At 60.5% G+C, this 57671-nt stretch carries 46 protein-coding genes, 2 pseudogenes and 1 other annotated feature (1 of these 49 running past the window's edge); of the genes and pseudogenes, 20 read left to right on the top strand and 28 right to left on the bottom strand.

Annotated features, from left to right (window positions below):
- Nucleotides 1-119: 119 nt before the first annotated feature.
- The 3 genes and pseudogenes from ACJ8IM_RS00005 to fsa all read right to left on the bottom strand — a co-directional run.
- Nucleotides 120-7517, bottom strand: a pseudogene (locus tag ACJ8IM_RS00005) (two-partner secretion domain-containing protein); the annotation flags it as partial.
- Nucleotides 7518-7584: 67 nt separating this feature from the next.
- On the bottom strand, nt 7585-9189 hold the full coding sequence (locus ACJ8IM_RS00010; RefSeq protein WP_229601679.1) for a ShlB/FhaC/HecB family hemolysin secretion/activation protein: 1605 nt from the start codon (nt 9187-9189) through the stop codon (nt 7585-7587).
- A gap of 385 nt (nt 9190-9574) precedes the next feature.
- Nucleotides 9575-10240, bottom strand: coding sequence for a fructose-6-phosphate aldolase (gene fsa, locus ACJ8IM_RS00015; RefSeq protein WP_033653027.1), 666 nt, complete (start codon nt 10238-10240; stop codon nt 9575-9577).
- A 149-nt stretch (nt 10241-10389) separates the two neighbouring features.
- On the opposite strand from fsa, the gene ACJ8IM_RS00020 reads away from it, so the two are divergent.
- The 4 genes from ACJ8IM_RS00020 (at nt 10390) to osmB (ending at nt 15013) form a co-directional block, all read left to right on the top strand.
- Nucleotides 10390-11289 carry a glycyl-radical enzyme activating protein gene (locus ACJ8IM_RS00020; RefSeq protein ID WP_033653025.1) on the top strand — a complete coding sequence of 300 codons (900 nt, stop codon included), beginning with the start codon at nt 10390-10392 and terminating at the stop codon, nt 11287-11289.
- Between the two features lie 4 nt (nt 11290-11293).
- Nucleotides 11294-13726 (top strand): formate C-acetyltransferase/glycerol dehydratase family glycyl radical enzyme, encoded by a 2433-nt coding sequence (locus ACJ8IM_RS00025; protein WP_101455568.1) that lies wholly within the window; start codon nt 11294-11296, stop codon nt 13724-13726.
- Between the two features lie 50 nt (nt 13727-13776).
- The gene (locus ACJ8IM_RS00030) at nt 13777-14523 is read left to right on the top strand and encodes a DeoR/GlpR family DNA-binding transcription regulator (RefSeq protein ID WP_033647550.1); all 747 of its coding nucleotides are present in this window, start codon (nt 13777-13779) and stop codon (nt 14521-14523) included.
- A gap of 271 nt (nt 14524-14794) precedes the next feature.
- Nucleotides 14795-15013: an osmotically-inducible lipoprotein OsmB gene (osmB, locus tag ACJ8IM_RS00035; RefSeq protein ID WP_004945176.1), complete on the top strand. Its 219-nt coding sequence runs from the start codon at nt 14795-14797 to the stop codon at nt 15011-15013.
- 190 nt (nt 15014-15203) lie between these two features.
- Here osmB and yciH read toward each other — a convergent pair whose 3' ends face one another.
- Both yciH and pyrF read right to left on the bottom strand, forming a co-directional pair.
- Nucleotides 15204-15530: a stress response translation initiation inhibitor YciH gene (yciH, locus tag ACJ8IM_RS00040; RefSeq protein ID WP_033647552.1), complete on the bottom strand. Its 327-nt coding sequence runs from the start codon at nt 15528-15530 to the stop codon at nt 15204-15206.
- Between the two features lie 10 nt (nt 15531-15540).
- On the bottom strand, nt 15541-16269 hold the full coding sequence (pyrF, locus tag ACJ8IM_RS00045) for an orotidine-5'-phosphate decarboxylase (RefSeq protein ID WP_060422315.1): 729 nt from the start codon (nt 16267-16269) through the stop codon (nt 15541-15543).
- A 329-nt stretch (nt 16270-16598) separates the two neighbouring features.
- On the opposite strand from pyrF, the gene bhsA reads away from it, so the two are divergent.
- Nucleotides 16599-16859, top strand: coding sequence for a multiple stress resistance protein BhsA (bhsA, locus tag ACJ8IM_RS00050; RefSeq protein ID WP_041035330.1), 261 nt, complete (start codon nt 16599-16601; stop codon nt 16857-16859).
- A gap of 172 nt (nt 16860-17031) precedes the next feature.
- Nucleotides 17032-17331: an Arc family DNA-binding protein gene (locus ACJ8IM_RS00055; RefSeq protein ID WP_033647556.1), complete on the top strand. Its 300-nt coding sequence runs from the start codon at nt 17032-17034 to the stop codon at nt 17329-17331.
- Nucleotides 17332-17389: 58 nt separating this feature from the next.
- Here the strand turns inward: ACJ8IM_RS00055 and lapB are convergent, their stop codons facing one another.
- The 11 genes from lapB to ACJ8IM_RS00110 form a co-directional block, all read right to left on the bottom strand.
- Nucleotides 17390-18562 carry a lipopolysaccharide assembly protein LapB gene (gene lapB / locus ACJ8IM_RS00060; RefSeq protein ID WP_101455569.1) on the bottom strand — a complete coding sequence of 391 codons (1173 nt, stop codon included), beginning with the start codon at nt 18560-18562 and terminating at the stop codon, nt 17390-17392.
- A gap of 6 nt (nt 18563-18568) precedes the next feature.
- On the bottom strand, nt 18569-18871 hold the full coding sequence (locus tag ACJ8IM_RS00065) for a LapA family protein (protein WP_004930650.1): 303 nt from the start codon (nt 18869-18871) through the stop codon (nt 18569-18571).
- Nucleotides 18872-19162: 291 nt separating this feature from the next.
- The gene (locus ACJ8IM_RS00070) at nt 19163-19960 is read right to left on the bottom strand and encodes an SDR family oxidoreductase (RefSeq protein ID WP_101455570.1); all 798 of its coding nucleotides are present in this window, start codon (nt 19958-19960) and stop codon (nt 19163-19165) included.
- Nucleotides 19957-21480 carry an FGGY family carbohydrate kinase gene (locus ACJ8IM_RS00075; protein WP_230116449.1) on the bottom strand — a complete coding sequence of 508 codons (1524 nt, stop codon included), beginning with the start codon at nt 21478-21480 and terminating at the stop codon, nt 19957-19959. Before ACJ8IM_RS00075 ends, ACJ8IM_RS00070 begins: the two co-directional genes overlap by 4 nt.
- Nucleotides 21473-22537 carry an ABC transporter permease gene (locus ACJ8IM_RS00080; protein WP_041035336.1) on the bottom strand — a complete coding sequence of 355 codons (1065 nt, stop codon included), beginning with the start codon at nt 22535-22537 and terminating at the stop codon, nt 21473-21475. Before ACJ8IM_RS00080 ends, ACJ8IM_RS00075 begins: the two co-directional genes overlap by 8 nt.
- Before the next feature lie 10 nt (nt 22538-22547).
- Nucleotides 22548-24047, bottom strand: a complete 1500-nt coding sequence (locus ACJ8IM_RS00085; RefSeq protein WP_101455572.1) for a sugar ABC transporter ATP-binding protein — start codon at nt 24045-24047, stop codon at nt 22548-22550.
- A gap of 9 nt (nt 24048-24056) precedes the next feature.
- Nucleotides 24057-24674 (bottom strand): DUF2291 family protein, encoded by a 618-nt coding sequence (locus tag ACJ8IM_RS00090; RefSeq protein WP_043147550.1) that lies wholly within the window; start codon nt 24672-24674, stop codon nt 24057-24059.
- 64 nt (nt 24675-24738) lie between these two features.
- Nucleotides 24739-25671 carry a D-ribose ABC transporter substrate-binding protein gene (locus ACJ8IM_RS00095; RefSeq protein WP_043147551.1) on the bottom strand — a complete coding sequence of 311 codons (933 nt, stop codon included), beginning with the start codon at nt 25669-25671 and terminating at the stop codon, nt 24739-24741.
- Nucleotides 25672-25734: 63 nt separating this feature from the next.
- Nucleotides 25735-26535, bottom strand: a complete 801-nt coding sequence (locus ACJ8IM_RS00100) for a GolD/DthD family dehydrogenase (RefSeq protein ID WP_101455573.1) — start codon at nt 26533-26535, stop codon at nt 25735-25737.
- Nucleotides 26536-26545: 10 nt separating this feature from the next.
- Nucleotides 26546-27451: a transketolase family protein gene (locus tag ACJ8IM_RS00105; protein WP_060418851.1), complete on the bottom strand. Its 906-nt coding sequence runs from the start codon at nt 27449-27451 to the stop codon at nt 26546-26548.
- 2 nt (nt 27452-27453) lie between these two features.
- Nucleotides 27454-28257 (bottom strand): transketolase, encoded by an 804-nt coding sequence (locus ACJ8IM_RS00110; protein WP_033634732.1) that lies wholly within the window; start codon nt 28255-28257, stop codon nt 27454-27456.
- A gap of 388 nt (nt 28258-28645) precedes the next feature.
- Here ACJ8IM_RS00110 and ACJ8IM_RS00115 point away from each other — a divergent pair, with 388 nt between their 5' ends.
- Nucleotides 28646-29440 (top strand): DeoR/GlpR family DNA-binding transcription regulator, encoded by a 795-nt coding sequence (locus ACJ8IM_RS00115; RefSeq protein WP_033647568.1) that lies wholly within the window; start codon nt 28646-28648, stop codon nt 29438-29440.
- A gap of 22 nt (nt 29441-29462) precedes the next feature.
- Here ACJ8IM_RS00115 and pgpB read toward each other — a convergent pair whose 3' ends face one another.
- Nucleotides 29463-30224 carry a phosphatidylglycerophosphatase B gene (pgpB, locus tag ACJ8IM_RS00120; RefSeq protein WP_033634735.1) on the bottom strand — a complete coding sequence of 254 codons (762 nt, stop codon included), beginning with the start codon at nt 30222-30224 and terminating at the stop codon, nt 29463-29465.
- 279 nt (nt 30225-30503) lie between these two features.
- Between pgpB and ribA the strand changes: the two genes are divergently transcribed.
- The gene (ribA, locus tag ACJ8IM_RS00125) at nt 30504-31097 is read left to right on the top strand and encodes a GTP cyclohydrolase II (protein ID WP_019452695.1); all 594 of its coding nucleotides are present in this window, start codon (nt 30504-30506) and stop codon (nt 31095-31097) included.
- Between the two features lie 56 nt (nt 31098-31153).
- Here the strand turns inward: ribA and acnA are convergent, their stop codons facing one another.
- The 3 genes from acnA to topA all read right to left on the bottom strand — a co-directional run bounded on the left by acnA (nt 31154) and on the right by topA (nt 38166).
- On the bottom strand, nt 31154-33826 hold the full coding sequence (acnA, locus tag ACJ8IM_RS00130; protein WP_101455574.1) for an aconitate hydratase AcnA: 2673 nt from the start codon (nt 33824-33826) through the stop codon (nt 31154-31156).
- A gap of 407 nt (nt 33827-34233) precedes the next feature.
- Entirely contained in the window at nt 34234-35208 is a 975-nt protein-coding gene (cysB, locus tag ACJ8IM_RS00135) for an HTH-type transcriptional regulator CysB (RefSeq protein WP_033634747.1), read from the bottom strand.
- 360 nt (nt 35209-35568) lie between these two features.
- Nucleotides 35569-38166 (bottom strand): type I DNA topoisomerase, encoded by a 2598-nt coding sequence (gene topA, locus ACJ8IM_RS00140; protein WP_033647571.1) that lies wholly within the window; start codon nt 38164-38166, stop codon nt 35569-35571.
- A gap of 427 nt (nt 38167-38593) precedes the next feature.
- Here topA and ACJ8IM_RS00145 point away from each other — a divergent pair, with 427 nt between their 5' ends.
- Complete coding sequence (locus ACJ8IM_RS00145; RefSeq protein ID WP_033634749.1) at nt 38594-38845, top strand: YciN family protein; 252 nt, start codon at nt 38594-38596, stop codon at nt 38843-38845.
- 51 nt (nt 38846-38896) lie between these two features.
- Here ACJ8IM_RS00145 and sohB read toward each other — a convergent pair whose 3' ends face one another.
- Entirely contained in the window at nt 38897-39943 is a 1047-nt protein-coding gene (gene sohB, locus ACJ8IM_RS00150; protein ID WP_033634750.1) for a protease SohB, read from the bottom strand.
- A gap of 359 nt (nt 39944-40302) precedes the next feature.
- Here sohB and ACJ8IM_RS00155 point away from each other — a divergent pair, with 359 nt between their 5' ends.
- Together ACJ8IM_RS00155 and cobO are read left to right on the top strand one after the other, a co-directional pair.
- Nucleotides 40303-41064 (top strand): YciK family oxidoreductase, encoded by a 762-nt coding sequence (locus tag ACJ8IM_RS00155; protein ID WP_033634751.1) that lies wholly within the window; start codon nt 40303-40305, stop codon nt 41062-41064.
- Between the two features lie 11 nt (nt 41065-41075).
- Complete coding sequence (gene cobO / locus ACJ8IM_RS00160; protein ID WP_033647573.1) at nt 41076-41666, top strand: cob(I)yrinic acid a,c-diamide adenosyltransferase; 591 nt, start codon at nt 41076-41078, stop codon at nt 41664-41666.
- Nucleotides 41667-41703: 37 nt separating this feature from the next.
- Here the strand turns inward: cobO and rluB are convergent, their stop codons facing one another.
- The 5 genes from rluB to rnm form a co-directional block, all read right to left on the bottom strand.
- Nucleotides 41704-42609 (bottom strand): 23S rRNA pseudouridine(2605) synthase RluB, encoded by a 906-nt coding sequence (gene rluB, locus ACJ8IM_RS00165; RefSeq protein WP_033653010.1) that lies wholly within the window; start codon nt 42607-42609, stop codon nt 41704-41706.
- A gap of 163 nt (nt 42610-42772) precedes the next feature.
- On the bottom strand, nt 42773-43570 hold the full coding sequence (locus tag ACJ8IM_RS00170) for an alpha/beta fold hydrolase (protein WP_033653009.1): 798 nt from the start codon (nt 43568-43570) through the stop codon (nt 42773-42775).
- A 148-nt stretch (nt 43571-43718) separates the two neighbouring features.
- A complete protein-coding gene (locus ACJ8IM_RS00175; protein WP_033634755.1) occupies nt 43719-44078 on the bottom strand; it encodes a Rap1a/Tai family immunity protein in 360 nt (119 codons plus the stop codon).
- Nucleotides 44079-44192: 114 nt separating this feature from the next.
- Nucleotides 44193-44813, bottom strand: a complete 621-nt coding sequence (locus ACJ8IM_RS00180) for an L-threonylcarbamoyladenylate synthase (RefSeq protein ID WP_033643268.1) — start codon at nt 44811-44813, stop codon at nt 44193-44195.
- A gap of 47 nt (nt 44814-44860) precedes the next feature.
- Entirely contained in the window at nt 44861-45742 is an 882-nt protein-coding gene (gene rnm, locus ACJ8IM_RS00185) for an RNase RNM (RefSeq protein ID WP_033653008.1), read from the bottom strand.
- A gap of 256 nt (nt 45743-45998) precedes the next feature.
- Nucleotides 45999-46102 (top strand) — a sequence feature (Trp leader region).
- A gap of 24 nt (nt 46103-46126) precedes the next feature.
- On the opposite strand from rnm, the gene ACJ8IM_RS00190 reads away from it, so the two are divergent.
- The 6 genes and pseudogenes from ACJ8IM_RS00190 (at nt 46127) to ACJ8IM_RS00215 (ending at nt 53220) form a co-directional block, all read left to right on the top strand.
- Nucleotides 46127-47689, top strand: a complete 1563-nt coding sequence (locus tag ACJ8IM_RS00190; protein ID WP_033653007.1) for an anthranilate synthase component 1 — start codon at nt 46127-46129, stop codon at nt 47687-47689.
- A pseudogene (gene trpD, locus ACJ8IM_RS00195) lies at nt 47689-49285 on the top strand (bifunctional anthranilate synthase glutamate amidotransferase component TrpG/anthranilate phosphoribosyltransferase TrpD). Before ACJ8IM_RS00190 ends, trpD begins: the two are co-directional and overlap by 1 nt.
- Nucleotides 49286-49288: 3 nt before the next feature.
- Nucleotides 49289-50650, top strand: a complete 1362-nt coding sequence (trpCF, locus tag ACJ8IM_RS00200; protein ID WP_080289890.1) for a bifunctional indole-3-glycerol-phosphate synthase TrpC/phosphoribosylanthranilate isomerase TrpF — start codon at nt 49289-49291, stop codon at nt 50648-50650.
- Between the two features lie 41 nt (nt 50651-50691).
- Nucleotides 50692-51882, top strand: a complete 1191-nt coding sequence (gene trpB / locus ACJ8IM_RS00205) for a tryptophan synthase subunit beta (RefSeq protein WP_033634762.1) — start codon at nt 50692-50694, stop codon at nt 51880-51882.
- A complete protein-coding gene (trpA, locus tag ACJ8IM_RS00210; RefSeq protein ID WP_033634763.1) occupies nt 51882-52688 on the top strand; it encodes a tryptophan synthase subunit alpha in 807 nt (268 codons plus the stop codon). The genes trpB and trpA overlap by 1 nt, the downstream gene beginning before the upstream one ends.
- A 217-nt stretch (nt 52689-52905) precedes the next feature.
- Nucleotides 52906-53220, top strand: a complete 315-nt coding sequence (locus ACJ8IM_RS00215; RefSeq protein ID WP_033634764.1) for a BON domain-containing protein — start codon at nt 52906-52908, stop codon at nt 53218-53220.
- Between the two features lie 44 nt (nt 53221-53264).
- On the opposite strand, the gene ompW is transcribed toward ACJ8IM_RS00215, so the two are convergent.
- Complete coding sequence (gene ompW / locus ACJ8IM_RS00220) at nt 53265-53897, bottom strand: outer membrane protein OmpW (RefSeq protein ID WP_004932076.1); 633 nt, start codon at nt 53895-53897, stop codon at nt 53265-53267.
- A 286-nt stretch (nt 53898-54183) separates the two neighbouring features.
- Here ompW and ACJ8IM_RS00225 point away from each other — a divergent pair, with 286 nt between their 5' ends.
- Together ACJ8IM_RS00225 and ACJ8IM_RS00230 are read left to right on the top strand one after the other, a co-directional pair.
- A complete protein-coding gene (locus ACJ8IM_RS00225; protein WP_033634766.1) occupies nt 54184-54624 on the top strand; it encodes a YkgJ family cysteine cluster protein in 441 nt (146 codons plus the stop codon).
- A 34-nt stretch (nt 54625-54658) separates the two neighbouring features.
- Nucleotides 54659-55411, top strand: a complete 753-nt coding sequence (locus ACJ8IM_RS00230; RefSeq protein WP_033647584.1) for a YciC family protein — start codon at nt 54659-54661, stop codon at nt 55409-55411.
- Between the two features lie 52 nt (nt 55412-55463).
- Here ACJ8IM_RS00230 and ACJ8IM_RS00235 read toward each other — a convergent pair whose 3' ends face one another.
- Nucleotides 55464-57167, bottom strand: a complete 1704-nt coding sequence (locus ACJ8IM_RS00235) for a SulP family inorganic anion transporter (RefSeq protein ID WP_033653003.1) — start codon at nt 57165-57167, stop codon at nt 55464-55466.
- A gap of 221 nt (nt 57168-57388) precedes the next feature.
- Here ACJ8IM_RS00235 and ACJ8IM_RS00240 point away from each other — a divergent pair, with 221 nt between their 5' ends.
- Nucleotides 57389-57671: the 5' portion of a septation protein A gene (locus tag ACJ8IM_RS00240; RefSeq protein WP_004932082.1), read on the top strand. Its footprint extends 257 nt past the window's final position; the window shows 283 of its 540 coding nt (coding positions 1-283); it begins with the start codon at nt 57389-57391; its stop codon lies off the right edge, out of view.

A 57671-nucleotide genomic window follows, 5' to 3' on the forward strand; every position in this document is an offset into this window, starting at 1 on the left:
AAAAGGTCGATCGCTGTGTGAGTCAGGATGCGGGAAGGTCTTCACTGCATCAGTAATCACACCAATCTGGTTAAACGGCAAACTAAGTGGTGGTAAAGACTGACATCGGCATTATTACTGTCACTGTGCAGGGCGCTGCCGGTAACCGTGACGTCGCCTTCACGCCCGATCACGGTCACACCCTCGCGCCCGCTGAAGGTGCTGCCGGTGCTGATTTCGCGCTCGGTTTGCTCTTCGCGATGGCTCTTGGTTTTGCCTTCGCGCTTGTTTTCGCTGTCCAGATCTTGCGTGCGGGTACGCGCGTCTTTAATGCTCACGTCCCGCGCGCTGACGCCAATACGCCCCTCTTTACTGTCAATCTGCGCGCCTTCGGCCAACAGGCGGTTGCCCGCCACCAGGGTGACGCCCTGGTCTCCGCCGAGTGCGCTTACTGTCAGGCGCTCTTCCTGGCGGTCGTTGCTGACTGATGAAGTACGGCTGTTGGCGTCCAGGTGCGTGGTGTTGGTGGTGCTTTCGGCCCTGATGTTGATATCGCCGCCGGCCTGCACGCGGGTGCTGCCGGCGGCGCTGGCCTGGCTGCCCGTGAACGTGACGTCTCGCCCGGCATTGAGCGTGAGGTTGCCGCCAGCGTTAAGCTCACTCCCCAGAGCCTGCTGCCATTCGCCGCTGACGTGCGCCATCCGGGAGCCTGCCGCTTCCGTGCCGCCGCGGGTGCGGTTACCCATTGAACCGGAGATAACCTCAAGATCGGCGGTATGGCTGCTTTTCGCGGCGGTGATGGTCAGATCGTTACGCGCGCTCAGGCTGAGCGTATCGGTCGCATCCAGTTTCGCCCCCGTGAGCGTGATATCGGTACCGCGCAGGCGAATGTCGCCGGCGCTCATGGTCGCCTGGCGCAGCGCGTCCTGCAGGTTAGTGCTCATGGCCAGACTGTCTGCCTGCACGTCAATGCTGCCTGCCCTGACGTCGCCGCCCTGATGCAGGAACTGCCCGGCGTCAACCGTCAGGGCTTTTTCGGCAAACAGGTTGCCGGCATTGGTGATGCTGTTTGCCGAGAGTTGCAGGTCGCCGCCGCCAATTAGCGCGCCATCGCCGGTCAGGCGCAGCGTAGTCTGTGCCAGGTACACCTTCGGCACCCATACCGTTTGCGGGCCGCCTTCCGTTTGCACCGTCTCGCTCACCAGCCAGACGATATCCTGTTGCAGCGCCGCAATCTGCTCCGGCGTCAACGCCACGCCCGGCACCAGATGGAAGTCCTGGGCGACTTTGCTGCCGTTGTTCATCAGTTGCTGATACTGCTCCATCGCATCCCAGCCCTTGACGGACGGTTTGCCGGTCAGCGCCAGCACCTGCTCGCGTACCAAACGCTGCTCGTAAAAGCCGTCCCCCAGGCGCTTATGGGCCTGCGCCGGGTCATACCCTACGCGCTCAAGCATATAATCACTGCTGATAAAGTTGTCGCGGCGGGTAAAGCGTTCATCGGTCACCACCAGGAACGGGCTGCCGGTCGCCGTATGTTGACTAAACAAGCCGTTATTGGGGATGGCGGTGGCCACATTGCCCAGATGCTGTAACTGCGTCAGCGCCAGCTCAGACGGCAGCAGTGGGCGCCCCAGCGGCGAGGACGGCGTGGCGCCCGGTCTTGTCATTTGCTCGCCCGGCGCCAGCGTCGTATCGCCGTCAGGTCGGGCAGCGCCCTCTACCGTGAAGGCCAGCGGATTGCGCTCAAGCTCGGCGCGTTCGGCATCCACCGCCTTTAACGCCGCATCAAGTTGACTGATTTGCGCCTGATTGACCGTGGTGTTGGTGATGCGGACTCCGTTGATGGTGACCGTGCCATTGCCGGTGATCAGCCCGTCAACGGTCGCCAGCGCCGTGGTTTCGTCCCGGTTGAACGTGGGGTACCAGTGATGCGTGTCCTTGTCATAATGGTCAACGATAGCCGCCTGACGCCGCTCGTTAACCGAGTAACCGCGGTTGTCCACGCTGCCGCCGCCGTCCTGCGTCAGGTTGTCGTTGGCCGTAATGACGCTGGCGTCATTGAGCAACGCTCCCGTGATGCGCAGCACCATGTTGCCGCCGGCCAGAATACGCGCGCCGATCCCCTCACTCACCAGCTTGTCGCGCGTCACCGTGCCGCTCTCGGTACGTTCGCGGAAGTTGTTGTAATCGGTGATGAACGGCGCGCTGTCGATATCGACATGCTTTTCGGGATCCCAGGTCATCACCTGCGTCCAGTCGTGCTCCCAATGGAAGCCGTTTTGATAAGGCGTCGGGATGGTCGCCAGCTGATTGCCCCCGCGCGTTTCATAGAACGTCATCGCATAGCTGCCATCGGCATTCGGCTTGAGCGCCAGGTAGTTGACCCACAGGTCGGTCAGTTGGCCCTTATTGTCCTTGACCCGCACCTGTGCGCGCTTGCCCGCCGCATCAATGGCCAGCAGAGTGCCGTAGCGGTTGGTTTGCGCCGCCGCGTCATCCTGATAGGTCAGCTGCTGGGTGGTCGGCGCCAGGGTGCTTTTATCGGGATTGACCTTTGAACCGTAGGAGCGCCAATAGTAGTTGTAGCGGTGCCATTTGTAGTCGCTCTTCTCGGCGTTACGCTCAATCACCAGCCCTTCGCGCAGGTTGTTCAGGCGACGGGCCTCGATGGTGGCATCACCGTCCGCTTCGATAAAGCTGGCCCGGTTTTCAATCAGGCCATCGCTGTGCAGGTGCAGACGGTCGGCGCTGTAAATCAGCGCGCCCTCCCGGTTGGTCAGCCGCTCACCGGCCTGCACCGTCAGGCTGTGGGTCGCCGCCATCACCGCAGGTGCACCGTGGTTGTCGATAATGCGCCCGTTCACGGTGATGTCGTCGCCCATCAGCGCCGCGGCGTTGTCCAGGGTATCGACGTTCAGCGCCATGCTGTCCGCCTCAAGGCGCCCGGTGTTTTGCAAGGCTCCGGTCGTCAGCTGCAGCGTTTTGCCCACCAGCGCCGCCGGATTGGTGATGCTGGCCGCATGGAGCGCCAGCTTGCCGGGCAGCAACCAATCCGCCAGGTTGGTAAAGGCGCCGCTCAGGGAGAACGTCACCGTACCGTTACTGCTGATCGTTTCGCCGGCCTGATGGGTGTAGTCCTGCTGCGCGGATAGCGTCAGCGCCTGCAGCCCCAGCAGGGTACCGTTCTGATTATCCAAGGTACGCGCATGCAAGGTAAGTTGCCCGGCGCTCTCCACGCGCCCGCCCTGGTTGAGCAGCGCCAGCGGCGAGTCGGTCCGTGACCGGTCAGTATTGATATTGAGGTTGCCGTTGGCCAGGAGACGCCCCTGGCGGTTGTCCAGCTGCGTTACCCCCGAGAGGGTCATCTGGCCGCTACTCTGCAGGCGGCCTGCGGTATTGTCGATATCACGAGAGGTGATATCGGTGCGTGTGGTGCCCAGTATCAGTCCGCCATCGCGATTGTTCAGGCGCTCGGCCTGCACATCCAGTTCCGCCTGGCTGCTGAGCGTGCCCTGACCGCTGTTATCGAACGCTTCGGTCTTGAGCGTCAGGCCCTGAGTCGATACCAGTTGCCCACCCCGGTTGTTGACCTGCGCCCCCTCAAGGGTGAGCGCGTCGCCGCTGTGCACCTTGCCGTGCTGATTGTTAAGCCGGTCGAGTCGGTAGATGCCCGCCCCCTGACTGATGAGCGTACCGCCGGCGTTGTCCAGCTGCTTTGATGCCACCGTGATGCCGCCGCGGCTGCTGAATACGCCGCGTGTATTATTGATACCGGCGGCCGACACCTCTTGCCCACCATTGCTGCGCACTGCACCGCCGGTATTTTCCAGCAAGCCAAGAATACGCAGCGCCACGCGTTGCTGGCCGTCTATCGTCCCGCCGGCATTGTTCAGCGCTTGTGCGTCAAGTTGAAGCGCCTCGCCACCTTGCACTTTCCCATCGCGGTTGTTCAGCGCGCCACTCAACGTAAGGCGTTGTTGTTTCTTGCTGTACAACAATCCACCCTGCGTATTGTCGAGTGCGCGGGCGGCGATAGTCAGCCCCTCGCCGGCCAGCCACTGACCGCCGGCGTTATTGATGGCGCCGGCGTGTTCGCCGTCTTTGATGCCTGTGACAGCAAGCTGCCCCTGCGCCGAGGCCTTGCCGTTGCGATTATCAATATCCTGTGCGACGCGCAGTACCAGATCCGCCGCCGACTGCACCACGCCTTTAGCGTTGTCCAGCCAGTTCGCCGCAAGTTGTGCTCCCTGCCGGCTCTGTACGCTGCCTTCCGTATTGTCAAAACCGCCGCTGATGGCCCGCCAGCTCCCCAGGCTGCCCATCCAGCCCTGCGTGTTGACGATATCCTGTGCCTGCAACACCTGAGACGATTGACTGAAAACACGCCCCTGGCGGTTATCCAGTTTGCCGGTGAACTGCATGTCCAGGCTATCCAGCGCGTTGATGGCGCCCTGAGCATTGAGCAGACTGGCGGCGCGCACCTGCGTGCGGCCATTGCCGGTCAAGGTGCCGTTTTGGTTATCCCAGCCCCCCGCCAGATTCAGAGAAAGCGCCTGGCCGCCCAGCACCACCCCTGCGGCGCGGTTGGTCAACTCGCCCCCCTGAAGAGACAGGTCGCCGCCGCTCTGCAGGGAGCCGCCGTCATTATCGAACAGGCTGCTTGCTCCGCCGTTAACGGCAAGGGCCTGCTGCGCGGTCAGTTTGCCGGAACGGTTGAGGATATTGCCTGCGGCGTCAAGCGTCAGGCCTCCGCCGGACTGCAGCCGCCCGCCGGTATTGTCGAGCGACTGCGCGTTGGCGGTGACCTGCCGGCCACCTTGTGCGGTGCCGCCCTGATTGTCCCAATCGCCATCGGTGTTGACGGCGAGTGCGCTGCCGCCTTCAAGCCAGCCGGCGGCGTTGCTCAACCCTTGCTTCGCCGTCAGGTTCGCATCCTGCCTGGCGACCACCTTGCCCTGAGCGTTATCGAGGCGCTGCGCCGTTAGCGTGAGCGACTCGCCGCTGATTTCCCCCTCGCGGTTGCCAAGCACGCCCGACGCAGTGAGAGAGAGTCTCTGCCCGCCCAGCAGCTTGCCGGCCTCGTTGTGGATGTCTCGCGCTGACACCGTGGTTTGCCCATTCCCCTGCACCCTACCGTGATGATTGCTCAGCTCGCCCTCACTGCTCACCGTCAGCATCTCATCGGCGCCCAGCAGCCCCTGCGTGTTGTCCAGCCCCTGACGGGCATGCAGGTTAAGCCGTTGTCGGCCAATCACCTTGCCCTGCTTGTTGTCGAGACGGTCAGACTGCACCGTCAGCACCGTAGCACTGATTTCACCGCCGCGGTTGGTGGCGTTGCCCGAGGTCTTCAGGGTTGATGTATGGCCTGAAAGCAGCTTACCGCCGTCGTTGTTGAGATTGCCCGCCGTTGCCGTGACGACCGTTTCTCCTTGCGCCGTGCCGCCACGGTTGTCCCAGGCGCCGGCGTGCACATTCAGCGCCTTGCCGGCGCCAATCAGGCCGCGTTGGTTATCCAGGCGGCCGGCCGTCATTTCGAGATTTCCCTGGCCAATGACCTGCCCCTGCGCGTTATCCAGCCGTTGTACCGCCAGACGCACGTCATCGCCGCTCAGGGTGCCGGACTGGTTATTCAGCTCGCTACCGGCCTCAAGCGTCAGGCCGTTCCCGGCCAGCAGGTTGCCGCCGGCATTATTCACCGCGCCATCAGCATGGAGCGTGAGCCCCGCCTGGGTTTTTATCGTGCCGCGCTGGTTATCGAGGCGGCCGGCGTCGAGGCGAAGAGCTCCGTTGCTGCCCATCGTGCCACCGCCATTGTCGAGCAGGCCACCCACTCGCCAGTGCTGCGCCGTTTCCCCCAACGCCACCAGGCGGCCGCGCTGATTGACCAGCCGGCCGGACGAAAGCCGGAGGCTCTGCGTCTCGATGGTGCCGTCACTGTTATCCAGTGCGCCTGCCAGGGTGAAACGGCTCTCACCGTCACCGGTCTGAGACCAGGTAGCCTGTTGGTTGAACAGGCTGTCAGCATCGACCGCCCAGCGCCCGGCCTTGACCCTGGCCTGCTGCGCATCCACATTTCCCTTCGTGCTCACGGCCAGCTCACCGCTGTCTACGGTGGACTGGCGCAAGGCCACGCCGCCCTCGCGGGCCGCCAGCGCGGTGCGGCCGGCCGCAACCTGCGCGCCGCTGATATCCACCCGGCGCCCGGATGCGTTGACGTTCTTTTTACCGAGCAGACTGCCACTGGCGCGGATATCGCCCTGGCTATCAAGCTGCAGATTGGCATCATGGACCAGCGTGCTTTCGGCATTACTGCCCGCCAGCAGGTGGCCGCTGCTTTGGATGCCGCGCGCGGCGTTCAGGTGCACATTCCCGGCCGCCGCCAACGTACCGGATTGCGTTAACATTCCCTCGCGACTCTGCACGGCCAGTTGGCCACCGCTATACACTTTCCCGTGCGTCTCGATGTCGCCTTTTGCCGCCAGCTGAATATCGCCGCCGGCCTGCGTGGGCGCATCAGAGCGCCAACTGAGCTTGCCTTCGCTGCTCACGGTGAGCGTTTTGCCCGCCCGGACCTGTCCGCCCTGGTTACGCACGCCGACGCCGGCTTCGGTGCCGATCATGCGGATACTGCCGCTGTACATGCCACCCATCTGCCCCATGTCGATGGCAAGCTCAGGCCTGGCGCTACCGTCGTCCGAAAGCGGCGCGGCGGTTTTGCCGTCCGCGCTCACGCGGTTACGACCGGCCACCAGCGTCACGCCTTCTTTAGCCCAGACGCCGGCGTTGACCTCCACCGCGCGCGCCAGAATGTCGACGTACTCGGTATCATGACGGGTATCGCCATTGAGCCCACCGCCCTCGATGCGCACCACGCCGCGTTCGACCTGGTAGCCCGCCACGCTGCCATCGGCGTTCAGTTGCGGTTTGCCGGTGGTCAGCGTCATGCGCCCAGCGTTGATGGTGCCGCAGCCGTTGCAGACAATGCCGGCGGGGTTGGCCACAATCACCTGCGCCTTGCCGCCGGCCACTTCCATAAAACCGCGCAGCTGGCTGGGATTGTTGCTGTTGACTTCGTTGAGGATGACGCGAGCCGGCGCGGAATTGGGATTGAGATTAGGGTTACCCTGGATCATCCCGGCCATCTGGGTCGCGGTCATCACCGCCGAATTGTTGAGGATGGCGCCTTTGGCGTCGACGTCGAACTGCTGATACTGATTATGTGAGACCCCAGCCTGGTTGGGGGCGGTGATGTTGACCTGCGGCAAGCCGTTCTGGGTAGTGATGACCTCCGGCCGCTGGGAAGGATTGGCACCGCCGTCCGCGACAATGCCGTCTGCCATGACGGGGCCGGCGAACATCAACAGCCCAAGCAGCCACACTGACCGACGCACGGTGACCCACAGACGACTTCCACCTGTTATTCCTGAACCGATGCGCTGCCCCGGCTCGCTGCTGCAGCTGCGGGCCAGTTCGGACACCACCCGCAACTCCCCGTGGGTGCGGCTGAAGATAAGGCGATAGCAATGTTTGTTCATAGGTCACATCCGTGAGAAAAGTCAGTCCGTTCAGATCAGCGCAGCAACGCTGCCGGTATCGCGATGTTCAGATTTCCATATTTACGCTAAAACCCGCGGTCGCGCCGGAGGTATGGAACCCCGCAGGCTTGTAGAGCGGAACGCCGGCAAACAGGTCATAGCTGAATCGCCCCCACAGCGCGCCGCGCACGCCGAGCGCGCTGCCCGCCAATTGATGGCCAACCAAGTGGCGAGTGTTTGGGCCGTCCACCCGGCCGTAGTCGGCGGCCAGATACAATTCATGCCCGCGAGAAAACACGTTCCAGGCGATTTCATTGCGCCATAGCAGGCCCTTTTCGCCGGACAGCATCTGTTCGCCATCAAAGCCACGCACCGTGTAACGCCCGGCAATGGCCATCCGCTCCTGCGGCGTCAGCGCGTTCGGGCTCCACTGCCCCCTTACGCTGGTATACACCCGCCAGGGCTGATCGCCCCAGGAGAACGGCTGATTGATGCCCAGGTCGCCGAGCAAAATGCCGGTACGTGCGCTGCCTTCATGACGCGACTCTTCCGGGGCAGGCAGGGCATTGAATGCGCCGGTGCCGCGGCGCCAGTTGATATTGGCGTCCAGCGTAGTGGTACCGTAGTAGCTGCGCTGATTCAGCCCCAGCTCCCAGCCGGCGGTCCGACGTTTTTGCGACACAATATCAACGTTGTCCACGGCGTTAGTCGAGTGCTTGCGGTAGCCGCGCAGGTTGAGCGTTAACTTGTGCGACTGGTCGCGGTACAGCAACCGGGAGACGGTCAACTGAATGTTGTCGCTCTTGCCGCTGTAGCGCAGCACCTCATTGGCGTTGGGGATGTTCTGGTGATAGGTGTAGTCGTTGTAATTGGCCGAGAAAGCCCAATATCCCACCGGGAAAAAGTAGTTCAGCGTATGTGAACGGTTGCCGAACGGCCCGTGCTGAAACACATCCTTGCCGATGTTGGCGTAAAACAGGTCATTCTGTGCAAACGGCGCATCGATAGCCAGAGTGGCCGAACCGAGATAACGCCCGGTACTTTTGGAGCCGCTGTCGTCCAGCCCCAGGCTGAGCCGCACCGGGCGCCCTTCGTGCCAGTTGACCTGCAGGTCACTGGTTCCGTCCTCGGCGCCGGGTACGATTTTAATATCGGCATTGGCGCTGGGCACCCGCCTGAAGTTCTCCAGCCCCTGTTCGATATCGCGCAGGCTGAGAATATCGCCGCGTGAGGCCGGAATAGCGTTCCACAGCCGCCCACGCCAGGAGACCGGCTCCTCAAAGCGGATCTCACCGATACGCCCCGGCTGCAGCGCCAGCGCCAACACGCCCGTGGTCAAGTCCTGCTCCTGCGCCATCACGCGTGTGGTGACATAGCCCTTGGCCAGTATGGCGTTTTGCACCTTGTTGATGGCAAGCACAATGCCCTGGCTACCCAGACAGCGGCCCCTGGCATCCGCCGCGGCGTTCAACGCCCATTGAAAGCGATCGGCAGACTCGCCGACCAACGTTAGCCGATTGATGATGAAGCAAGGGCGTTCATCGGTTGGGTAATCGGGCAGCACAACGTCGGGACGGGAAAGGCGCGCATCGGCCTGCGGGGCATTTTGCTGTTGCAGGGCGCGTTCGCGCTCCTGCTGGCGCTGCTGTTCGCGGGCATCAATGGACGCCATTCCATCGCTGGTAGACGCCGAAGCGGAAAACAGGGGTACAACGCCGATCAATAATCCCGACAGCCCGCAGCGGATAGAATAAAGTAAAGCACGAGCAGTATCTGAATCTGAGCGCATCCTTGGCTCCTCACCGTTACTTATAGTTATTTATTTGGTCAAAATCATAAGTTAAGTAAATTAATGTAAATAAACTTACTCTGGGGCGAATTATGAGCTTCGGGGGGGAAAAATCAACAGCTTTATGGCACTGCGATTCACAAAACCATAAGGGAGGCGGCGGGCATAAGAAGAATGGCGAAACGGCGGGAGGATGACGCCATGATGCGCCATCCTTTAAAATTAATTGTCGATCGGGAGGAGAATCAGTAAACGAGACGGACAGCTATCAGCCCAGCAAATTGCTGCCGAACGCCCCCTGCCAATCCTGTTCGAATTTCTCGACCGCGGCCTGCACCGCCGGCGCGCTCAGGAACTGCTCCGCCACATCCACCGGCAGCGTGATCGCCTGGCAGCCCGCCAACAGGCATTCCAGCGCCTGGCGCGGCGTCTTGAAGCTGGCGGCCAGCACCTGCGCCGACGGCGCGTGCAGGCTCAGCAGCTGCTGCAGCTCGTGCACCATTTCGATGCCGTCGCCGCCCTGCACGTCCACCCGATTGACGTAAGGCGCCACGTATTCCGCCCCGGCCAAGGCCGCCAGCAGCCCCTGCCCGGCGCCGTATACCGCCGTGCCCAGCGTTGGGATGGACATCGTTTTAAGCTTCTTGATCGCCGCCAGCCCCTCGGCGGTTGTTGGGATCTTGACCACCAGCCCCGGTACGCGCTGGCTGAGCAGCGCCGCCTCCGCCACCATGCGCTCCGCATCGGCCGCCATCACCTGCGCGAACAGCTTGCCGGTGCCGCCGAGGGCGTCGCGCAGCGCGGGCAGCACTTCCCAAATCGGCTTGCCTTCCTTCGCCACAATGCTCGGGTTAGTGGTGACGCCGTGCAGCGGCAGAATGCGCGCCAGGCGTTTTACCGCCGTCACATCGGCGGTATCGAGATAAAGCTCCATCACGGACTCCTGTGTCATGTTCTGTGGGCGGATTCAAACTCTGATCATCATAGGGCAAAAACCCCGCCAACCTTTGACCAAAATCAATCCAACTTTCATTCGAAACATCTTTAATGGCGAAAGATTCAGCAACGCCAAACGGGTGACTCATGTTCTTCAATCTGCAGCGCTACTCGACCCATGACGGCCCCGGTATCCGCAGCGTGGTCTTTTTAAAAGGGTGCCCGCTGAGCTGCCGCTGGTGCCAGAACCCCGAAAGCCGCTCGCGCCACGCGGATCTGCTGTTTGACGAACGCCTGTGCCTGAGCGGCTGTATGCTGTGCGCCGAGCGCTGCCCGCAAGGCCTGCAGCGTGACGAGGGCGCGCTGACGCTGCGGCGCGAAGCCATCAGCGCAGACGACTATGCGGCGCTGGCCGCCGCCTGCCCGACCGGCGCGCTCAGCCTGTGCGGCAGCGCGGTCAACCTCGACGATATCATGGCCGAGGTGATGCGGGATAAGCCTTTCTACCTGCGCAGCGGCGGTGGTGTAACATTGTCCGGCGGCGAACCCTTTATGCAGCCGGAGGTCGCGGCGGAGCTGCTGCGGCGCGGCCGCGAAGCCGGCATCCACACCGCCGTCGAATCCTGTCTGCACGTTCCGTGGCGTTACATCGCCCCTTCGTTGCCCTGGCTGGATCTGCTGTTGGCCGATCTCAAACACACCGATGAAGCGCGTTTCAAAACCTGGACCGGCGGCTCCGCCCGTCGGGTGATGAACAATTTCCGCCGGCTGGCGGCGCACGGCGTGCCAATGACCGTGCGCGTGCCGCTGATCCCCGATTTCAATGCCGATCGCCACTCTGTCCGCGCGATTGTCGACTTCGCCGCCGACGAGATCGGCGTATCGGAGATCCATTTTCTGCCGTATCACACGCTGGGCATCAACAAGTATCACCTGCTCGGCGAACCTTACCGCGCCGCCCGCACGCCGCTGGACGCGCCCGATCTGCTGGCCTTCGCCGAAGCGTACGCCGGCGCCAAAGGCCTGAGCGCCATTTTGCGAGGATAACGCCATGACTACGTTGGATTTGACCACCCTCAGCGCCCGCATCCAGGCGCATAAGAACGCGCTGATTCACATCGTCAAACCGCCGGTGTGCACCGAACGCGCTCAGCACTATACCGAGGCCTATCAACAGCATCAGGATCGGCCGCTGCCGGTGCGCCGCGCGCTGGCGCTGGCCAACCATCTGGCGAAGCGCAGCATCTGGATCGCCAACGACGAGCTGATCGTCGGCAACCAGGCCAGCGAGCTGCGCGCCGCGCCGATCTTCCCCGAATACACCGTCGGCTGGATAGAAAACGAGATCGACCAGTTGGCCGACCGGCCGGGCGCCGGCTTCTCGGTCAGCGAAGAGAACAAGGCGATTTTGCACCGTCTTTGCCCCTGGTGGCGCGGCCAAACGGTGCAGGATCGCTGCTATGGCATGTTTACCGACGAACAGAAGGCGCTGCTCGCCACCGGCATCATCAAAGCCGAGGGCAACATGACCTCCGGCGACGCCCACCTGGCGGTCAACTTCCCGCTGCTGCTGGAACTAGGCCTCGACGGCCTGCGTGAAAAGGTGAACGCGCGCCGCAGCCGCCTGCGCCTGACCGAGTGGGAAGATCTGCATAAAGCGCAGTTTCTCAACGCCATCGACATCGTGCTGGCGGCGCTGAGCGAACACATCCTGCGTTTCGCTCACCTGGCGCGCGATATGGCGCAGCGCGAAACCCGCGACTGGCGGCGCACCGAGCTGCTGGCCATCGCAGACAACTGCGATCTGATCGCCCATCGCCCGCCGCACACCTTCTGGCAGGCGCTGCAGCTGTGCTATTTCATCCAGTTGACGTTGCAGATCGAATCCAACGGCCATTCGGTTTCCTTCGGCCGCCTCGACCAATATCTCTATCCCTGGTATCGGCGCGACGTCGAGCTGGAGCAGAACCTGGCGCGGGAAGACGCCATCGAGCTGCTGCACAGCTGCTGGCTGAAGCTGCTGGAGGTCAACAAGATCCGCTCCGGCTCGCACTCCAAGGCCTCCGCCGGTAGCCCGCTGTACCAGAACGTCACCATCGGCGGCCAAAAACTGCTCGACGGCCGGCCGTGCGATGCGGTCAACCCGCTGTCCTACGCCATCCTCGAATCCTGCGGCCGCCTGCGCTCCACCCAACCCAACCTCAGCGTGCGTTACCACGCAGGAATGAGCGCCGATTTCCTCGACGCCTGCGTACAGGTGATCCGCTGCGGCTTCGGCATGCCGGCGTTCAACAACGACGAAATCGTCATTCCCGAGTTCATCAAGCTGGGGGTTGAACCGCAGGACGCCTACGACTATGCCGCCATCGGCTGCATCGAGACCGCCGTCGGCGGCAAATGGGGCTATCGCTGCACCGGCATGAGCTTCATCAACTTTGCCCGCGTGCTGCTGGCGGCGCTGGAACAGGGCCGCGACGCCACCTCCGGGCAGATTTTCCTGCCGCAGGAACAGGCGCTGTCCAAAGGAAACTTCGCCGATTTCGAGCAGGTGATGGCGGCGTGGGACCGACAAATCCGCTACTACACGCGCAAGTCAATTGAGATCGAATGCGTGGTGGACAGCGTGCTGGAGGAGAACGCCCACGATATCCTGTGCTCCGCGTTGGTGGATGACTGCATCGAACGCGGCAAAAGCATCAAGCAAGGCGGCGCCAAGTACGACTGGATTTCCGGCCTGCAGGTCGGCATCGCCAACCTCGGCAACAGCCTGGCGGCGGTGCGCAAACTGGTGTTTGACCAGGGGGCGATCGGCCAGCAGCGGCTGGCGGCGGCGCTGGCCGACGACTTCGCCGGGTTGGATGGCGAACAGCTGCGCCAGCGGCTGCTCAACGCCGCGCCCAAATACGGCAACGACGTGGACGAGGTCGATCGGCTGCTGGTGCGCGCCTACCAAACCTACATCGAGGAACTGAAGCAGTATCGCAACACCCGCTTCGGCCGCGGGCCGATAGGCGGCGGCTACTACGCCGGCACCTCGTCAATCTCGGCCAACGTGCCCTTCGGCGCCGCCACCCTCGCCACCCCGGATGGGCGCAAGGCGCACCAGCCGCTGGCGGAAGGCGCCAGCCCGGCGTCCGGCACCGACCACCTGGGGCCGACCGCGGTGTTCAATTCGCTCGCCAAGTTGCCTACCGAGGCAATTCTCGGCGGCGTGCTGCTCAACCAAAAGCTGAACCCGGCGACGCTGGACAACCCGCGCGATCGGGAAAAGCTGATGCTGATGTTGCGCACCTTCTTCGAGAGCTATCGCGGCTGGCATGTGCAGTACAATATCGTGTCGCGCGAAACGCTGCTGGCGGCGAAGCAACACCCTGACCAATATCGTGATTTAGTGGTTCGCGTAGCTGGCTATTCCGCCTTCTTTACCGCATTATCCCCTGAGGCGCAGGATGATATTATTGCGCGCACAGAACATACTCTTTAAACCTTTGACTCTTAGCGGCCGCACCTTGGCGGCCGCATCATCAGGCCGATATGAATTTACGACAACAGACCATATTGCAGTTGGTTAACGATCGCCGGCGGATCAGCGTCAATGAGCTGGCGCGCGCCTCGGGCGTCTCGGAAGTCACCATCCGGCAGGATCTCAACCTGCTGGAAAAGCGCAGTTATCTGAAGCGGGTACACGGTTCCGCCGTGGCGCTGGAGAGCGACGACGTCGACGCCCGCATGATGTCCAATTTCACCCTCAAACAACGGTTGGCGCAATATGCTGCCGCGCAGGTCAACGACGGCGAGACGATCTTCATCGAGAGCGGCAGCGCCAATGCCCTGCTGGCGCGCTACATCGCCGAGCGCAAGCGCATTACGCTGATCACTGTCAGCCACTACATCGCCAACCTGCTGAAAGAAACTGACTGCGACGTGATTGTGCTGGGCGGCATGTACCAGAAGAAAAGCGAGACCGTGGTCGGCCCGCTTACGCGGCTGTGCATTCAGCAGGTGCATTTCAACAAGGCGTTTATCGGCATTGACGGCTTTCAGGCCGAAACCGGCTTTACCGGCCGCGACATGATGCGCGCCGACGTGGTCAGCGCGGTGCTGGCCAAGGGCGTGGAGAATATCGTGCTGACGGACTCGAGCAAATTCGGCCAGATCCAGCCCAACCCGCTGGCGCAGACCGGCCAGATCAGCCGGGTGATCACCGATTCGCGCTTGGCGCTGGAGTATCAGCATCAGCTGAAACGCCAGGGCGTACAGGTGGAGCTGGTTAACGAATAACGCAGGTCACTGCCGCACCGCGCGGGCTACACCGCGCGCCTTCCCCTTGCGCAGCGGGATTTTAAGACTATTTACCTGTTTATCCTTCCCGAGAAACCTATACTCAGTTTCGGCGCCTTTTGGGCCGTAACTTGCTAATTATTCGGCCGTTAACAAAAAATGCCATTTTTTTATATCGATACTGTACGGGAATCAACGGCAGGCCTGATTTATGGTTAACGCCTATACTTATAGGGCACTTCCATATAGCCAATGCTAAGGAGAAGTCATTATGATGATTATCAATAAACGTTTCGCCACCGCCGCGCTGGCACTGACTCTGGCGTTTTCACTCAGCGCCTGTTCCAACATGTCCAAACGCGATCGCAACACCGCTATCGGTGCCGGCGCCGGTGCAGTCGGCGGCGCAGTGCTGACAGACGGCAGCGCGCTGGGCACGCTGGGTGGGGCTGCGGTAGGGGGCATCATCGGTCACCAGGTTGGCAAATAACCTGACCGAGAGACCTCGGCCGACAGGCTGGCAAAAGCGCCTCGGCGCTTTGACGTATTAACCAGAATAACGATGATTTCAGGTCTGTTTTACTTTAAGTCTATGGTTCTTTTGCCGTTAACGGGCTAACCCCCGGCAGCAACAACCTCAAGCCATGCCGCAGTATTGCACCGCGGCATGGCGATTCACCTCAACCGCCCGCCAGTTTGACCTTCATGCCTTTGGCTTCCAGCAGCTGTTTGAGCAGATCGCGTTTATCGCCCTGGATCTCGATAATCCCGTCTTTCACCGAACCGCCGCAACCGCATTTCTTTTTCAGCTCGGCCGCCAGTTTGTCGAGCGCGGCATCATCCAGATCGACGCCGGCGATCAGGCATACCCCCTTCCCCTTGCGGCCGCTGGTCTGACGCTGGATGCGCACGATGCCGTCGCCCTTGGCGCGTTGCGGCTTAACGTCTTCCTGCTTGATGCGGCCGGTGTCCGTGGAATACACCAGGCGGCTGTTATCGTCATTCATCATTGCCTCCTCAGGCCAAAGAGGCACGGATCGCGCGCAGCGTCGCGGCCGGATCCGCAGATTGGGTGATCGGACGCCCAATCACCATGTATTCCACGCCGGCGGTCTGGGCCTGCACCGGGGTCATGATACGGCGCTGATCGCCCGCCGCGCTGCCTTCAGGGCGGATCCCCGGCGTAACCAGCTGGAAAGCCTGCCCGCAGGCGGCCTTCAGGCGCTGCGCTTCGTGTGCCGAACAGACCACGCCGTCCAGCCCGCAGTCGCGGGCCAGGCGCGCCAGGCGCTCGGCGTGTTCCGCCGGGCTGGCCTCGATGCCAATGCCGCGCAGGTCTTCCGCTTCCATGCTGGTGAGCACCGTCACGGCGATCAGCAGCGGCGCATCCGCTCCGTAAGGCAGCAGCGCTTCTTTAGCGGCGGTCATCATGCGCGCGCCGCCGCTGGCATGGACGTTGACCATCCAAACGCCCAGCTCGGCCGCCGCCGCAACCGCATGCGCGGTGGTATTGGGAATATCGTGGAATTTCAGGTCGAGAAACACGTCGAAACCGCGCCCGTGCAGATCGCGCACCAGCTGCGGCCCAAACAGCGTGAACATTTCTTTGCCCACTTTCAGCCGGCAGTCTTGCGGATCGATACGGTCGGCGAACGCCAGCGCAGCGTTCTTATCGGCGTAATCTAACGCCACAACGATTGGAGATGATTTTAAGTCATTGTTATTAGTGTTATTTTCAGACTTCATTTCTTCTACCTTCTGTAAAATGGACATAATCAGGTACTCACCCGCGAAACTGACCGCCGCATTCTACATGCCGGGGGCCAGAAATCCCAGCCGCAGCGCGTACCGCCGCTCTGTCATGTTACCTCTCACCTTTGTCATGGCGCGTCAACAAAAGCGCGTCAGCGATAAACCACGCAGCGTAAAACGTCGTAAAGATGCGTAAATTCTCAATCAAACATTTTGAACAACTTGCTCAGCATTATCAGATTTTCAAACGGCGCAGATGCTTTATTATTCACCACATCGGAAGCGAATGGCTTCCTTCCTAAATAAACAGACTGGAGTCACCTATGAAAACCATCAAATATTTTGCAGCCGCTACCGCTATCGCACTGACCTCTTTCGCTACCTTCGCCGCTGAGCCGGTCAACAGCCAACAGGCTGACAGCCTGACCGCCAGCGGCATCGTTTCCGCGGGCCATGCGACCACCCTCAGCAGCCTGGAGAAAAAACTGGCCGCTAAAGCCGATGCCCAAGGCGCCGGCAGCTACCGCATCATCTCCGCCGGCGGTAACAACATGCTGAGCGGCACCGCGATCATCTATAAATAATGTTTCCGGTACAGGGCCCGCACGCTCGGGCCCTGCCTCTGTTTCTCGCCTAAAAAACCCGCGTTTGCCTCACCCCTCTTCGTTACAGAAATATTAAATTTTTATTACACACTAGACACCCGATCGCCAGTGGCTTAGCTTGAAGGCATCTTCCTGCAGAAAGGCTTTCAAAATGAGCGAGATATCGACACTTACCATCAAAATTCCTCTGGAACTGAAGGAAAAAATCCGCGCCGCCGCCGCTGAAAACGAATTTTCGTTGAGCGTGGAAGTATGCCAGCGCCTGGAAAACAGCTTCAACGCGCCCCCCGCCAAGGCAGAAAAGCCGGCCAAAAAGGCGGATGAGCTGCACCACGGCGAGATCGACAATCAAAGCACCGAAGAAGAGGTTGAACAGCCACTGAGCCAGAAAGAACTGAAGAAACTGCGCCAGCTGTTGAAAACCGGCGCCAAAGGCGGCAAGAAAAAGTAAGCGGCAAACGAAAAAACGGGGCGATAATCGCCCCGTTTTGTTTTGCCCCGCCGCCGCCTTATTGCCCGTCCAGACCGCGGATCGGTTTGACCGATGACCAGGCTCGGCACGACGGGCAATGCCAATAGAGCGAGTGCGCAGTGAAGCCGCATTTGTGGCAGCGGTAACGCGGCTTGGTACGAATTTGCTCGCCGACCATATCGCGCAACAGCAGCAGGCTCTCTTTCGCCCGGCCGTCTTCGGCGTCCGCCAGGTGATAATCCATCAACCGGTAAAACACGCGCATGGTCGGATGGCGCTGCAGCTGGCGGTTGATATAGACCTGCACCACGTCGCGCCCTTCGTGCTGTTCGATGATCTCGGCCAGCATCAGATCGGCGGTGGCGCCGGTGTTCTCTTCCACGCAGCGTTTCAGGAATTCAACCCAGCTGTGCTGTTGTTCCGGCAGATGCGTGTAGCATTCCTGCAGCATCGGCAGCGTTTCACTGACCAACTCTTTATCCTGGCTCAGCACGCGTTGCAGCGACTCTGCCGCTTTGACGTAGTCGTTTTGCGCCATGTAGATGCGCCCGAACATGATGGATACGCGCGCACACTGTTTATCGGCTGCGTCCGCACGTTTGAGCAGGCTCATCGCCCGATCGAGATCGTCGCTGCCCATCGCCTGCAGCGCCAGTTCACAATAGAAGTGCGCGATCTCAACGCGCTGTTTCTCTTTACCCAGCTTGACCAGCTTTTCCGCCACGTCGATCGCTTTTTGCCAATCGCTGGTGGCCTGATGGATCACCAGCAGTTGCTGCAGCGCCGATACGCGAAAATCCGCTTCGTCAGTCAACTGGCTGAACATGTCTTCCGCGCGATCGTACAGCCCGGCCGCCATATAGTCGCGGCCCAGCTGCTGTACCGCCAGCAGACGCTGTTCAAAGGTCAGGGAGGCGCTTTCCATCAAGGCCTGGTGGATGCGGATGGCGCGGTCGACTTCGCCGCGCGAACGGAACAGGTTACCCAGCGTCAGGTGGGCTTCAACGGTGTTGCTGTCCTCTTTCAACATGTCGAGGAACAGATCGACCGCCTTGTCCTGCTGGTTGGAAAGCAGAAAGTTCACCCCTGCCACGTATTCACGCGACAGGCGGTTGGCTTCTTGCTGTTTATCCTGCTGAGCGCTTCTGCGCCCCATGTACCAACCGTACGCGGCAGCCACGGGCAGCAACAGAAACAGCAGTTCTAACATAGAGGATTATTCCTTGCTGACAACGGGCTGAGCCGCCGGTTCAGCGGGCTGCTCAAGCTGCAGCTCCAGCCTTTTGATCTTGCGCTCGGCGCGGCCCAACGCAATGCGCGTGCGCAGGTAAAACAGGCCGCAAATGATCCAGCCGAGAACAAAACCGGCGCCAAACAGCGTGGCCAACAGGGTCGATACGCGATAGTCACCCTGCGCAACCAGATAGTTGAAATTGACCACCTGATCGTTATGCGCACCCAAGGTGACAGAAATCACGAAGATCACCAGAACCAACAAAAAAATCAGCAAATATTTCACATTCTTTCCCGCGATGCCGAGTGAATCGGATGAACGATGCCAAAACGTGGCGTCCCTAACCCTTAAGTTAGCATTTCCCACTGCGGCAGGGAAACCCTGCGGCACGATAAAACCACATATCTGCTGGCATATTCGGCAGTAAACGGCCTTAGCGAACAAATTGATGAGAAAGCTTCTCAAAACGTCGAATTTATAAGGATATGGGGGCGACGGCGCGGATTGCAATGGCGGGAAAATGTAAGCGGTTAATGCGGCGCCGTTCCGACGCCGCGTTTTTGTGACACAGTCACGTCATGACATAATTAACCCGCCGTCCACATTGATGGTTTGGCCGGTGATGTAGTCGGCATCGTCCGAGGCAAGAAAGGCCACGAGACCCGCCACGTCCTCGGGCTGACCGGCGCGCCTGAGCGGAATGCCCGCCACCCACTCGGCCATCAACTCCCCTTTGCCGTAGGTTTTTTCCGGCCCGCTGAGAATTTCGCCCCAAACGCGGTCGTTATATTCCCACATCTCGCTTTCAATGATGCCGGGGCAGAATGCATTGACGGTAATGCCATGCGGTGCCAGCTCGAGCGCTAAACTTTGCGTAATGCCGATCACGCCCATTTTGCTGGCGGCGTAATGCGGTGTGTAAATGAATCCGTTACGCCCCTGACCGGAAGAGGTGTTGATCAGCCGCCCCTTGCGCTGGCCGACCATATATCTAGCCGCTTCCCGGCAGCAGAGCCACACCGCAGTGGTATTTACCGCCAACACTTTCTCAAAATCGCTTTTGGGCATCTGGTCAAAACGATCGATAGTGATCACCCCGGCGTTTTGAATGGAAACGTCGATCGCGCCGAATTGCTCCCAAGCCTGACGATAAAAATCAACCACCTGCGCCTCATCGGTGACGTCGAGGATCACCGGCAGAATCTCCACACCATAACGCTGGCGCAGCGTTTCCGCCGTGGTCAGAATGCGTTCCGCATTCGATGCAATCACCAGATTGGCGCCCAAACGGGCGAAGCGCTCGGCGATGCCGGCCCCAATGCCGCGGCATGCGCCGGTAATCACCACGGTTTTCCCCGTGAAATCACGATTCATGGTTGTTCTCCTGTCATCAATGAGCTCGCCTGCGGCCGCCACAAGGTGCGTTGCACCGCCTGCCGCCAGGCGCTGTAGTTTTCCTGCAGCTGCCGGTGGCGCTGCATATCGGGTTTAAATTCATCATGTTGGGGCAACAATGCCGCCAGTTGCCGATCGGTAGTCCCCCACAGGCTGCGCATCGCCATCAGCGCCGCCCCCAGCGCCGAGAGTTCCGCCGTGTTGCTGCGCCACACCGGGCAACCCAGCAGATCGGCCTGAAACTGCATCAGCCAGTCATTGCGGCTGGGGCCGCCATCGGCCATTAACCCCTGCAATGCAAAACCCGGCTGTTGCCGCAATACGCCGATCACATCGGCGATTTGATAAGCCACCGACTCAAAAGCGGCCCGCACCAAATGTTCCCGCCGCGTGCCGCGGCTGAGGCCGCAGATCACGCCGCGCGCCTGCTCATCCCACCAGGGTGCGCCGACCCCGGTCAGTGCCGGCACAAAATAGACGCCACCGCTGTCGGCCACGCAAACAGGCAGTTCACTTAACGGCCTCTCGCCCCCCGCCGGCATGGCGGTGATATCCAGCATCCAGGCAATGGCGTCGCCGGTGTGGGGAATATTGCCCTCCAGCGCATACTGCATACGCTCGCCATCGTGCCAGGCGACGGTCGTTGCCAGAGCGCTCGTGTCGCATTGCGCTTCGGCGATCGGCGCCATCACCGATGAACCGGTGCCATAGGTGGCCTTAACCTGCCCCGCCTGGCCGAGCGCATGGCCGTACAGCGCCGCATGCGAATCACCGACCATCGCGCCAATCGGAATGCCGTCGGCAATGCCTTCCAATCCCAACGTCGCGCCGAACACATGGCTGGAGGGGGAGATCGTCGGCAGCGCCTGGCGGGGAATGTTGAAGAGCGCCAGCATCCGCTCGTCCCAATCGCCGGAGGCAAGGTTCAACAGCTGGGTGCGAGCGGCATTGGAGGTATCGCAGCCGAATGCCTGTCCTCCGCTCAACTGCCACAGCAGCCAGGCATCGATGGTGCCAAGGCAGATTTCTCCGTTCTCCGCCATCCGTTGCCCCCCTTCGCAGCGATCGAGCAACCAGCGCATTTTCGCCGCCGAGAACAGGGGTGAAAGCGGCAGGCCGGTGGCGCGACGCACCACTTCGGCCTGCCGATCGTGCCGCAGCCGTTCACAGAAATCGGCGGCGCGCGCGCATTGCCAGGTTAGGGCCGGACCGATCGGCTGGCCGTCGGAACGCCGCCAACCGATGGCGGTTTCACGCTGGTTGCTGATGGCGATACCGGCAATACGGGATGCGCCGGCCAACGCAATCGCTTCCCGCAGCACCGCCAGAGAGGCTGCCAGCAAGGCCTCGCCCCGCTGTTCCACCCAACCGGGCTGCGGCGTCTGCAGCGTCAACGGCCTGCTGGCTCTGGCGACGATCGCCCCCTGCGCATCCACTACCACGGCCTTGGCGTTGCTGGTGCCTTCGTCCAACGCGACAATGCAATCCGCTTTAACCATGGCTCACCTCAGCCAGCGGCTGCACCGCTTTTTTATCCTGCCGCTGCATCAAAATGACCTTGCTCTGCAAACGCTGCTGGAACTGGTCAATCACCACGGCGGTAACGATCACCAGCCCTTTAATCACCATTTGCCAGAACTCGCTGACGCCCATCATCACCAGACCGTCCGCCAGAAAAACGATCACAAAGGCGCCGATGATCGAACCGAATACCCTGCCGCGGCCACCGCTGAGCGCCGTACCGCCCAGCACCGTCGCGCCGATGGCGTCCATCTCGAACATATTGCCGGTCATCGGGTGCGCGGTTTGCAACTGAGAAGCGATGACCAGCCCCACCAGCGCCGCACACAGCCCGGAGAAGGCATAGACGAACATTTTCACTTTGACGATCGGCACCCCCGACAGCCGCGCCGCCGGCTCATTGCCGCCAATCGCATAGATATAACGGCCCAGCGGCGTTTTCTTGGTGAGATAGATCCCCAACAACACGATGGCCAACATCAGCCAAATCGGGTTGTAAATACCGAGAAAGGTGCCGGATCCCAGGGCCGCGAAACCGGTGTTGCCCAGCGCTTCCATGCCCACCAGATTGGGATAGGTTTTGCCGTCCGCCGTCAACAACGCCGCTCCGCGCGCCACGTACATTGCGCCCAGGGTGCAGATGAACGGCGCAACGCCGAGCCGCGTGATCAGCGTGCCGTTGATCAAACCCAACAACACGCCCAACAGCGCCACCGCGCCGATCACTTCAAAGACGTTGAGAAACAGCCGGTTGCCATCCCACAGCGGGATGCCGACGGTCAACAGCGCACCGGCGATCATCCCGCACAGGCCCGCCACCGCGCCGACCGACAAATCGATGCCGCCGGTGAGGATCACCAGCGTCATGCCAACCGCCAGCAGCCCGGTAATCGCCACGTGCTGCGTCATAATCAGCAGATTGGAGACGGTCAGAAAATTCGGCACCATGCCGCTGAAGAACAGCACCACCAGCAACAGGGCGATGAAAGTGCGCGCCTGCAGCAAATACATATACAACCGATACTTGGTTTGCATTGCCTTATCCTTATGCGTGTGGGGTTGAGGCGCGGATCAGCGTTTCGCGGTCGGCCCGTTCGCGCGGCAGATCGGCCGTCAGTTTCCCGTCCGCCATCACCATCACCCGGTCGGCCAGTGAGACCACCTCATCCAGCTCCGACGAAGAGAACATCACCGCCAGCCCCTGGCGTGCCATCGCGCCAATCAGGTGATAAACGTCCGTTTTGGCGCCGACGTCGATTCCGCGCGTCGGCTCATCGAGAAACACCACCAGCGGCCCGGTCAGCAGCGCCTTGCCCAACACCACTTTCTGCTGATTGCCGCCGCTCAGGCTGGTGATTGGCAGCTCCCGGTCACTCACCTTGATCGCCAGTTTTTCGATCATGCCGTCGACCAACGCACACTCCCCGGCCGACGCCAACGGCCGCAGCGCGTTGCGCCCCAGGCTGGCCAGGGTCATGTTGGCCTTGATCGACATCATCTGCACCAAGCCCTCCGCCTGCCTGTCTTCCGGCACCAGCGCCATGCCCAACGCCATGCGCTGACGAAACCCCAACCGCTCCACGCTTTTGCCGTTGAGCAGAATGCGGCCTGCCGTCTGGCGCATCACGCCGTTGATCACCTTGAACAGTTCGGTGCGGCCGGCGCCCAACAGGCCATAAATGCCGATCACTTCCCCTTTGCGCAGTGAAAAACTGACGTCGTTAAGGCAATAGCCGCCGTTTTCACGCGGCAGCGTCAACTGCTCAACCTTCAGCACTTCATCCCCTTGCTCTGCCGCGCAATAATCAAAGTGCTTGCTCTTTTCCCCGACCATCTTTTCGATGATCCACGGGATGCTGACGTTGCAGACCGGCTCGGCGGCAACAAAACGCCCATCGCGAAACACCGTGATGCGATCGCCAATCTCCATCAGCTCTTCCAGACGGTGAGAAATGTAGATGATGGTGACGCCGCGTTTTTTCAGATCGGCGATCACCCGAAACAGCGTGCGCACTTCAGCCTGGCTCAGCGCCGACGTCGGCTCATCCATGATCAGCACCCGGGTGTCCTTCGCCAAGGCGCGAGCAATTTCCACCAGCTGCTGATGTCCGATGCCGAGACTGCCCAACGGCGTATGCGGGTCGATGTCCAACTCCAGCCGCTGCAGCAAGGATTTGGCCAGCTGATATTGATAGTCCACATTGATGCGGCCACGCTGGAAGAACTCGTTGGCCATAAAAATGTTGTCCATCACCGACAGGTTGGGGAACAGGTTCAGCTCCTGGAAAATAATGCTGATCCCGAGCCGCTCCGCCTGCTGCGTGGAAGTTAGCGTCACCGCTTTACCCTCCAGCTCGATGGTGCCGGAGGTCGGGGTTTCCACCCCCGCCAGCAGCTTCATCATGGTCGACTTGCCGGCGCCGTTTTCGCCGATCAGCACGTTGACCTGATTGCGAAACACTTGATAACTCACGCTATCCAACGCGGTGACGCCAGGATAGAGACGCGAAACGTTGCGCGTTTGAATAATGATCGGATCGCTCATCACGCCCCCTTAAGGTTGAATGCGTACCGGCGTGATCAACAGCGGCTCGGCAGGCGCCTGCCAGCTGCTGAATACGCCGTACACGGTAATGTGGTCACCCACCTTGGGCGGGGATCCGGCCAGTTCGTCGATCGAAGCCTGATTAATCGCCCTGGCAAAATCGCCGAACAGCGCTTGGTCATTGAAATCGCCGTAGCTCAGCCCGCGATAGCTGTCGCGCAACGCCGTACCGCGATAAACCGGCCCGATCTGCACCTCCACGCTGCTGAGCGGTGCATCGGTCAGCTTGAGCGTTAATTTTCCGCTGCGCGAACGGGTGTTGACCGCCACGACTTCACCGCTGACCTTAACGTTGAAATAACAAGGGAACTCCGGTTGAGCGCGGTACCCCAGCAGATCGCAGGCGCTGTCAAAATCCTTGGCCTGGGCGATCCGGGCGAGCAGCTCGCCCAGCGGCTGCGCCGTTTTGACCGCTTGCGGAGCGATTTGGCTGCGGTAAATTTCCGCCGCCTGCGCCACATGCGGATTCACCGGGGAGCGAAGCTCCGCCAGCTTTTTCTCCGAAACGATACGGCAACCGCTCAACGCCAGGACGACGGTGACGGCCAGCGCAATGCGCATCGACATAACAACACCTCCGATCGCACCCCGCCGCCGGGACGGGGTGGTGAAAGACGCCGCTCAGCGCGGATTACGGTTTGAAGTTGAAGTCACTGACTCGTTGCGCATTGTCTTTGCCGATCAGGATGCCGCGGAACATCACGCGCTCCTTGCCGGTATAGCTGCCGGATTGGAAATAGCCGTCGAGGATTTCAACGCCCTGCGCGGCGATCGCCTGCGCCTGCAACATCACGCTGGCATAGAGGCTGCCGTTGAGAATGGCGTCGCGTTCATCGTTGCTGCCGTCGATGCCCACCACGGTGACATCCTGCCGGCCGGCGGCCTTCAGCGCCGCCACTGCGCCCAGCGCCACCGGGCCGTTGCCGCAGATCACGCCTTTGATGTCCGGATGCGCCTGCAGAATGCTGTCCATGATGCGTTTCCCTTCCAGCAGATTGCCCTTGGCATCCTGACGCGCCACGCTGACCATCTCAGGATATTGGTCGATCACGTTGTGGAACGACTGCGAGCGCGTGACGCAGTTATTGTCCGCCAGGTTGCAGGTCAGCTCGGCGTATTTGCCGGTTTCTCCCATTTTTTCTACAAACTGGTTGGCGACGTCCGAGCCGGCCTGGAAGTTGTTATGGGTGATCTGCGCCAACGCTACGCCATCGACCGGGATCTCGCGGTTGATCAGTACCACCGGAATACCGGCGTTTTTCGCCTGCTGCACGGCGGCGACGCTGGCCTGGGAATCGGCGTTATCCAAAATGATGCCCTGTACTTTGCGGCCGATAACCAGGCTGATCAGCTCCCCCTGGCGCTTAACGTCTTCGCCGTGCGATAGCACCAACGTCTGGTAACCGAGCGACTTGGCCTTGCTCTCGGCCCCCTTGGCTTCCGCGGAGTAATAAGGGTTATCCAGCGAATTGACGAGAATGGCGATCGTGCCCTTTTCCGCCGCCATGGCAGAGGTGCAGGCAAAACCGGTGAGCAGGGTAAGGTAAGTGGCTATTTTTCTCATGATGGTGTTCTCTTATCGTTGTGTTGAACATCGTCTGGTGTTGGCGATCGCTGCGGTTGCCGCTTACCAAATGGTAAAACCGCCGTCGATCATCAGGTCCGCGCCGGTGATCATGTCGCTGCCGTTGCTGGCAAAAAACAGGATCGCCGCCGCAATTTCGTCGGTATAAGCAAAACGCCCCAGCGGGATCAGCTTTTTCATCGCCTCGCCCTTCTCGCCGCGCCAGGCTTTCTCTCCCATAGGCGTCAGCACCACGGTGGGCGATAACGTGTTGACGGTGATGCCGTGCGGCGCCCATTCTTTGGCCATCACCTTGGTCATGCCCAGCAGCCCCGCCTTGGCGGCGGTGTAAGCGCAGTGATCGTCAATGGCGATGGAGGCCGCCTGCGACGCGATGTTGATGATTTTCCCGCCGTGGCCGGCGGCTATCGCACGGCGCGCCAGTTCCTGCGAGCACAAAAAAGGCCCGGTGAGGTTGACCGCCAAGTGGCGCTGCCACTCCTCGAGCGTCACTTCCGTCGCCGGTTGCAGATTGACGTAGCCGGCGCAGTTGACCAGGATATCGAGCGGGCCAAAGCGCCGCTGAGCCGCATTGAAGGCGGCAGCCACCGAGTCGGAATCGGTCACGTCGCACACCTGGCAGAACACCTGTTCTTCCCCCAACTCCCGCAGCGCCGCCGCGGCCTTGTCCTGTTCAAAGGCCGGATACATCAATACCAGGCGCGCGCCCTTTTCCAGCAGCAGGCGATTGGCAGCCATCGCGATGCCGCCCAGACCGCCGGTGATCACCGCCACTTTCCCTGCCAGCGACATCCGGCTATCGACACCGTAGCGTAAATTAACGTCGTATTCGTTCCGCTCCATCGCATTCCCCCTATGGCGTTAACTGAGCATGCAACCCTGCGGCGTCGATGGCGTATTGCCGCCGCAGCGCCGCCCGGCTGCTGCTGTGGGTAAATTCATAAGCCGGCACGCCCAGCGCGGTAAACGGCCGCGGCAGCTGATGCCGCAGCAACAGCTCACCGATGATGGTGCCCAGGCCACCGCTGAGGGCGTGCTCCTCCATGGTCAGCACCCGGCGGTGCGAACGTATCAACGCCACTACCGCCGCCTCATTGAGTGGCCAGAGCGAAGGCAGCGAGACGATGGTCGGGTTATCGCCCAATTCCAGCACCTTCATCGCCTCATGCGCCACCGTCCCCAGGCAAAACACCAGGCTGTCAGAGCCTTGATGCAGTACCTCCGGCTCTCCGGGGCGGAAGTGATAGCTCGCGTTCAGCACCGGCAGCTTGTCGCTGTCCATACGGATATAGGCCGGGCCGGGTTGCGCGATGACATAACGGACAATCTCTGCCGCTTGTCGCGCATCCGCCGGCGCATAGACGCTGAGATTACCCAGCGTGCGAGCGATGGCGATATCGTTCATGCAGTGGTGCGTCGCCCCCAGCGGCCCATAGCCGAATCCGGCATTCAGGCCGAGCATTTTCACGTTGGTTTCCGTGTAGCAAACATCGTTTTTCATCTGCTCGTTAGAACGGGCGAACAGGAAAGGCGCGGCGTTGGCGGTAAAGACCGTGCGGCCGCTGAGCGCCATGCCGGCGGCCATGCCCACCATATTTTGTTCGGCGATGCCGACGTTCACCACACGCTCCGGATAAGCCTGCTCAAAGGGCGCGATTTTCGACGTGGACGTGGAGTCCGCCACCATCACGCTCAGATCTGCCCCCGCCAGCTGCTCTTCGATCAACGCCGTCACCACGGCATCGCGTAAATCCTGCATGTTCACCCCTCCAGTTCCGCCAGCGCCTGCGCCAGCTGTTGTTCGTCCGGTACCGCGTGATGCCAGGCGGCAACGTTAGCCATAAACGACACGCCGTGCCCCTTTTCGGTATTGGCCAAAATCACCCGCGGCTTGTCCTGGCTCGGGCGTTGGATCGCCGCCACCAGCGCCGCCGGATCGTGCCCGTCGCATTCCAGGGTTTCGAAACCGAAAGCGCGCCATTTTTCCGCCAGCGGTTCCAGCGGCATGATGGCCTCTGTCTTGCCCGCCAGCTGCAGCCGGTTGCGATCGACGATGGCAATCAGGTTATCCAGCTTGAATTTGCTGGCCGCCATCGCCGCCTCCCAGTTGGATCCCTCCGCCAGCTCGCCGTCGCCCAGCAGCACGAAAGCGCGGCGATGTGCGCGCCCGGCCAGTTTGTTGCCCAGCGCCAGCCCCACGGCGATCGGCAGGCCATGCCCCAAACCGCCGGAGTTGATCTCCACCAGCTCCGGCAGCTTCTGCCGCACCGGATGCCCGGCCAGTAAGGTGTCGTCGCCCATGAACTGATCGAGCACCGCCGGATCGAGCAGGCCCATCGCCGCGCAGCTGCAGTAAAAACCGCCGGCGCCGTGCCCTTTAGACAAAATGAACCGATCCTGATCGGGCCGGGCATTGCCGCGATCCATCACCGCCATATACAAGGTGCAGATGATGTCGATTTCCGACAGATCGGCGCCGGTATGGCCCTTGCCTGCCTTATGGTTCATGGTCACCACATATCGGCGCGCCTGGCGCGCCGTGTTTTTAATCGCCTGGAAGTCCATCGTCACCTCTGCTTGAGCACATTGATTATCGTTATCGCCTCTAAAACGATCCTCTAACCCGTCATTGACTTTCGAATGGAAATCATATGCAGCAAAAACGATAATTAATGTGGGCAAGATCAAATTTCAAGCAAAAGCACGCAACAGGCGGAATCACAATTCACAAAAAGCAATGAATAACAATGAAATGCGAGTATTCAAACAACTTAAAATTCGTTTTACCCGGTGACTTTCACTGATGCCATAGACTTTCGAATAAAAATCAATATGGGTTGACCGGGTTTATCCATAGCTTTATCAATAATCGCGAGCTAAAATTCAGCGCATCAATAAGGAGTTGCCGTGGCAAACCGCCCGGCGGGAACTGACAGGTGCAGGAGTCTTTCGATTGAAAAGCAAAAGCGAACAGCTGGCGGAAATGCAGCAACGGCGCGAAAAGATCCTCGACATGATCCGCGAAGACGGCTCGGCGACGGTCAAAATGCTGACCGATACCTTCAAGCTGACCGAAGCGACCATTCGCACCGACCTGCGGGTCCTGCAGCAACAAGGTTATGTGCAGCGTTTCCACGGCGGCGCAACCCTGGTCGATGGCAAGCAAAACACCCATGCCATGCTGTTGGAACGCCAGGTCAACCTGACCGCCAAGGATCGCATCGGCAAGCTCGCCGCCGGTTTTATCGAACCGGGCGACACCATCATTCTTGATTCGGGTACCACCACCACGGCTATCGCCAATCACCTGAGCCACATCAAGAAACTGTCCGTTATCACCACCGGCGTCAATATCGCGCTGCAGCTGGGCGGCGAACCGGGCGTGAACATTTTGCTGACCGGCGGCTCGTTCAAATTTCCGACGCTTTCCACTTCGGGGGACAAAGCCGCCGGCTTCTTCGAGAACGTGCTGGCCCAGAAACTGTTCCTCGCAACGGCCTGCATCTCACCCCGCCACGGCCTCAGTTTCCCAAGCGAAACCGACATCAAACTGAAAACGGCGATGATCAACGCAGCCAACACGGTGTATGTGGTTGCCGACTCCAGCAAAATCGATAAGGTGTCGATGTTCGCATTGCCCTGTGACTGGCAGCATATCGACTATTTGATCACCGACGACGGTATCAGCAATACCGCCATACAGGCCTTTGAGAAGGTGGGAGTAAAGGTGTTGGTGGCAGGCGCCTGACGGGCGCCTGCGAGAAGAATGCTTATTCCGGCTTGCGCGCCGCGATTTCCTGCTGCTCTTGCGGCGGCGGCGTCAGCGGGCCAAACCAGCGCTGCGCCAGCCAGCAGGTGACCACCACCAACAGCCAACTGATCAGCGTGGCCATCACCAGATCGCGTGGCCAGTGCATGCCCAGCAGCAAACGGCTGCCCATCACCCCCGTTGCCCACACCATCAGCAGCGCGACGGTTTTATAATGGCGGCGCGGCCACAGCAGCCCTACGCCCAACAGCGCCCAGGTGGCAGCGAACATCGTATGCCCCGACGGGAAAGCGAAACCGGTTTCAAACTGCCAGTGCTTGCGCAGCCAGTTCGGCACCAGGGTCTGATCCTGCAATTGCTCGCGCACCAGCGCGCTGCGCTCTTTGCGATGCAGCGAATAGAAGTATTTGCCGTCCACGCCGTGGTTTTGCTCCAGCCATACCACAAACGGCCGCGGTTCTTGCACCCGATCCTTGATCAGCGACTTGATCCCCTGCCCAATCACCAACGCGGCGGAAAGCAGGATCGCCAGACCGATGGCCGCCTTGAGCCGAAAGCGCAGACACCACAAAAACCAACCGCAAAGGATAGCGCTGGTCAAAATGCCCCACGGCGAGGTCACGGTTTCGGTCACCCAGTACAGCGCTTTCAGCAGCCGATCATTGCCGCCGGGCTGCCAGTGCCAGCCGGATACCCAGACCGCCAGCGGCATCAACAGCAGCAGCAGCGCGCCGCCCGCCGTGCGTTTTGCTATCTCATACATTCCCGTTTTCCTCTGCGTGAATCAGACTGCAGTGTAACAAGAGTGTAATCTTGATAACACGCGAAAAATTAAACAGATAGGCAACCTATCGCAATAATAGGTAGCCGGAAAACGCCATCTGCTGGTTTGCTGAGCACCGCCCGGCAAGAAGTTGTGGCAAAATAGCCGATAATTAACGAAATAGAGATCGGCGCAGCACGTTTTAGTCTTGGTCAATTTACCGAACCGGACTTAGGATGCGCGACAATGATTGAATCGTAGGTTTTTGTGGAGAGTGACATGCAGCTTAAACGGGTGGCAGAGGCTAAACTGCCGACACCTTGGGGCGATTTCCTGATGGTAGGATTCGAAGAACTGGCGACCGGGCATGACCATCTGGCGCTGGTATTCGGTGATATTTCCGGCGAAGCGCCGGTGCTCGCGCGCGTGCATTCCGAATGTCTTACCGGCGATGCCCTGTTCAGCCTGCGCTGCGACTGCGGTTTTCAGCTGGAAGCCGCGCTGGAGCAAATCGCCGAAGAAGGCCGCGGCATTCTGCTTTATCATCGCCAGGAGGGCCGCAATATCGGCCTGTTGAACAAGATCCGCGCCTATGCCCTGCAGGATAAGGGCGCAGACACCGTGGAAGCCAACCACCAGCTCGGCTTCGCCGCCGACGAGCGCGACTTCACCCTGTGCGCCGACATGTTCAAACTGCTGGGCGTCGATGCGGTGCGCTTGCTGACCAACAACCCGAAAAAGGTCGAGATCCTGACCGAAGCCGGCATCAACATCAGCGAGCGCGTGCCGCTGATCGTCGGCCGCAACCCGAAGAACGAACACTATCTGGCGACCAAGGCCGCCAAAATGGGCCATTTGCTCGACCAGAAGTGATCGCCGCCGCGGCGGAAACAATCAGGGCGCCTTGCGGCGCCCTTTTTATTACTTAATTACAGCATTTTCCTGATCACATAATGCAGGATGCCGTCGTTTTCGTAGTAGGTCAGCTCATTGCCGGTATCGATGCGGCAACGGGTGTCGATCACTTCCTTGCGCCCGTCGGCATAGGTGATGTGCACCGGCACCGTCTGGCCCGGCTGCAGCAGCTGCAGGCCGCCGACGCTGATCTGCTCATCCCCGGTCAGCCCCAGGGTTTTGCGCGTCACCCCTTGCGGGAACTCCAGCGGCAAAATCCCCATGCCGATCAGGTTGGAGCGGTGAATGCGCTCGAAGGATTCGGCGATCACCACCCGCACGCCCAGCAGGCGCGGCCCCTTCGCCGCCCAGTCGCGGCTGGATCCGGAACCGTATTCTTTACCGGCGATCACCGCCAGCGGCACCTTTTCCTGCTGATACTGCATGGCGGCGTCGTAGATAGACAGCTGCTGCTGCGACGGGATATGGCGGGTATAGCCCCCTTCCACGCCCGGTACCATTTCGTTGCGAATGCGGATATTGGCGAAGGTGCCGCGCATCATCACTTCGTGGTTGCCGCGGCGCGAGCCGTAAGAGTTGAAATCCTGCGGCGCCACGCCGTGCTCGCTCAGGTAACGCCCCGCCGGGCTGTCGCGCTTGATGTTGCCCGCCGGCGAGATGTGGTCGGTGGTCACCGAGTCGGCCAGAATCGCCAGAATGCGCGCGTCTTTGATGTCCTGCACCGGATCCGGCGTCACTTTCATGGTGCTGAAGAACGGCGGATGGCGGATATAGGTAGAATCCTCCTGCCACTGATAGGTCGCCGAGCCGGTCACCTGGATCGCCTGCCAGTTAGCGTCGCCGTCGAACACTTCGCCATATTCCTTGTGGAACATCTCGGTGCGCACTTCTTCCACCGCCTGAGCGATGTCCTGGCTGCTCGGCCAGATGTCCTTCAAATAGACCGGTTGACCGTCGTTGCCCTCGCCCAGCGGCTCTTTGGTCAGGTCAATCTTCATGCTGCCCGCCAGCGCATAAGCCACCACCAGCGGCGGCGAGGCCAGCCAGTTGGTTTTCACCAGCGGGTGGATGCGCCCTTCGAAGTTGCGGTTGCCCGACAGCACCGCGCCCACGGTCAGATCGCCCTCTTTTATCGCCTGCTCGATCGGATCCGGCAGCGGGCCGGAGTTACCGATGCAGGTGGTACAGCCATAGCCCACCAGATTGAACCCCAGCTCTTCCAGATAGGCGGTAAGTTTGGCGCTGTCGAAGTAGTCGGTCACCACTTTGGATCCCGGCGCCAGCGAGGTTTTTACCCAGGGCTTGCTGCGCAGCCCTTTCTTGACGGCATTTTTCGCCAGCAGGCCGGCCGCCATCATCACGCTCGGGTTGGAGGTGTTGGTGCAGGAGGTGATCGCCGCGATCACCACCGCGCCGTCGCGCAGTTCGTGCTGTTGCCCGTCCAGCGTAAAGGTTTTGCCGTCGGCTTTGGCCTTTTGACCGCCGATATCCAGCTCGGTGGCGGCCTTGAACGCCTGCGGCACATTTGGCAGCGCAACGCGATCCTGCGGGCGTTTCGGCCCAGCGAGGCTGGCTTCCACCGTCGACATGTCCAGCGCCAGCGAGCTGGTGAAGACCGGTTCATCACCAGGGTTGCGCCACATGCCCTGCGCCTTGGCGTAAGCTTCCACCAGCGCGATTTGTTCTGCGCTGCGGCCGCTGAGCTTCATATAGCCGAGCGTAACGTCATCCACCGGGAAGAAGCCGCAGGTGGCGCCAAATTCCGGCGACATGTTGGCGATGGTTGCCCGGTCCGCCAGCGGCAGATCGGCCAGGCCATCACCGTAAAACTCGACGAACTTGCCGACAACGCCATGCTTGCGCAGCATTTGGGTGACGGTCAGCACCAGGTCAGTGGCGGTAATGCCCTCGCGCAGCTTGCCGGTCAGCTTGAAGCCGACCACGTCGGGGATCAACATCGACACCGGCTGGCCCAGCATCGCCGCTTCCGCTTCGATGCCGCCGACGCCCCAGCCGAGGATGCCGAGGCCGTTGATCATGGTGGTGTGGGAGTCGGTGCCCACCAGCGTATCGGGATAAGCCACGCGGCGGCCGCTTTCGTCGCTGTGCCAGACCGTTTGGCCAAGGTATTCAAGGTTGACCTGGTGACAGATGCCGGTGCCCGGCGGCACCACGCGGAAGCGGTTGAAGGCTTTCTGCCCCCAGCGCAGGAAGGTGTAGCGCTCGTGGTTGCGCTGCATTTCGATACGCACGTTGTCTTCAAAGGCGTTGTCATCGCCAAATTCATCGACGGTGACCGAGTGGTCAATCACCAGATCCACCGGCGACAGCGGGTTCACCTGATCGACGTTGCCCCCCAACCGCAGCACCGCTTCGCGCATCGCGGCCAGATCCACCACCGCCGGAACGCCGGTAAAATCCTGCATCAGCACGCGCGCCGGGCGGTAGGCTATCTCACGGTCGGCATGGCCGGTTTGCAGCCAGGCGACGATGGCCTTGAGGTCGTCAACCTGCACGGTATCGCCATCCACATGGCGCAGCAGGTTCTCCAACAGCACTTTCATTGATTTCGGCAACCGGTCGATATCACCCAGCTGCTTCGCCGCCAGCGGCAGACTGTAATAGTAATATTCGCTATTCAGCGCAACCAGCTTATCCATACTTGTTTCACGAAGATCGGACGACATAGCTCCTCCATTTCTTATTGTGATAAAACAGGGTAATCACTGAGGTCTTGTTTAAAGATACCACAAAGATAAGTTAACGTTTTGATAACAACACGATTTGATCACAACGATAGGTGGGAACAATCAGCGCAAAGGAAGTCCGAACGCCGCCAAGGGGTTAGGCTGCGCGCCAACGAAAACGCTGCAACGAGGCGGCGCTTTGGCGAGGAAGACCTCGCGGCTTTAGCGGGGGTTAGCTACGCCTTAGCAGCGCATCCCGAAGGATATGAAAGTCAGATACCTGATAGAGAGTGTTCCTGGAGGACGGCGACTTTTCAGGATGATCAACAAGCAAGGTGCGGATTTCCGGGCTAAAAAAACCCGGTTTGGCAGGCGCCTCTCCGGGTTTGATTTGATATCGTCAACGATTACTTAATCGGCAGCTTGATGTCCTTGAACATCGCCTCGATCTCTTCGTTGGAACGTAGCGCCACCGCGCTGTCGACCACGTCACGCGTCAGGTGCGGCGCGAATCGCTGAATGAAGTCGTACATGTAGCTGCGCAGGAAGGTGCTGCGGCGGAAGCCGATTTTAGTGGTGCTGTAGGTGAAGATATCACTTGCATCCACCGTCACCAGATCCGGATCCTGCACCGGATCCACCGCCATGCTGGCGATCACCCCCACCCCCAATCCCAGACGCACATAGGTTTTGATCACGTCGGCGTCGGTGGCGGTAAAGACGATGCGCGGCGTCAGGCCGGCGCGGTTGAAAGCGGTATCCAGCTCCGAACGCCCGGTAAAGCCGAAGGTGTAAGTGACGATCGGGTAAGCCGCCAGCTCTTCAATGCTGATGCTGCTTTTGCCCGCCAAAGGATGATCGGGCTTCACCACCACCGCGCGGTTCCAGTGGTAGCACGGCAGCATGATGAGATCGTCGTACAGGTGCAGCGCTTCGGTGGCGATGGCGAAATCGGCGGTGCCTTTGGAGACCGCTTCGGCGATCTGCGTCGGCGAGCCCTGGTGCATGTGCAGCGAGACGCGCGGGTAACGCTCGATAAAGCCCTTGATGACGTTGGGCAAGGCGTAGCGAGCCTGGGTATGCGTGGTGGCGACGTACAGCGAGCCTTTGTCCGGGTAAGTATGTTCACCGGCGACAGCTTTGATGGCATCCACCTTGGACAGCACTTCACGCGCGATGCGAATGATTTCCTGGCCGGCCGGGGTGACCTGGGTCAGGTGTTTGCCGCTGCGGGCGAAGATCTGGATGCCCAGCTCATCTTCAAGCATGCGCACCTGCTTACTGATGCCGGGTTGCGAGGTATAGAGCCCTTCTGCCGTCGAGGAGACATTCAGGTTGTGGTTAACCACTTCCACAATGTAACGAAGCTGCTGCAATTTCATATCTTATACCATCCTAGGTTAAACACTGCGGCTTACCCGCAGCCAGGTATATCGGTGTCGCCCCGGTATGCTGAAACTCACAAGCCATAAACACCGTGTTTTACCCTGATGGTGAAGAAAACGCCGTTGTTAATAAGCTTTAATAATAAAAAAAATTTTTATATAACCACTATACCACGTTGCAGCTTCAAGTATAGATCCGCGTCACACTATGATAACGATTATTTTGCATTGGTATCAACGTGAAACGGCGGTGACGGAGGGGTAAAAACAGCAAAGGATAGATCCGTTTCCCCCTTTTCACCAATAAAAAACCAGCCGCCAGGGCTGGTTTTTCATCTTGCGGGCGGGACATTGGCCTTACTTCTTGCCTTCGACCCACTTGCCGTCCACGTAGAACGCGGACCAACCGGTCGCCTTGCCGTCTTTTTCAGAAGAGACGTACTGCTGTTTGGTTTTGCGGCTGAAACGCACCAGCGTTTTATTGCCTTCGGCGTCCGCTACCGGCGCATCGGCCAGATAGCGCAGCTTCTCCGGCAGGCGATCCTTGAAGCGAGCCAGCTCTTCCACCAGCGGCGCGCGGGTCTCGCGCGATTTAGGGAAGGTGTTGGCCGCCAGGAACACGCCGGCAGCGCCGTCACGCAGCACGAAATAGGCGTCGGACTTCTCGCACGGTAGCTCCGGCAACGGCACCGGATCTTCCTTCGGCGGCGCGACGTCGCCGTTACGCAGGATCTTGCGGGTGTTTTTGCAGTTCTCGTTGGTGCAGCCCATGTACTTGCCGAAACGCCCCATTTTCAGGTGCATTTCCGAGCCGCACTTGTCGCACTCCACCACCGGGCCGTCGTAGCCTTTCAGACGGAACTCGCCCTCTTCGATCTCGTAACCGTCGCACGCCGGGTTGTTACCGCAGACGTGCAGCTTGCGCTGGTTGTCGATCAGATAGCTGTCCATCGCCGTACCGCATTTCTTGCAGCGGCGGCGGGCGCGCAGCGCGTTGGTTTCCGCCTCGTCGCCTTCGAGGATGTTGAGCACTTCCGCTTCCGGCACCAGGTTGATGGTGGTTTTGCAGCGCTCCTTCGGCGGCAGCGCGTAGCCGGAACAGCCGAGGAACACGCCGGTGCTGGCAGTACGGATGCCCATCTTGCGGCCGCAGGTCGGGCAGTCGATGCTGGTCATCACCATCTGGTTAGGCCGCATGCCGCCTTCTTCCGGATCCTTCTCCGCCGTTTCCAGCTGCTCGCTGAAGTCGACGAAGAACTCGTCCAGCACCGCTTTCCACTCGGCCTGGTTGTTGGCGACCTCATCGAGGCCATCTTCCATGCGCGCGGTGAAGTCATAGTTCATCAGCTCGCGGAAGTTTTCTTCCAGGCGATCGGTGACGATCTCGCCCATTTTCTCGGCATAGAAGCGGCGGCTTTCCACCCGCACATAACCGCGATCCTGAATGGTCGAGATGATGGAGGCGTAGGTGGACGGGCGGCCGATGCCGCGTTTTTCCAGCTCTTTCACCAGCGAGGCTTCGCTGTAGCGCGCCGGCGGCTTGGTGAAGTGCTGGCTTGGGATCAGTTTCTGCAGATCCAGTTCGCTGCCGATTTCGACGTATGGCAGGGTGCGATCTTCATCGCCCTTGCGCAGCGCCGGCATGACCTTGGTCCAGCCGTCAAAGCGCAGCGTACGGCCCTTGGCGCGCAGCTGATAATCGCCGGCCTTCACCGTCAGCGTGGTGGAATCGTATTGCGCCGGCGTCATCTGGCAGGCAACGAACTGGCGCCAGATCAGCTGATACAGCTTCTGCGCGTCCGCTTCCATGTCCTTCAACTGCTCGGCGAGCACGTTCACGTCCGAAGGACGGATCGCTTCGTGCGCTTCCTGCGAATTCTCTTTGCTGCTGTACTGATTCGGCGCCTTCGGCAGGTATTTGTCGCCGAAGTTGTCGCCGATGTAGCCACGCACCATGTTGAGCGCATCCTGGCTCAGGTTGGTGGAATCGGTACGCATATAGGTGATGTGGCCGGCTTCATACAGCCGTTGCGCCATCATCATGGTTTTTTTCACGCCGAAGCTCAGGCGGGTACTGGCGGCCTGCTGCAGCGTGGAGGTAATGAAAGGCGCGCCCGGTTTGCTGCTGGTCGGTTTGTCTTCGCGATCCAGCACCGTGTAGCGGGCTTTTTCCAGCAGCTTGACCGCGGCGTGAGTCTGCTCGCGGTTGACCGGTTTGAACGGCTTGTCGTGCGCGTGGGTCACTTCCATCTGCAGCGCGGTTTCACCCTTCGCCAGCAGATCGGCATGCAGCTCCCAGTACTCTTCCGGCACGAAGGCCTTGATGTCGCGCTCGCGCTCAACCACCAGGCGCACCGCCACCGACTGCACGCGGCCGGCGGACAGGCCGCGGGCGATTTTCTTCCACAGCAGCGGCGAGACCATATAGCCCACCACGCGGTCCATAAACCGGCGCGCCTGCTGCGCGTTGACGCGGTCAATGTTCAGCTCGCCCGGCTGTTTGAACGCCTGCTGGATCGCGTTTTTGGTGATTTCGTTAAACACCACGCGGCTAAAGCGTTTGTCATCCCCACCGATCACTTCCCGCAGGTGCCAGGCGATGGCTTCCCCTTCGCGGTCAAGGTCGGTTGCGAGATAAATGTGGTCGGCGTTTTCCGCCAGCGATTTTAACTCGGCGACCACTTTTTCTTTACCCGGCAGGATTTCATAATGCGCTTTCCAGCCGTGATAAGGGTCGACGCCCATGCGATTTACCAGCGCCGCCTTCTCATCTTTTTTAACTTTTTTCTTGGCTTTGTCTTCGGTTGAGTCAGCGCTCTTTTTGCTGGCTGAGCCACTGGTCGGCAAATCACGGATATGACCGACGCTGGACTTCACCACGTAGTCACTTCCTAAATATTTATTAATAGTTTTGGCTTTTGCCGGGGACTCAACTATTACGAGAGCTTTACCCATATTTACCTTTACCTAATTTATTTCTTCTAAAAAGAAGTCTTTTATCTCGCCGTGCCGCGGCCATTCGTGTCTCTTTTTTTATATTGCGGCAGTCTGGCAAGAGATCAACAGATTTTTTCCTTTTGGTTGCCCAACCGCTCAACCTGAACGCAAGTTGTTGATCCTGCCTGCTATTCACCCATGCCCCAGAAGTATGGCTGTGTGAGTTTTATTCATGGCGTAAACAAAACCTTCCACCCGACGCCGCAAAATCCCACACTGTACCTGATAAAAAGCGTCACGCAACCTAATTAGCACGGAAAGGCCGATTTCGCCAACCGGCGGCCGCGCATGGCCATCCAGACGGCAAATAAACCTTAGTCGGTTTGCGGATAAAAGCGAACCGGCGTTAGAATATGCGCAGAGTTTTTAGTTTGGAGTCTAATAAATGCGCACAAATACTGCCCCTATCGGCCGCGAGGCCCTGCTGGCGGAAGCAAATAACATCATCCGCCAACACGAAGATTATCTGCACGGCATGATCGCCACCGACGTTGAACAAAAAAACGGCGTTTTAGTTTTCCGCGGCGAATACTTTTTGGATGCCGACGGATTGCCCACCGCCAAAACCACCGCGGTATTTAATATGTTTAAACATTTGGCCCATCTGCTTTCGGAAAAATACCACCTGGTCGATTGAGAAAAGAAAACGGGGGCGCCCGGCCCCCGCTGATTCACGCTATCGCCGCCGTTACAGCAGCGGCTTTTCCCCACGCTGCCACCAGCGTAACAGCAAGCGATCGACGCTTTCCGCCGCGCTGCCGGTAAAGCGATCCATCAGGCGTTTGCGGCGCGAATAGCGCACGGCGATCACTTCGTGGTTATCCAGCTCGGCGATCAGCAAGTCATCGCTGGTGCCGATAGCGTCAATCAGGCCCTTCTCTTTCGCCTGTGAACCGAACCAGTGCTCACCGGTGGCGACGCTGTCGATGTCGAGCGACGGGCGCTGCTCATGCACGAAGCGTTTGAACAGCTCGTGGGTTTCGTTCAGATCTTCGCGGAACTTCTCGCGCCCCTGCTCGGTGTTTTCACCGAACAGCGTCAGCGTGCGTTTGAACTGCCCGGCGGTGTGCAGCTCCACGTCGATGTCGTTCTTCTTCAGCAGGCGGTGGAAGTTCGGGATCTGCGCCACCACGCCGATCGAGCCGATGATGGCGAACGGCGCCGCCACGATGCGATCCGCGACGCAGGCCATCATGTAGCCGCCGCTGGCCGCCACTTTATCCACCGCTACCGTCAGGCGAATGCCGCCTTTACGCAGGCGCTCCAGCTGCGAGGCCGCCAGGCCGTAGCCGTGTACCACTCCGCCAGGGCTTTCCAGCCGCAGCAGGACTTCATCCTGCGCCGACGCCACCGCCAACACCGCCGAGATCTCTTCGCGCAGCGAGGTCACCTCGTGCGCGTCCATGCTACCCTTGAAATCCAGCACATACAGGCACGGCTTGGCCACCTCGACCGCGCCGGACTTGGCGCGCTGCTTTTTCAGCTTGTCGTCGGCCTTGGTCTGTTTCTTGAACTGTTTCAGCCAAACCTTTTGCTCGGCGGCATCCATGCGCGCCAGGCGCATGTCACGCTGCATCTCGCGATACTGTTCACCGAGATCGGTCAGCTGCAGCTCCCCTTTCTGGCGGCTCTTGCGTTGCCCCAGACTGACAGCCAGTATGGCCAACGCGGCGATGGCGAGCACCACCGTGGCAACCTTGGCCAGAAACAGGCCATAAACAGATATAAACTCCACAGATTCCGCCTTTATTTACAGGTTGTTAGTATGATTCTTCCCATTTTAGCCAACCGCAGCGGCTGCTGTCGCGGCTAAATGAAAATTCATTGCGCACGGAGCATCACTATGGGGACGATTTGCGGCCGAACCAAGCCGTCGCCGCCGCGCTTTTGTTACAAAAGAATGCCATTTCAGCCTGCTACGCATTGAAAATGCCGGCGGATTAAGGCATATAACACCCATTATTCATCAATATGATGAGACGCATTCGCTGCGCGGCCCGCAGACGGTCGAGCCTTCGCTCCCGCCCCGGCCGCGCGTTTCACTCTTGCTCCCCGATATCTGCGGGAGAACGGCCACCCAGGCGAGGATTTATCGTGCATTACCAACCCAAACAAGATCTGCTCGAACAACGTATCATTCTGGTCACCGGCGCCGGCGACGGCATAGGCCGCGAAGCGGCGCTGACCTACGCGCGCTTCGGTGCCCGGCTGGTGCTGCTGGGGCGCACCGAAAGCAAGCTGCTGGCGGTACAACAAGAGATCGCGGCCCAGGGCGGCGCCCCGGCGTTGGTGGTGACGCTGGACTTGCTGCACGCCACGCCGGAGCAATGCCGGCAGATAGCCGACGATCTGGCGCGCCAGATCCCCCGCCTTGACGGCGTGCTGCACAACGCCGGCCTGCTCGGCGACATCGCGCCGATGGCCGACCTGTCGATGACCATGTGGCAAGAGGTGATGCAGGTTAACGTCAACGCCACCTTTATGCTGACTCAGGCGCTGCTGCCGCTGCTGCTGAAATCCCACGCCGGTTCGCTGGTGTTCACCAGTTCCAGCGTCGGGCGCACCGGCCGCGCAGACTGGGGCGCCTATGCGGTGTCGAAGTTCGCCACCGAGGGCATGATGCAGGTGTTGGCCGACGAGTATAAAAACCGCAATTTGCGGGTGAACTGCATCAATCCGGGCGGCACCCGCACCAAAATGCGCGCATCTGCCTTCCCGCACGAAGACAAGAACAAGCTGAAAACCCCGGCCGATATCATGCCGCTGTATCTGTATCTGATGGGCGAAGACAGCCGCCGCAAAACCGGCATGAGCTTCGACGCCCAGCCGAACCGTAAACCCGGCGCGGCCGAATAAGGAGCGTTTTCATGGCGGAAGATCGTCATCAACAGCGCCAGCAGCGCCTGAAAGAACAGGTCGATGCGCGCATCGCCGCGGCGCAGGACACGCGCGGCCTGCTGCTGGTGTTTACCGGCAACGGCAAGGGTAAGACCACCGCCGCCTTCGGCACCGTCACCCGGGCGGTCGGCCACGGCATGCGCGCCGGGGTGATCCAGTTCATCAAGGGCGAATGGCCCAATGGCGAAAAGAATCTGCTGCAGCAACACGGCGTTGAATTTCAGGTGATGGCCACCGGCTTCACCTGGGAGACGCAGAACAAAGCCGGCGATACCGCCGCCTGCCAGGCGGTGTGGCAACACGGCAAACGCATGCTGGCCGACAGCAGCCTGGATCTGGTGCTGCTGGACGAAGTGACCTACATGCTGACCTACGGCTATCTGGAACTGGAAGAGCTGAAGGCCGCGTTGCTGGAGCGCCCTGCGCACCAAACGGTGATCCTGACCGGGCGCGGTTGCCATCGCGATCTGCTGGAACTGGCGGATACGGTCACGGAGATGCGGCCGGTGAAGCACGCGTTTGATGCGGGCGTGAAGGCGCAACAGGGGATCGATTGGTAACAAAAGTTCTGGCCCCGAACGGGGCCAGAATGAGAGATTAGACGCGTTTGCTCGGCTTGCCCGGTTTACCCGGCTTGCTGCCTGGCGCACTGCGGCGGCCGCTGCCGGCCACCTGCGAATGGCGCTTGACCGCGCGGCGGATCTGGTTGGCCTTCACGCGGCGGCGCTCACGCTCCACCGGCATCTTGCTGACCGTTTCCGGCTTCAATTCCACCAGCTCGCGCAGGTAGTTGATCGCCGGCAGATCCAGCTCTGCCCAGCCGCCGCGCGGCAGGCCTTTCGGCAGATCGATGTCGCCATAGCGCACGCGGATCAGGCGGCTCACCTGCACGCCCACCGCTTCCCACAGGCGACGCACTTCACGGTTGCGGCCTTCGGTCAGGGTCACGTTGTACCACTGGTTGAGGCCTTCACCGCCCTGGAAGCTGATGGTGCGGAAGGCGGCCGGGCCGTCCTCCAGCTGCACGCCCTTGCTCAGCTGCTTCACTTTCGCATCGTCGACCTGGCCGAACACGCGTACCGCGTACTCGCGCTCCACTTCACGGCTCGGGTGCATCAGACGGTTGGCCAGCTCGCCATCGGTGGTGAACAGCAGCAGACCGGAGGTGTTGACGTCCAGGCGCCCTACCGCCACCCAGCGCGAACCGCGCAGCTTAGGCAAACGATCGAACACCGTCGGGCGGCCTTCAGGATCGCTGCGGGTACACAGCTCGCCTTCCGGTTTGTAGTAGGCCAGCACCCGGCAGACCACGTCTTCAGACTCTTTGATCGACAGGACATGACCGTCCAGGCGAATTTTCATCGCCGGCGTCACTTCAACGCGATCGCCCAGCTTGGCGACCTTGCCGTCGACGCTGACGCGCCCGGCTTCAATCATGGTTTCGATTTCACGACGCGAGCCATGCCCGGCGCGCGCTAAAACTTTCTGTAACTTTTCGCTCATTGAGCAACCTCTAATGTCGCCTTCACAGGCGTCGGGGGGATAACCGCCGCGGCCAACCGCCACAACGGTAACAATACATTTATCAGGATCGAACCGCGCATTATACAGGCTTTCTAAGGTGTTGAAACCCACTTTATCGGCGGTGGCCCCCTTCAGACGGCGTTCACGGCGCCAAAAAATCCTCCACCGCCCACAGCACCGCGTCGGGCCGTTCCAGAATGCCGAGGTGAGTGCGAGCCTCCCCCAAACGCACCACGGAGAAAAACGGCTGCTCGGCGGCAAATGCCTGCTGGCGCCGCAGATAGTCGTCGCGGCGATCCAGCGAGTAGATGTGGCGGCAAGGCGGCGGCGCGCTCATTCCCGCCAGACGTTGCAGCGGCGAGCCGAATTGCCGGTAGGCCTGTTCGATGGCCACGCCGGCGGCACGCCAGAGCCTGTAATCTTCTTGTGCCATCTCGACCTCCAGATGGCGTTTGACCCGTTCGTGGCGGATGCCGCCCTGCCAGAAGGCGAACAAGGCATCGCGCGCCGCCAGCCACTGCTGCGGCTGCTGCATGCGGCTCACCGCCGTAAAGAACGCCGGTTCCGGCTGCGTCATGATCCAATCGAGAAACACTATGCCCCGCACCCGCTGCGGCAACGCTTCGGCCAACGCCACCGCCAGCCAGCTGGCGTGCGCCACCGACAGAGTCACCACGTTATCCAAACGCAGCGCCGTCAGTAGCTGACGCACATCTTCCAGCAAATCGTCCGCCGCGAGCGACATCTCCGCCGTTTTTGACGACAGGCCGTGGCCGCGCCAGTCGATGCTGATAACCCGATAACGTTCTGCCGCCAGGGCGATGAAGGGATCGAACACGGTTTTCGGCTCGCACCAGCCGGGCAGCAGCACCAGCGTGAGCGGCCCTGAGCCGATATCCTGATAATCGAGAGCGATGTTGGCGCTGTGAAATGTGGTCATATAACCTCCTGCGCGTCTCTCCCCGACCCGTTCGGGGGATGCCGACGATGCTAAGGTGACAGCGCCGCGGAGATTGATCTATTGAAGTTCGTGCGGAAAGTATGAGAGCGCACCTTATGAAAAAATGCGCACTAAATGGAATGCAAATTTAATGGCGCACGCAGGGATAGGCGGCGCTTAACGCCAGCATGATCACCGAAGGCGCAGAGTAATGCAACTGCTCGGGATGCTCGTTCAAATAGCGCATCACCGCATCGGCGGCCGTGCCGATACTCATCCCGGCTTCCGGGCAAATATTGCGGTTGCCCTGCATCGAATAAGTATCGAATACGCCGGCGACGTATCCCATAAACATGCCGCCGTTAAGCGCTTCGGCCACGGTGGCCTCACCGTTTTTATTTTTTACGTAACCGCCGGATTCCGCCAGCAAGGAACTGCCCGAATAAAAACCCGCATTTGCCATCGAGGAAAATAATAAGGCCGCTAAAAAAGAAACCCGTTTAATCATTGGTGCGCATCCTGCCCATTATCAATTCTGAAGTAGCAAGAATAGCTGCTTTCACCCGAAATAGCGTCGCTTCAGCCGATTTTCAGACAATGGGCAAGTCGGCGACGGTTTACATCAGCGGAAAGGCGCCGCGTCGCCCGCCCCTTCACGCACCACTTCCGGCGAGGATTCGGTCAGATCGATAACCGTAGTCGGCTGTTGACCGAGGAAACCGCCGTGGATCACCAGATCGACCACCTTGCCCAGGTGATCGCTGATCTCTTCCGGATCCGATTCGGCAAAATCATTGCCCGGCAGCATCAGGGTGGTGGACATCATTGGTTCGTTCAGCGCCTCCAGCAGCGCCAGCGCGATCGGGTTCGACGGCACGCGCAGGCCGATGGTTTTACGCTTTTCATTCATCAGGCGGCGCGGCACTTCCTTGGTCGCTTTCAGAATGAAGGTGTAGTTACCCGGCGTATTGTTTTTGATCAGGCGAAACGCCGTATTATCGACGTGCGCATAGGTCGACAACTCGGACAAATCGCGGCACATCAGGGTAAAGTTGTGGTTGCCGTCCAACTGACGGATGCGGCAAATGCGCTCCATCGCCGCCTTCTCTTCCAGCATGCAACCCAGCGCATAGCCGGAATCGGTGGGATAAACGATCACCCCGCCCTTGCGCAACACCTCGACCGCCTGGTTAATCAAACGCGGCTGCGGGTTGTCCGGGTGAATATAAAAAAGCTGACTCATGACTTGCTCCTAAAATGATGCCCGCGCGCGTTGCCACGCGCGTAAAATCAGACCGCCTCGCCAGGCTGCGGCCAATCGCGCCACACCGGCTCGACGCCGCCAGGCAGCCACAGTTTGCGGCCCAGTTCGATCCACGAACAAGGCTGATGAAAATCAGAGCCTTGCGAGGCCAACAGCCGGTAGTCCTGGGCGTATTTCGCCAATTGCGAGCGCTCATGCGGCGCCTGCTGACACTGCGCCACTTCCATGGCGTCGCCGCCGTGTTCGGCGAAATGCGCCAGCAAACGTTTCAACCACTTCGCGGTCAGATCGTAACGGCCGGGATGCGCCATCACCGCCTGGCCGCCCGATTGATGAATCGCATCAATGGCTTGTTCTATTGTACACCACTGCGGCGGCACGTAGCCGGTTTTGCCCTTGGCCAGGTATTTCTTGAACACCTGCGCCATGTTGTCCGCCACGCCAATCTCCACCAGATAACGGGCGAAATGGCCGCGGGTCACCGCGCCGTCGCCCGCCAGCCGCTGGGCGCCGGCATAGGCGTCGGGAATGCGCGCCTTACCCAGACGCACGCCGATCTCCTGCGCACGCCGATTGCGCCGTTCGGTTTGTTCCGCCAACAGCGCCACCAGCGCCGGGTGCGCGACGTCCATGCCCAATCCAACGATATGGATCTCATGATTTTCCCACAGCGTCGAGATTTCCACCCCGTTGACCAGCCGCAGTGGTAACGCCTGCTCCGCAATGGCGGCGGCGGCCACGGCCAGGCCTGCGGTGGTGTCGTGATCGGTGATCGCCAGCACGCCCACGCGCATCTCGACCGCCCGCTGCACCAGCTGCGTCGGCGTCAGGTAGCCATCGGAGGCGGTTGTGTGGCTGTGGAGGTCGTACAGAGTAAAGGCGGTGGATGGGGGGTTACTGTCTGTCAAAACGGCTATCCGGCAATGGCTTGGTTTTCTATCATACCCGCGATCGGCGGCCGGACGGAAATCTATTCTGCCCCGGCCGCGGACGCCAGGCGGAATAATGATGAATAGAATTCACGCTGACCGCTAAAACATTGTGCAAAAAGAGGGTTGACTTTGCCCTCTCGAACCAGTTAACTAGTACACAAGTTCACGGCAACGGCCGTGTCGGATGAGCGTTAACAGAGAGAGTCAGCAAATGAACAACTACATTTCTCTTCACGGTTGGTGGCGTACCTCCCTCTTGCGGGCGGTGTAATCGCGCATAGCTGTCATCTGACAATGCAGATTTCCTGAGCCCGCACCTGATGCGGGCTTTTTTATGGACAGAATTCACTGGAACCACCGATGATGAACATCAAACCACAACTGACATTGCTGAAGGCGCAAGCCAGCTACCGGGGCGATCCCACCACCATTTTCCACCAGCTGTGCGGCGCCCGTCCGGCCACCCTGCTGCTGGAATCGGCGGAAATCAACAGCAAACAGAATCTGCAGAGCCTGCTGGTGATTGACAGCGCGCTGCGTATTACCGCACTGGGACACACCGTCAGCGTGCAGGCGCTGACCGCCAACGGCGCGGCGCTGCTGCCGCTGCTGGACGAAGCGCTGCCGCCCGAGGTGCGCAATCAGGCGCGCCCCAACGGCCGCGAGCTGAGCTTCCCGGCGATCGACGCGGTGCAGGACGAAGACGCCCGCCTGCGTTCACTGTCGGTGTTCGACGCGCTGCGCACGCTGCTGACCCTGGTGGACTCCCCGGCGGACGAGCGCGAAGCCGTGATGCTGGGCGGCCTGTTCGCCTACGATTTGGTCGCCGGTTTCGAAGACCTGCCGGCGCTGCGCCAGGATCAGCGCTGCCCGGACTTCTGCTTCTATCTGGCGGAAACCCTGCTGGTGCTGGATCACCAACGCGGTACGGCCCGTCTGCAAGCCAGCGTCTTCAGTGAGCAGGCGAGTGAAGCGCAGCGTTTGCAGCAACGCCTGGAACAGCTGCAGGCCGAATTGCAACAAACCCCGCAGCCGATCCCGCACCAAACGCTGGAAAACATGCAGCTGAGCTGTAACCAGAGCGACGAAGAGTACGGCGCGGTGGTCAGCGGGCTGCAGGAAGCGATCCGCCAGGGCGAGATTTTCCAGGTGGTGCCGTCGCGCCGCTTCTCCCTGCCGTGCCCGGCGCCGCTGGCGGCCTACCAGACCTTGAAAGACAACAACCCCAGCCCGTACATGTTCTTCATGCAGGATGATGACTTCACCCTGTTCGGCGCTTCGCCGGAGAGCGCGCTGAAATACGACGCGAGCAATCGGCAAATCGAAATCTACCCGATCGCCGGCACCCGCCCGCGCGGCCGGAGTAAGGACGGTTCGCTGGATCTGGATCTCGACAGCCGCATCGAGCTGGAAATGCGCACCGACCACAAAGAGCTGGCCGAGCACCTGATGCTGGTCGATCTGGCGCGCAACGATCTGGCGCGCATCTGCCAGGCCGGCAGCCGCTACGTCGCCGACCTGACCAAGGTGGACCGCTATTCGTTCGTCATGCACCTGGTTTCCCGGGTAGTGGGCACCCTGCGCGCCGATCTCGACGTGCTGCACGCCTACCAGGCCTGCATGAACATGGGCACCCTGAGCGGCGCGCCGAAAGTGCGGGCGATGCAGTTGATCGCCGCCTCCGAAGGCACACGCCGCGGCAGCTACGGCGGCGCGGTAGGCTACTTCACCGCCACCGGCGATCTGGATACCTGCATAGTCATTCGTTCCGCCTACGTTGAAGACGGCATCGCCACCGTGCAGGCCGGCGCCGGCGTGGTGCTGGATTCCATCCCGCAGGCGGAAGCCGACGAGACCCGCAACAAAGCCCGTGCCGTGCTGCGTGCCATCGCCACTGCGCACCATGCCAAGGAGGTGTTCTGATGGCCGATATTCTGCTGCTCGACAACGTCGATTCCTTTACCTACAACCTGGTCGATCAGCTGCGCGCCAGCGGCCACCAGGTGGTGATTTACCGTAACCAGATCGCCGCCGAGGTGATCATCGAACGCCTGGAGCACATGACCCAGCCGGTGCTGATGCTGTCGCCCGGCCCCGGCACCCCGTCCGAAGCGGGCTGCATGCCGGAACTGCTGCAGCGCCTGCGCGGCCGGCTGCCGATCATCGGCATCTGCCTCGGCCACCAGGCGATCGTCGAAGCCTACGGCGGCCAGGTCGGCCAGGCGGGCGAGATCCTGCACGGCAAGGCCTCGGCGATCGTTCACGACGGCGAAGGCATGTTCACCGGCATGGCCAACCCGCTGCCGGTAGCGCGCTACCACTCGCTGGTCGGCAGCAATATCCCGGTCGATCTCACCGTCAACGCCCGGTTCGGCGAGATGGTGATGGCGGTGCGCGACGATCATCGCCGCGTGTGCGGCTTCCAGTTCCACCCGGAATCGATTCTGACCACCCACGGCGCGCGCCTGCTTGAGCAGACCCTGGCCTGGGCGCTGGCGAAGTAATATAAGGAACACGACGATGCAACCTATTCTTGAGAAACTGTACCGCGCCGAGTCGATGAGCCAGCAGGAAAGCCAACAGCTGTTCAGCGCCATCGTGCGCGGCGAATTGGAGCCGAGCCAACTGGCGGCGGCGTTGATCAGCATGAAAGTCCGCGGCGAGCGCCCGGAAGAGATCGCCGGCGCCGCCAAAGCGCTGCTGGACGACGCTCAGCCGTTCCCGCGCCCTGACTACCCGTTCGCCGATATCGTCGGCACCGGCGGCGACGGCACCAACAGCATCAATATTTCCACCGCCAGCGCCTTCGTGGCGGCGGCGTGCGGCGCGAAGATCGCCAAACACGGCAACCGCAGCGTCTCCAGCCGTTCCGGCTCTTCGGATCTGCTGGCGGCGTTCGGCATCCGCCTGGATCTGCCGGCGGAAGAAGCGCGCAAGGCACTGGACGATCTCGGCGTGTGTTTCCTGTTCGCGCCGCAGTACCACACCGGTTTTCGTCACGCCATGCCGGTACGCCAGCAGCTGAAAACCCGCACGCTGTTCAACGTGCTGGGCCCGCTGATCAACCCGGCGCGTCCGCCGCTGGCGCTGATCGGCGTTTACAGCCCGGAACTGGTACTGCCGATCGCCGAAACCCTGCGCGTGCTGGGCTATCAGCGTGCGGCGGTGGTTCACGGCGGCGGCATGGACGAGGTGGCGATCCACGCCCCGACGCACGTGGCGGAATTGAACAACGGCGAAATCAGCAGCTACCAGCTCACGCCGCAGTCCTTCGGATTGGAAACCTATCCGCTGGAAGCCTTGCTGGGCGGCACGCCGGAAGAAAACCGTGACATTTTGGCGCGGCTGTTACAAGGTAAAGGCGAGCCGGCGCACGCCGCGGCGGTCGCGGCCAACGTCGCGTTGCTTCTGAAGTTATTCGGACATGAAGACCTGCGCCAAAATGCGCGGCAGGCACTGGATATGATCAACAGCGGGCAGGCCTATGAGCGTGTCATCGCACTGGCGGCAAGAGGATAAATGATGCAGGAAACCGTGCTACACAAGATTGTCCGCGACAAAGCGCAATGGATCGCGGCGCGACAACAGCAACAGCCCCTGGCCGGCTTTCAGAACGACATCGTACCGAGCGAACGCAGCTTCTATCACGCGCTGCAGGGCACCCGGACGGCTTTCATTCTCGAATGCAAGAAGGCCTCGCCTTCCAAGGGACTGATTCGCGAGAACTTTGATCCGGTGGAGATCGCCACGGTGTATAAAGATTTCGCTTCGGCGATCTCGGTGCTGACCGACGAGAAATACTTTCAGGGCAGCTTCGATTTCCTGCCGCTGGTCAGTAAAACCGTCAGCCAACCGGTGTTGTGCAAAGACTTTATCATCGACCCGTATCAGATTTACCTGGCGCGCTACTATCAGGCCGACGCCATCCTGCTGATGCTGTCGGTGTTGACCGACGAGCAGTACCGCCAACTGGCGGCGGTGGCCCACAGCCTGAACATGGGCGTGCTGACCGAAGTGATCAGTGAAGAAGAGCTGCAGCGCGCGATCGCGCTGGAAGCGCGCGTGGTCGGCATCAACAACCGCGATCTGCGCGATCTGAGCATCGATCTGAACCGCACCCGTCAGCTGGCGCCGCGCGTGCCGCACGGCGTGACGGTGATCAGCGAATCGGGCATCAACAACTACGGGCAGATCCGCGAGCTGAGCCATTACGCCAACGGTTTCCTGATCGGCAGCGCGCTGATGTCGGAACCCGATCTGCGCGCCGCCGTGCGCCGCGTGATCCTGGGCGAAAACAAAGTGTGCGGCCTGACCCGTCCGCAGGACGCCGCCGCCGCCTATCAGGCCGGCGCCATCTACGGCGGGCTGATTTTCGTCGGCCGCTCGCCGCGCTATGTGGACATCACCCGCGCTCGCGAAGTGATCTCCGGCGCGCCGCTGAAGTACGTCGGCGTGTTCTGCGACGCCCAGGTCGATACCGTGGCGTTGACCGTTGAGCGCCTCGGTCTGCACGCGGTGCAATTGCACGGCGCAGAAGACCAGGCCTATATCAACGCCCTGCGCGCCCGCTTGCCGGCCGATTGCCGCCTCTGGAAGGCGCTGAGCGTGAAAGATCGGGTGCCGGCGCGCGATCTGCAGCATGTCGATCGCTATCTGCTCGACAACGGCGCCGGCGGCACCGGCCAACGCTTCGACTGGTCGGTGTTGCAAGGCGAAGATCTGACTAACGTGATGCTGGCGGGCGGCCTGCGCGCCGACAACTGCGTCGAGGCTGCCAAGCTCGGCTGCGCCGGGCTGGACTTCAACTCCGGCGTGGAAAGCGAACCGGGCATCAAAGATCCCGCGCGCCTGGCCTCGGTCTTCCAGACCCTGCGCGCCTACTGAATACGGCTCAACATTAATAACGGATAATAACGGGAACTCTCATGACGCTGCTTAACCCCTACTTCGGCGAATTTGGTGGCCAATACGTGCCGCAAATTCTGATGCCGGCCCTGAAACAACTGGAAGAAGCCTTTGTCAGCGCCCAGCGCGATCCGGCATTCCAGGCGGAATTTATCGATCTGCTGAAGAACTACGCGGGCCGCCCGACGGCGCTGACGCTGTGTAAAAACCTCACCGCCGGCAGCAACACCAAGCTGTACCTGAAGCGTGAAGACCTGCTGCACGGCGGCGCGCACAAGACCAACCAGGTGCTGGGCCAGGCGTTGCTGGCCAAGCGCATGGGCAAAACCGAGATCATCGCGGAAACCGGCGCCGGCCAACACGGCGTCGCGTCGGCGCTGGCCTGCGCGCTGCTCGGCCTGAAATGCCGCATCTATATGGGCGCCAAAGACGTCGAGCGCCAGTCGCCTAACGTGTTCCGCATGCGGCTGATGGGCGCGGAAGTGATCCCGGTGCACAGCGGCTCCGCCACCCTGAAAGACGCCTGCAACGAAGCACTGCGCGACTGGTCCGGCAGCTATGAAACCGCGCACTATATGCTCGGCACCGCCGCCGGCCCGCATCCGTACCCTACCATCGTGCGTGAATTCCAGCGCATGATCGGCGAAGAAACCAAAGCGCAGGTGCTGGAGCGCGAAGGCCGCCTGCCGGATGCGGTCATCGCCTGCGTCGGCGGCGGCTCCAACGCCATCGGCATGTTCGCCGATTTTATCGATGACGCCGACGTTGGGCTGATCGGCGTGGAACCTGCCGGCCTGGGCATCGAAACCGGCCAGCACGGCGCGCCGCTGAAGCACGGCCACGTCGGCATCTACTTCGGCATGAAGGCGCCGATGATGCAGACCGCCGAAGGCCAGATTGAAGAATCCTATTCAATTTCCGCCGGGCTGGACTTCCCGTCCGTCGGGCCGCAGCACGCCTACCTGAACAGCACCGGCCGCGCCGAATACGTGTCGATCACCGACGACGAAGCGCTGGAAGCGTTCAAGGCGCTGTCGCGCCATGAAGGCATCATCCCGGCGCTCGAATCCTCGCACGCCCTGGCGCACGCGCTGAAAATGATCCGTGAAACGCCGCAGAAAGAGCAGATCCTGGTGGTCAACCTGTCCGGCCGCGGCGACAAAGACATATTTACCGTTCACGACATTTTGAAAGCACGGGGAGAAATCTGATGGAACGTTATCAGCAACTGTTCACGCGTCTGGAAAGCAGCAAGGAAGGCGCCTTCGTCCCGTTCGTGACGTTGGGCGATCCTAATCCGGCGCTGTCGCTGCAGATTATCGACACCCTAATCGAAGCCGGCGCGGACGCGCTGGAGCTGGGCATCCCCTTCTCCGATCCGCTGGCGGATGGCCCCACCATCCAGAGCGCGACGCTGCGCGCCTTCGCCGCCGGCGTCACGCCGACCCAGTGCTTCGAGATGCTGGCGGCCATCCGCCAGAAGCACCCGACCATTCCCATCGGCCTGCTGATGTACGCCAACCTGGTGTTCCATAAAGGCATCGATGCGTTTTATCAACGCTGCGCCGAAGTGGGCGTGGACTCGGTACTGGTCGCCGACGTGCCGTTTGAAGAGTCTGCGCCGTTCCGCGCCGCCGCCGCGCGCCACGGCATCGCGCCGATCTTCATCTGCCCGCCGAACGCCGATGACGATCTGCTGCGGGAAATCGCGTCGCACGGCCGCGGCTACACCTATCTGCTGTCGCGTGCCGGCGTCACCGGCACCGAAAGCCGGGCGCAGCTGCCGTTGCATCACCTGGTGAACAAGCTGCGCGAGTACCACGCCGCGCCGCCGCTGCAGGGCTTCGGCATCTCCGAACCCGAGCAGGTGAAGGCCGCGCTGCAGGCCGGGGCCGCCGGCGCGATCTCCGGCTCGGCAATCGTCAAAATCATCGAACAGCACCATGCCAACCCGGCGGAGATGCTGACCAAGCTGGCGGCCTTCGTCAGCAATATGAAGCGCGCCACCCGGGCGTGATCCTCTTCAGCGAGCGCCCTGCCGGCGCTCGCTTTAACAGCTTGTTTCCCCTCAAAGTTTGTTCCATTTATTTACAGCAAAAATTTGAACAAACCCAGGTCTTGTCTCACAATGAACTTTGTTCGCTATGCATTTCTTCGTTTGATTTGGGGAATGCGCCCGCTGCGGCGAAAAACCGTAGCGAATTTCAACCATAACATTGCATGGAGAGTAATTTATGAAGCTTTTTAAAACCCTTTCGGCCTTGTGCATGGCAGCCGTTGTGGCGGTCGCGGTGAGCGCTTGCGCGCCGACGGCAAAATCTGAGGGAACGGGTGGTTATATTGATGACACGGTGATCACCACCAAAGTGAAATCGGCACTGCTGGCGGATAAAAACATCAAGTCACGCGAAATCAGCGTGGAAACCTTTAAGGGACGCGTGCAGTTGAGCGGCTTCGTGACGTCCAGCGATGACGCCAACCGTGCGGTGCAGGTCACACGCGGCGTGGCCGGCGTGAAATCGGTTGAAAACGTAATGCAGATTAAATAATACCGACACAGGGAGGCGCAACGCCTCCCTGCTTGGAGTCTTCATCAGAAGCGGTACCCCGCCCCGAACATGAACACCCACGGATCCAAACGCGTGTCGAAGCTGTGGTGCCCGCCATTCGCATCGTTGAAGCGAGTTTTGGTTTCGATATTCATCCACCACACCGACATGTTCAGCATCCAGTGCTCATCCAGGTTGTAATCGAGGCCGGCCTGCGCCGCCACACCCCAGGAATCTTTCAGATCGAGATTGCTCAACCCGGCGCTTTTGCCGTAGTCGTTGAACTTCTCATCGAAGAAAGTGGTGTAGTTAACGCCGACGCCCAGGTAAGGACGCAGTTTGTCCTGCTTATCGCCGAAGTAGTATTGCGCCATCAGCGTAGGCGGCAACTGGTGAACGGTCGCCAGATCGGTGCCGCCCAGCGTCACCTTGTGGCGGAATGGCGTTGCGGCCAACAACTCAACGCCGATGTTGTCCGTCACCATATAACCGAAGGTCAGACCGAGCTGGGTGTTGTTTTTCGCATCCAGCGAACCCAACCCCAGCACGTTGTCCGAACCCGCATTTGGACGCACTGTCGCGGTGCCCGCGCGGAACAGGAAATCACCGGCCTGATGCGCACTTGCCAACATAGGCGCCATCATCGTCGCCAATACCATCAGAGTTGTCTTTTTCATTATCCATTCCATTTGTGTGGTTAATCACTCGGGAGGGAATATACCTACTTTCGGGTATTTGTGATCCCATCGAGATCACATCTTATGTGTAAAAATTTAAAATCCCACTAAAAACAAGGTTACCTAACCGCCTAATAAATCAAGGATTGATCTGCATCAAAAAATCGATTTTGTTGCAAATTATCTACATGTTCAAATTTCGGTTGCGGAGAAAATTGCGGCTGAGGTAATTTCATTTTCCGTGTTGGTTTTGGTTGGTGCCGTGAGGAGTCGGCGGGCAATCAAGATGAGCGAAATCCTTAATCCCTGTGTCAGCTGCGGCGCATGCTGCGGTTATTTTCGAGTGTCATTCTATTGGGCCGAAGCCGAAGACGGCGGCGGCACCGTCCCTCTTTCCCTGACGGAGCCTTTGACCCCGTTCTTGCGCTGCATGCAGGGGACCAACAGCAAGTCCCCCCGCTGCAACGCGCTGGACGGCGAGATCGGCAAAGCCGTGTCCTGCTCGATCTACCTCAATCGGCCCAGCCCGTGCAGAGAGTTCGATCAGTCCGGTGAAAACGGCCTGCGCAACGAAGCCTGCGATCGCGCCCGGGAACGCTACGGCCTGCCGCCCTTGCCGGTGCCCCTGCCGCTGTCGCTGCCTGAGACGACGATCGTTGAAGAAATAGGCGTAGTGCAATTCGCGGGGTGCCACAGCGGCGTGGAACAGGGTACAATCACCCACTGATTTATCTCTGTTTTCCCGACGCCAAGGAGTCTGCATGTCTATCACGGCCAACGCTTTGTACCGTGACAGTTTTAACTTTTTACGCAACCAACTGGCCAGTATCCTGATGCTGGCGTTGTTGACGGCGTTTATCTCCGTGCTGCTGAATCAGGCCTTCAGCCCCGATGCCGAACAGTTGGCGACGCTCGCTGCCACCACCAGCGATTTCGCTTCGTCTACCGGTATGGGCATTCAGGAAGTGATCCAGCAGATGACGCCGGAACAGCAGATGGTGTTGCTGAAAGTGTCGGCGGCCGCCACCTTCTCCGCGCTGGTCGGCAACGTGCTGCTGGTCGGCGGGATGTTGACGCTGATTCGTCTGGTGTCGCAAGGGCAACGCACCAGCGCCCTGCGCGCGCTCGGCGCCTCGGCGCCCGACTTGCCGCGCCTGCTGCTGCTGCTGTTTATCTGCACCCTGCTGATCCAGCTTGGCCTGACGCTGTTTGTGGTGCCGGGCGTGCTGATGGCGATCGCCTTCGCGCTGGCGCCGGTGATCGCCTCGGTCGACAAGAAAGGCGTGTTCGCTTCGCTCAAGCTGAGCAGCAAACTGGCCTTCGCCAATGCGCGCGTGATCGTGCCGGCGATGATGCTGTGGCTGGCGGCCAAACTGCTGGTGCTGTTTTTGGTGAGCCATCTGTCGGTGCTGACGCCGAACGTCGCCAGCGTGGTGTTGACCGCGTTGAGCAACCTGGTGTCTGCCCTGCTGCTGATCTACCTGTTCCGCCTGTATATGCTGCTGCGCGGCTAACGCCGGCGTCAGCGAAAATCAAGGGGCACGCTTCGGCGCGCCCCTTTTTTGTTTACCCCATCACGGCGGCTTCCGCCTGCTCCTTACTCTGAATCAGCTTCAGCGCCAGATACAGATCCGGCACCAAAATCAGCTCTTTGTCGCGCCCTAAGCGGTTGATGCGGAACCAGCGCGTCAGCTCGGTGCGGCGCCCCGCCAGCACCAGTCTAACGTTACGCTGTAACAGATCGCGTTTCAGTTCGTCGATGGCCGCCAACACGCTGATATCGGCATGGGTAAAACTGGCCACCGCGTCCACCACCACCCAACGCGGCTGGAACGGCGTGCCGTCGACCAAATTGAGAATGCGGCGTTTGAAGTACGCCACGTTGAAATAGGTCAGCGGCGAATTGAAACGATACATCATGACGCCGGGCACCGCCTTCACCCCATTGTTGTTGCCCATGGAATGGATCATGCCTTCGTCGTTGACGCCCAGCAGCTGTTCCGTCGGCCGGAAGACGGTGCGCAGAAACTGCATCAACCCCAGCAACACCGCCAGCCCGATGCCGCTGATCACCCCCACCAGCAGCACGCTGAGGAAGGTAAACAGCGCCAGGCGGAACGCCTGCGCGTTGCGACGGCGCAAGATCCAGATGCCGCGGATGTCCAGCAGTGACCAGGCCGCATACATCAGCACCACCCCCAATCCCGCCACCGGAATAAACTGCAGCGGCGACATCAGGAACAGCAAGACGAAGGTGATTACCGCGGCGGCGATGATCGACACCAGCTGGCTCTTGCCGCCGTTGGCGTCATTCACCGCGGTGCGCGAGTCTGCGCCGCTGATGGCGAAACCTTGTGACAGCGCAGAGACGATATTCACCAGCCCCAGCGCGCGAAACTCGGCGTCGGCGTTCACCTCATAACCGTTTTTGGCGGCAAAGCTGCGGGCGGTGAGCATCATGCTGACAAAACTCACCACCGCCAGGTTGAGCGCCGGGATCACCATGTCGCGCAGTAAACCGGGCTGGAAATCCGGCCACTGGACGATCGGCAACACGCCGCTGAAACCGCCCACCGTCACCACGCCATGCTGTTGCAGGCCGCCCGCCCAGGTCACGAACGCCGCCAGCACGATGGCGAACAGCGGTGCCGGCCAGTTAGGCCGCCATTTTTTAAATCCGAGCAGCGTCACCAGCGTCAATAACGACACCGCCATCGTCAGCCAGTCGCTGTGCAGCAGGTTGCCGGGCAGCGCGTAGATGCGCTCGATCAGCTGCGCCGGGCGCACCGTGAACCCCAACACCTTGCCGATCTGATCGACCATAATGGTGATCGCCACCCCGTTCAGCAACCCGCTGAGGATCGGCCGCGACAGCAGATCCGCCAGCGCCCCCAGCTTGAACCGGCTGGCCAGCAGGCACCAGCCGCCCATCATGGCGGTCATCATGATGGTCAGTTGCCAATGGCGCTCCATATTGCCCGCCGCCAGCGGCGTCACCACCGCGGCGATCACCGCACAGGTGGCGGCGTCGGGCCCGACGATCAGCTGGCGTGACGATCCGAACAGCGCATAGGCCACCATCGGCAAAATACAGGAATAGAGCCCCACCACCGGGCTGACCCCGGCCAGCTCGGCATAGGCGATGGCCACCGGCAAGGCGACGGCGGCGACGGAAAGGCCGGCGCGAATATCCGGCTTGAGCCAACTGCGTTGATAGCCCAATAAATGCGTCAAACCCGGCGTCAGAGCCTGGAGAGATTTCCACTGCATGCTGTTTTCCGCGATAAATTATCTGGTTATTATGCTACTTACTATGCGGCCTGCGGCACGCGCTGGCAATGCGCCCGCGCTTTCTCGCGTAAGTTTATGCAAATTCCTGCTTTCGCGGCAGAAATCCGCCGGCCAAACGCCGATAATCGGCAGCGCCCGGCGGTACACAGAGCTCGCCGAATCCGGTATAGTCGGCCGATGAACAGATGATGGATTGATTTATGAAGCAGTTTCTTGATTTCCTCCCGTTAATTGTCTTTTTCGCTTTTTACAAGCTGTACGATATTTACGTCGCTTCCGGCGCGTTGATCGTCGCTACCGCACTGGCGCTGGTGTTCACCTGGGTTAAATACCGCAAGGTCGAGAAGATGACGTTGATCACCTTCCTGATGGTGCTGGTGTTCGGCACCCTGACGCTGGTGTTCCACAACGATTTGTTCATCAAATGGAAGGTCACGGTGATTTACGCGCTGTTCGCGCTGGCGCTGCTGATCAGCCAATGGG

The organism is Serratia sp. CY33525, from assembly GCF_052169115.1.
Taxonomy (GTDB): Bacteria; Pseudomonadota; Gammaproteobacteria; order Enterobacterales; family Enterobacteriaceae; genus Serratia; species Serratia sarumanii.

Excerpts from the sequence above, each read along its gene's own strand:
- ACJ8IM_RS00030 (WP_033647550.1), top strand. The coding sequence starts at position 13,777 with ATGAATTTACGACAACAGACCATATTGCAGTTGGTTAACGATCGCCGG.
- ribA (WP_019452695.1), top strand. The coding sequence starts at position 30,504 with ATGCAGCTTAAACGGGTGGCAGAGGCTAAACTGCCGACACCTTGGGGC.
- ACJ8IM_RS00070 (WP_101455570.1), bottom strand. The coding sequence starts at position 19,960 with ATGAATCGTGATTTCACGGGGAAAACCGTGGTGATTACCGGCGCATGC.
- ACJ8IM_RS00075 (WP_230116449.1), bottom strand. The coding sequence starts at position 21,480 with ATGGTTAAAGCGGATTGCATTGTCGCGTTGGACGAAGGCACCAGCAAC.
- ACJ8IM_RS00170 (WP_033653009.1), bottom strand. The coding sequence starts at position 43,570 with ATGACCACATTTCACAGCGCCAACATCGCTCTCGATTATCAGGATATC.
- ACJ8IM_RS00110 (WP_033634732.1), bottom strand. The coding sequence starts at position 28,257 with ATGGACTTCCAGGCGATTAAAAACACGGCGCGCCAGGCGCGCCGATAT.
- ACJ8IM_RS00010 (WP_229601679.1), bottom strand. The coding sequence starts at position 9,189 with ATGGCGTCCATTGATGCCCGCGAACAGCAGCGCCAGCAGGAGCGCGAA.
- ompW (WP_004932076.1), bottom strand. The coding sequence starts at position 53,897 with ATGAAAAAGACAACTCTGATGGTATTGGCGACGATGATGGCGCCTATG.
- fsa (WP_033653027.1), bottom strand. The coding sequence starts at position 10,240 with ATGGAGCTTTATCTCGATACCGCCGATGTGACGGCGGTAAAACGCCTG.
- ACJ8IM_RS00180 (WP_033643268.1), bottom strand. The coding sequence starts at position 44,813 with ATGAGTCAGCTTTTTTATATTCACCCGGACAACCCGCAGCCGCGTTTG.
- rluB (WP_033653010.1), bottom strand. The coding sequence starts at position 42,609 with ATGAGCGAAAAGTTACAGAAAGTTTTAGCGCGCGCCGGGCATGGCTCG.
- trpB (WP_033634762.1), top strand. The coding sequence starts at position 50,692 with ATGACGCTGCTTAACCCCTACTTCGGCGAATTTGGTGGCCAATACGTG.
- bhsA (WP_041035330.1), top strand. The coding sequence starts at position 16,599 with ATGAAAACCATCAAATATTTTGCAGCCGCTACCGCTATCGCACTGACC.
- ACJ8IM_RS00025 (WP_101455568.1), top strand. The coding sequence starts at position 11,294 with ATGACTACGTTGGATTTGACCACCCTCAGCGCCCGCATCCAGGCGCAT.
- ACJ8IM_RS00105 (WP_060418851.1), bottom strand. The coding sequence starts at position 27,451 with ATGCAGGATTTACGCGATGCCGTGGTGACGGCGTTGATCGAAGAGCAG.
- ACJ8IM_RS00175 (WP_033634755.1), bottom strand. The coding sequence starts at position 44,078 with ATGATTAAACGGGTTTCTTTTTTAGCGGCCTTATTATTTTCCTCGATG.
- ACJ8IM_RS00020 (WP_033653025.1), top strand. The coding sequence starts at position 10,390 with ATGTTCTTCAATCTGCAGCGCTACTCGACCCATGACGGCCCCGGTATC.
- ACJ8IM_RS00085 (WP_101455572.1), bottom strand. The coding sequence starts at position 24,047 with ATGAGCGATCCGATCATTATTCAAACGCGCAACGTTTCGCGTCTCTAT.
- yciH (WP_033647552.1), bottom strand. The coding sequence starts at position 15,530 with ATGAATGACGATAACAGCCGCCTGGTGTATTCCACGGACACCGGCCGC.
- lapB (WP_101455569.1), bottom strand. The coding sequence starts at position 18,562 with ATGTTAGAACTGCTGTTTCTGTTGCTGCCCGTGGCTGCCGCGTACGGT.
- trpCF (WP_080289890.1), top strand. The coding sequence starts at position 49,289 with ATGCAGGAAACCGTGCTACACAAGATTGTCCGCGACAAAGCGCAATGG.
- pgpB (WP_033634735.1), bottom strand. The coding sequence starts at position 30,224 with ATGTATGAGATAGCAAAACGCACGGCGGGCGGCGCGCTGCTGCTGCTG.
- ACJ8IM_RS00230 (WP_033647584.1), top strand. The coding sequence starts at position 54,659 with ATGTCTATCACGGCCAACGCTTTGTACCGTGACAGTTTTAACTTTTTA.
- osmB (WP_004945176.1), top strand. The coding sequence starts at position 14,795 with ATGATGATTATCAATAAACGTTTCGCCACCGCCGCGCTGGCACTGACT.
- cobO (WP_033647573.1), top strand. The coding sequence starts at position 41,076 with ATGGCGGAAGATCGTCATCAACAGCGCCAGCAGCGCCTGAAAGAACAG.
- ACJ8IM_RS00145 (WP_033634749.1), top strand. The coding sequence starts at position 38,594 with ATGCGCACAAATACTGCCCCTATCGGCCGCGAGGCCCTGCTGGCGGAA.
- ACJ8IM_RS00080 (WP_041035336.1), bottom strand. The coding sequence starts at position 22,537 with ATGCAAACCAAGTATCGGTTGTATATGTATTTGCTGCAGGCGCGCACT.
- topA (WP_033647571.1), bottom strand. The coding sequence starts at position 38,166 with ATGGGTAAAGCTCTCGTAATAGTTGAGTCCCCGGCAAAAGCCAAAACT.
- ACJ8IM_RS00095 (WP_043147551.1), bottom strand. The coding sequence starts at position 25,671 with ATGAGAAAAATAGCCACTTACCTTACCCTGCTCACCGGTTTTGCCTGC.
- acnA (WP_101455574.1), bottom strand. The coding sequence starts at position 33,826 with ATGTCGTCCGATCTTCGTGAAACAAGTATGGATAAGCTGGTTGCGCTG.
- pyrF (WP_060422315.1), bottom strand. The coding sequence starts at position 16,269 with ATGAAGTCTGAAAATAACACTAATAACAATGACTTAAAATCATCTCCA.
- ACJ8IM_RS00055 (WP_033647556.1), top strand. The coding sequence starts at position 17,032 with ATGAGCGAGATATCGACACTTACCATCAAAATTCCTCTGGAACTGAAG.
- trpA (WP_033634763.1), top strand. The coding sequence starts at position 51,882 with ATGGAACGTTATCAGCAACTGTTCACGCGTCTGGAAAGCAGCAAGGAA.
- ACJ8IM_RS00090 (WP_043147550.1), bottom strand. The coding sequence starts at position 24,674 with ATGTCGATGCGCATTGCGCTGGCCGTCACCGTCGTCCTGGCGTTGAGC.
- ACJ8IM_RS00190 (WP_033653007.1), top strand. The coding sequence starts at position 46,127 with ATGATGAACATCAAACCACAACTGACATTGCTGAAGGCGCAAGCCAGC.
- ACJ8IM_RS00100 (WP_101455573.1), bottom strand. The coding sequence starts at position 26,535 with ATGGAGCGGAACGAATACGACGTTAATTTACGCTACGGTGTCGATAGC.
- cysB (WP_033634747.1), bottom strand. The coding sequence starts at position 35,208 with ATGAAATTGCAGCAGCTTCGTTACATTGTGGAAGTGGTTAACCACAAC.
- ACJ8IM_RS00225 (WP_033634766.1), top strand. The coding sequence starts at position 54,184 with ATGAGCGAAATCCTTAATCCCTGTGTCAGCTGCGGCGCATGCTGCGGT.
- ACJ8IM_RS00235 (WP_033653003.1), bottom strand. The coding sequence starts at position 57,167 with ATGCAGTGGAAATCTCTCCAGGCTCTGACGCCGGGTTTGACGCATTTA.
- ACJ8IM_RS00215 (WP_033634764.1), top strand. The coding sequence starts at position 52,906 with ATGAAGCTTTTTAAAACCCTTTCGGCCTTGTGCATGGCAGCCGTTGTG.